This is a genomic window from Nitrosopumilus sp. b1, assembly GCF_014078545.1.
Taxonomy (GTDB): domain Archaea; phylum Thermoproteota; class Nitrososphaeria; order Nitrososphaerales; family Nitrosopumilaceae; genus PXYB01.
This window is the reverse complement of record NZ_MU078723.1, coordinates 335,793-393,463: the sequence shown is the minus strand read 5'-3', so window position 1 is coordinate 393,463 and position 57,671 is coordinate 335,793. Positions and strand designations below refer to the sequence as shown.

62 protein-coding genes and 1 tRNA gene (1 of these 63 only partly in view) are annotated in these 57,671 nt (G+C 35.3%); 32 read left to right on the top strand and 31 right to left on the bottom strand.

Annotated elements, in window-relative coordinates; translation table 11 throughout:
• On the top strand, positions 1 to 246 hold the 3' end of the coding sequence (gene mqnC / locus C6988_RS08105) for a cyclic dehypoxanthinyl futalosine synthase (RefSeq protein ID WP_182134538.1). Its footprint begins 873 nt before the window's first position; the window shows 246 of its 1,119 coding nt (coding positions 874-1,119); its start codon lies beyond the left edge, outside the window; it ends in the stop codon at positions 244 to 246.
• On the opposite strand, the gene C6988_RS08100 is transcribed toward mqnC, so the two are convergent.
• Positions 243 to 1,685, bottom strand: a complete 1,443-nt coding sequence (locus tag C6988_RS08100) for a menaquinone biosynthesis decarboxylase (protein ID WP_182134537.1) — start codon at positions 1,683 to 1,685, stop codon at positions 243 to 245. The genes mqnC and C6988_RS08100 overlap by 4 nt on opposite strands.
• Positions 1,686 to 1,800: 115 nt before the next feature.
• Here C6988_RS08100 and C6988_RS08095 point away from each other — a divergent pair, with 115 nt between their 5' ends.
• A complete protein-coding gene (locus tag C6988_RS08095) occupies positions 1,801 to 2,031 on the top strand; it encodes a hypothetical protein (RefSeq protein ID WP_182134536.1) in 231 nt (76 codons plus the stop codon).
• A gap of 2 nt (positions 2,032 to 2,033) precedes the next feature.
• On the opposite strand, the gene C6988_RS08090 is transcribed toward C6988_RS08095, so the two are convergent.
• Entirely contained in the window at positions 2,034 to 2,411 is a 378-nt protein-coding gene (locus C6988_RS08090) for a hypothetical protein (protein ID WP_182134535.1), read from the bottom strand.
• 95 nt (positions 2,412 to 2,506) lie between these two features.
• Here C6988_RS08090 and C6988_RS08085 point away from each other — a divergent pair, with 95 nt between their 5' ends.
• The 3 genes from C6988_RS08085 (at position 2,507) to C6988_RS08075 (ending at position 4,469) form a co-directional block, all read left to right on the top strand.
• Entirely contained in the window at positions 2,507 to 3,124 is a 618-nt protein-coding gene (locus tag C6988_RS08085; protein ID WP_182134534.1) for a trans-sialidase, read from the top strand.
• Positions 3,125 to 3,195: 71 nt separating this feature from the next.
• Positions 3,196 to 3,387: a hypothetical protein gene (locus C6988_RS08080; RefSeq protein ID WP_182134533.1), complete on the top strand. Its 192-nt coding sequence runs from the start codon at positions 3,196 to 3,198 to the stop codon at positions 3,385 to 3,387.
• Positions 3,388 to 3,530: 143 nt separating this feature from the next.
• The gene (locus C6988_RS08075) at positions 3,531 to 4,469 is read left to right on the top strand and encodes a trans-sialidase (protein ID WP_220463422.1); all 939 of its coding nucleotides are present in this window, start codon (positions 3,531 to 3,533) and stop codon (positions 4,467 to 4,469) included.
• 20 nt (positions 4,470 to 4,489) lie between these two features.
• Here the strand turns inward: C6988_RS08075 and bcp are convergent, their stop codons facing one another.
• Positions 4,490 to 4,948: a thioredoxin-dependent thiol peroxidase gene (gene bcp / locus C6988_RS08070; RefSeq protein ID WP_182134532.1), complete on the bottom strand. Its 459-nt coding sequence runs from the start codon at positions 4,946 to 4,948 to the stop codon at positions 4,490 to 4,492.
• A 97-nt stretch (positions 4,949 to 5,045) separates the two neighbouring features.
• Between bcp and C6988_RS08065 the strand changes: the two genes are divergently transcribed.
• Together C6988_RS08065 and C6988_RS08060 are read left to right on the top strand one after the other, a co-directional pair.
• Positions 5,046 to 5,750 carry an MIP/aquaporin family protein gene (locus C6988_RS08065; RefSeq protein WP_182134531.1) on the top strand — a complete coding sequence of 235 codons (705 nt, stop codon included), beginning with the start codon at positions 5,046 to 5,048 and terminating at the stop codon, positions 5,748 to 5,750.
• Positions 5,751 to 5,800: 50 nt separating this feature from the next.
• A tRNA-Arg gene (locus tag C6988_RS08060) sits at positions 5,801 to 5,875 on the top strand.
• A 65-nt stretch (positions 5,876 to 5,940) separates the two neighbouring features.
• Here C6988_RS08060 and C6988_RS11235 read toward each other — a convergent pair.
• Positions 5,941 to 9,096 carry a CFI-box-CTERM domain-containing protein gene (locus C6988_RS11235; RefSeq protein ID WP_182134530.1) on the bottom strand — a complete coding sequence of 1,052 codons (3,156 nt, stop codon included), beginning with the start codon at positions 9,094 to 9,096 and terminating at the stop codon, positions 5,941 to 5,943.
• Positions 9,097 to 9,285: 189 nt separating this feature from the next.
• Between C6988_RS11235 and C6988_RS08050 the strand changes: the two genes are divergently transcribed.
• Together C6988_RS08050 and C6988_RS08045 are read left to right on the top strand one after the other, a co-directional pair.
• Positions 9,286 to 9,546 (top strand): hypothetical protein, encoded by a 261-nt coding sequence (locus C6988_RS08050; protein ID WP_182134529.1) that lies wholly within the window; start codon positions 9,286 to 9,288, stop codon positions 9,544 to 9,546.
• A 299-nt stretch (positions 9,547 to 9,845) separates the two neighbouring features.
• Entirely contained in the window at positions 9,846 to 10,463 is a 618-nt protein-coding gene (locus tag C6988_RS08045) for a TackOD1 domain-containing metal-binding protein (RefSeq protein ID WP_182134528.1), read from the top strand.
• Positions 10,464 to 10,542: 79 nt separating this feature from the next.
• Here the strand turns inward: C6988_RS08045 and C6988_RS08040 are convergent, their stop codons facing one another.
• Positions 10,543 to 11,265 (bottom strand): adenylate/guanylate cyclase domain-containing protein, encoded by a 723-nt coding sequence (locus C6988_RS08040; protein WP_220463421.1) that lies wholly within the window; start codon positions 11,263 to 11,265, stop codon positions 10,543 to 10,545.
• A gap of 257 nt (positions 11,266 to 11,522) precedes the next feature.
• Between C6988_RS08040 and C6988_RS08035 the strand changes: the two genes are divergently transcribed.
• Positions 11,523 to 12,965, top strand: a complete 1,443-nt coding sequence (locus C6988_RS08035; RefSeq protein ID WP_182134526.1) for a nucleotidyl cyclase domain-containing protein — start codon at positions 11,523 to 11,525, stop codon at positions 12,963 to 12,965.
• A gap of 10 nt (positions 12,966 to 12,975) precedes the next feature.
• On the opposite strand, the gene C6988_RS08030 is transcribed toward C6988_RS08035, so the two are convergent.
• The gene (locus C6988_RS08030) at positions 12,976 to 13,779 is read right to left on the bottom strand and encodes a helix-turn-helix transcriptional regulator (RefSeq protein ID WP_182134525.1); all 804 of its coding nucleotides are present in this window, start codon (positions 13,777 to 13,779) and stop codon (positions 12,976 to 12,978) included.
• Between the two features lie 386 nt (positions 13,780 to 14,165).
• Here C6988_RS08030 and C6988_RS08025 point away from each other — a divergent pair, with 386 nt between their 5' ends.
• The 3 genes from C6988_RS08025 (at position 14,166) to C6988_RS08015 (ending at position 23,733) form a co-directional block, all read left to right on the top strand.
• Positions 14,166 to 17,396: a sialidase family protein gene (locus C6988_RS08025; RefSeq protein WP_182134524.1), complete on the top strand. Its 3,231-nt coding sequence runs from the start codon at positions 14,166 to 14,168 to the stop codon at positions 17,394 to 17,396.
• 108 nt (positions 17,397 to 17,504) lie between these two features.
• Positions 17,505 to 19,694 (top strand): zinc metalloprotease, encoded by a 2,190-nt coding sequence (locus C6988_RS08020; protein ID WP_182134523.1) that lies wholly within the window; start codon positions 17,505 to 17,507, stop codon positions 19,692 to 19,694.
• A gap of 31 nt (positions 19,695 to 19,725) precedes the next feature.
• The gene (locus tag C6988_RS08015; protein WP_182134522.1) at positions 19,726 to 23,733 is read left to right on the top strand and encodes a S8 family serine peptidase; all 4,008 of its coding nucleotides are present in this window, start codon (positions 19,726 to 19,728) and stop codon (positions 23,731 to 23,733) included.
• A gap of 77 nt (positions 23,734 to 23,810) precedes the next feature.
• Here C6988_RS08015 and C6988_RS08010 read toward each other — a convergent pair whose 3' ends face one another.
• The 3 genes from C6988_RS08010 to C6988_RS08000 are packed head-to-tail and all read right to left on the bottom strand — an operon-like array spanning position 23,811 to position 25,788.
• Positions 23,811 to 24,611 carry a helix-turn-helix transcriptional regulator gene (locus tag C6988_RS08010; protein ID WP_182134521.1) on the bottom strand — a complete coding sequence of 267 codons (801 nt, stop codon included), beginning with the start codon at positions 24,609 to 24,611 and terminating at the stop codon, positions 23,811 to 23,813.
• Between the two features lie 43 nt (positions 24,612 to 24,654).
• Positions 24,655 to 25,605 carry a nitroreductase family protein gene (locus C6988_RS08005; RefSeq protein ID WP_182134520.1) on the bottom strand — a complete coding sequence of 317 codons (951 nt, stop codon included), beginning with the start codon at positions 25,603 to 25,605 and terminating at the stop codon, positions 24,655 to 24,657.
• A gap of 42 nt (positions 25,606 to 25,647) precedes the next feature.
• The gene (locus C6988_RS08000; RefSeq protein ID WP_182134519.1) at positions 25,648 to 25,788 is read right to left on the bottom strand and encodes a hypothetical protein; all 141 of its coding nucleotides are present in this window, start codon (positions 25,786 to 25,788) and stop codon (positions 25,648 to 25,650) included.
• 389 nt (positions 25,789 to 26,177) lie between these two features.
• On the opposite strand from C6988_RS08000, the gene C6988_RS07995 reads away from it, so the two are divergent.
• Complete coding sequence (locus C6988_RS07995) at positions 26,178 to 26,540, top strand: response regulator (RefSeq protein ID WP_182134518.1); 363 nt, start codon at positions 26,178 to 26,180, stop codon at positions 26,538 to 26,540.
• A 5-nt stretch (positions 26,541 to 26,545) separates the two neighbouring features.
• Here the strand turns inward: C6988_RS07995 and C6988_RS07990 are convergent, their stop codons facing one another.
• Positions 26,546 to 26,806: a DUF5654 family protein gene (locus C6988_RS07990; protein WP_182134517.1), complete on the bottom strand. Its 261-nt coding sequence runs from the start codon at positions 26,804 to 26,806 to the stop codon at positions 26,546 to 26,548.
• A gap of 139 nt (positions 26,807 to 26,945) precedes the next feature.
• Between C6988_RS07990 and C6988_RS07985 the strand changes: the two genes are divergently transcribed.
• From C6988_RS07985 to C6988_RS07950, 8 genes are all read left to right on the top strand, one after another.
• Positions 26,946 to 27,380 (top strand): response regulator, encoded by a 435-nt coding sequence (locus tag C6988_RS07985; RefSeq protein WP_182134516.1) that lies wholly within the window; start codon positions 26,946 to 26,948, stop codon positions 27,378 to 27,380.
• 94 nt (positions 27,381 to 27,474) lie between these two features.
• On the top strand, positions 27,475 to 28,098 hold the full coding sequence (locus C6988_RS07980) for a hypothetical protein (RefSeq protein WP_182134515.1): 624 nt from the start codon (positions 27,475 to 27,477) through the stop codon (positions 28,096 to 28,098).
• Positions 28,099 to 28,159: 61 nt separating this feature from the next.
• Positions 28,160 to 29,020, top strand: coding sequence for a class I SAM-dependent methyltransferase (locus C6988_RS07975; protein ID WP_182134514.1), 861 nt, complete (start codon positions 28,160 to 28,162; stop codon positions 29,018 to 29,020).
• A 69-nt stretch (positions 29,021 to 29,089) separates the two neighbouring features.
• On the top strand, positions 29,090 to 29,257 hold the full coding sequence (locus C6988_RS07970; protein WP_182134513.1) for a hypothetical protein: 168 nt from the start codon (positions 29,090 to 29,092) through the stop codon (positions 29,255 to 29,257).
• Positions 29,258 to 29,313: 56 nt separating this feature from the next.
• Positions 29,314 to 29,481 (top strand): DUF1059 domain-containing protein, encoded by a 168-nt coding sequence (locus tag C6988_RS07965; RefSeq protein ID WP_182134512.1) that lies wholly within the window; start codon positions 29,314 to 29,316, stop codon positions 29,479 to 29,481.
• Between the two features lie 48 nt (positions 29,482 to 29,529).
• A complete protein-coding gene (locus tag C6988_RS07960) occupies positions 29,530 to 30,471 on the top strand; it encodes a radical SAM protein (RefSeq protein ID WP_255464428.1) in 942 nt (313 codons plus the stop codon).
• Positions 30,472 to 30,506: 35 nt separating this feature from the next.
• A complete protein-coding gene (locus C6988_RS07955) occupies positions 30,507 to 30,710 on the top strand; it encodes a hypothetical protein (protein ID WP_182134510.1) in 204 nt (67 codons plus the stop codon).
• A 200-nt stretch (positions 30,711 to 30,910) separates the two neighbouring features.
• Positions 30,911 to 31,687 carry a histidine kinase gene (locus tag C6988_RS07950; RefSeq protein WP_182134509.1) on the top strand — a complete coding sequence of 259 codons (777 nt, stop codon included), beginning with the start codon at positions 30,911 to 30,913 and terminating at the stop codon, positions 31,685 to 31,687.
• Here the strand turns inward: C6988_RS07950 and C6988_RS07945 are convergent.
• Positions 31,684 to 32,187 (bottom strand): HEAT repeat domain-containing protein, encoded by a 504-nt coding sequence (locus C6988_RS07945; RefSeq protein ID WP_182134508.1) that lies wholly within the window; start codon positions 32,185 to 32,187, stop codon positions 31,684 to 31,686. The genes C6988_RS07950 and C6988_RS07945 overlap by 4 nt on opposite strands.
• On the bottom strand, positions 32,184 to 32,585 hold the full coding sequence (locus C6988_RS07940) for a response regulator (protein ID WP_255464426.1): 402 nt from the start codon (positions 32,583 to 32,585) through the stop codon (positions 32,184 to 32,186). The genes C6988_RS07945 and C6988_RS07940 overlap by 4 nt, the downstream gene beginning before the upstream one ends.
• 92 nt (positions 32,586 to 32,677) lie before the next feature.
• Between C6988_RS07940 and C6988_RS07935 the strand changes: the two genes are divergently transcribed.
• The 6 genes from C6988_RS07935 to C6988_RS07910 all read left to right on the top strand — a co-directional run bounded on the left by C6988_RS07935 (position 32,678) and on the right by C6988_RS07910 (position 36,348).
• Positions 32,678 to 33,286 (top strand): transcriptional regulator, encoded by a 609-nt coding sequence (locus tag C6988_RS07935; protein WP_182134507.1) that lies wholly within the window; start codon positions 32,678 to 32,680, stop codon positions 33,284 to 33,286.
• Positions 33,287 to 33,444: 158 nt separating this feature from the next.
• Positions 33,445 to 34,398 carry a DMT family transporter gene (locus C6988_RS07930; protein WP_182134506.1) on the top strand — a complete coding sequence of 318 codons (954 nt, stop codon included), beginning with the start codon at positions 33,445 to 33,447 and terminating at the stop codon, positions 34,396 to 34,398.
• A 38-nt stretch (positions 34,399 to 34,436) separates the two neighbouring features.
• Positions 34,437 to 34,574 (top strand): hypothetical protein, encoded by a 138-nt coding sequence (locus C6988_RS07925; RefSeq protein ID WP_182134505.1) that lies wholly within the window; start codon positions 34,437 to 34,439, stop codon positions 34,572 to 34,574.
• Between the two features lie 35 nt (positions 34,575 to 34,609).
• Complete coding sequence (locus tag C6988_RS07920; RefSeq protein ID WP_182134504.1) at positions 34,610 to 34,918, top strand: hypothetical protein; 309 nt, start codon at positions 34,610 to 34,612, stop codon at positions 34,916 to 34,918.
• Positions 34,919 to 35,319: 401 nt separating this feature from the next.
• Positions 35,320 to 35,868 carry an AN1-type zinc finger protein gene (locus tag C6988_RS07915; protein WP_182134503.1) on the top strand — a complete coding sequence of 183 codons (549 nt, stop codon included), beginning with the start codon at positions 35,320 to 35,322 and terminating at the stop codon, positions 35,866 to 35,868.
• Between the two features lie 39 nt (positions 35,869 to 35,907).
• Positions 35,908 to 36,348, top strand: a complete 441-nt coding sequence (locus C6988_RS07910) for a pyridoxamine 5'-phosphate oxidase family protein (protein WP_182134502.1) — start codon at positions 35,908 to 35,910, stop codon at positions 36,346 to 36,348.
• Here C6988_RS07910 and C6988_RS07905 read toward each other — a convergent pair whose 3' ends face one another.
• The 10 genes from C6988_RS07905 to C6988_RS07860 all read right to left on the bottom strand — a co-directional run bounded on the left by C6988_RS07905 (position 36,349) and on the right by C6988_RS07860 (position 45,450).
• Entirely contained in the window at positions 36,349 to 37,194 is an 846-nt protein-coding gene (locus C6988_RS07905; protein ID WP_220463420.1) for a coiled-coil domain-containing protein, read from the bottom strand.
• A gap of 29 nt (positions 37,195 to 37,223) precedes the next feature.
• The gene (locus tag C6988_RS07900; protein WP_182134500.1) at positions 37,224 to 37,424 is read right to left on the bottom strand and encodes a hypothetical protein; all 201 of its coding nucleotides are present in this window, start codon (positions 37,422 to 37,424) and stop codon (positions 37,224 to 37,226) included.
• 2 nt (positions 37,425 to 37,426) lie between these two features.
• On the bottom strand, positions 37,427 to 39,016 hold the full coding sequence (gene lysS, locus C6988_RS07895; protein WP_182134499.1) for a lysine--tRNA ligase: 1,590 nt from the start codon (positions 39,014 to 39,016) through the stop codon (positions 37,427 to 37,429).
• A 6-nt stretch (positions 39,017 to 39,022) separates the two neighbouring features.
• Entirely contained in the window at positions 39,023 to 40,606 is a 1,584-nt protein-coding gene (locus tag C6988_RS07890; protein ID WP_182134498.1) for an elongator complex protein 3, read from the bottom strand.
• Between the two features lie 48 nt (positions 40,607 to 40,654).
• The gene (locus tag C6988_RS07885; RefSeq protein WP_182134497.1) at positions 40,655 to 41,059 is read right to left on the bottom strand and encodes a hypothetical protein; all 405 of its coding nucleotides are present in this window, start codon (positions 41,057 to 41,059) and stop codon (positions 40,655 to 40,657) included.
• 76 nt (positions 41,060 to 41,135) lie between these two features.
• A complete protein-coding gene (locus C6988_RS07880) occupies positions 41,136 to 42,392 on the bottom strand; it encodes a cation:proton antiporter (RefSeq protein ID WP_182134496.1) in 1,257 nt (418 codons plus the stop codon).
• Between the two features lie 77 nt (positions 42,393 to 42,469).
• A complete protein-coding gene (purM, locus tag C6988_RS07875; RefSeq protein WP_182134495.1) occupies positions 42,470 to 43,492 on the bottom strand; it encodes a phosphoribosylformylglycinamidine cyclo-ligase in 1,023 nt (340 codons plus the stop codon).
• A gap of 52 nt (positions 43,493 to 43,544) precedes the next feature.
• Entirely contained in the window at positions 43,545 to 44,273 is a 729-nt protein-coding gene (locus tag C6988_RS07870) for a proteasome assembly chaperone family protein (protein WP_182134494.1), read from the bottom strand.
• 79 nt (positions 44,274 to 44,352) lie between these two features.
• Positions 44,353 to 45,054, bottom strand: a complete 702-nt coding sequence (locus C6988_RS07865; protein WP_182134493.1) for a plastocyanin/azurin family copper-binding protein — start codon at positions 45,052 to 45,054, stop codon at positions 44,353 to 44,355.
• Positions 45,055 to 45,102: 48 nt separating this feature from the next.
• Entirely contained in the window at positions 45,103 to 45,450 is a 348-nt protein-coding gene (locus C6988_RS07860) for a helix-turn-helix domain-containing protein (RefSeq protein ID WP_182134492.1), read from the bottom strand.
• 145 nt (positions 45,451 to 45,595) lie between these two features.
• Here C6988_RS07860 and C6988_RS07855 point away from each other — a divergent pair, with 145 nt between their 5' ends.
• Positions 45,596 to 46,543 (top strand): calcium/sodium antiporter, encoded by a 948-nt coding sequence (locus C6988_RS07855; RefSeq protein ID WP_182134491.1) that lies wholly within the window; start codon positions 45,596 to 45,598, stop codon positions 46,541 to 46,543.
• A gap of 4 nt (positions 46,544 to 46,547) precedes the next feature.
• Here the strand turns inward: C6988_RS07855 and C6988_RS07850 are convergent, their stop codons facing one another.
• From C6988_RS07850 to C6988_RS07825, 6 genes are all read right to left on the bottom strand, one after another.
• Complete coding sequence (locus C6988_RS07850; protein WP_182134490.1) at positions 46,548 to 47,909, bottom strand: TldD/PmbA family protein; 1,362 nt, start codon at positions 47,907 to 47,909, stop codon at positions 46,548 to 46,550.
• Positions 47,910 to 49,163 (bottom strand): 5-amino-6-(D-ribitylamino)uracil--L-tyrosine 4-hydroxyphenyl transferase CofH, encoded by a 1,254-nt coding sequence (cofH, locus tag C6988_RS07845; RefSeq protein WP_182134489.1) that lies wholly within the window; start codon positions 49,161 to 49,163, stop codon positions 47,910 to 47,912. It abuts the gene before it with no gap.
• Positions 49,160 to 50,326 (bottom strand): 7,8-didemethyl-8-hydroxy-5-deazariboflavin synthase subunit CofG, encoded by a 1,167-nt coding sequence (gene cofG, locus C6988_RS07840; RefSeq protein ID WP_255464421.1) that lies wholly within the window; start codon positions 50,324 to 50,326, stop codon positions 49,160 to 49,162. Before cofG ends, cofH begins: the two co-directional genes overlap by 4 nt.
• Before the next feature lie 37 nt (positions 50,327 to 50,363).
• Positions 50,364 to 51,512 (bottom strand): S1C family serine protease, encoded by a 1,149-nt coding sequence (locus C6988_RS07835; RefSeq protein ID WP_182134487.1) that lies wholly within the window; start codon positions 51,510 to 51,512, stop codon positions 50,364 to 50,366.
• Positions 51,513 to 51,574: 62 nt separating this feature from the next.
• Entirely contained in the window at positions 51,575 to 52,780 is a 1,206-nt protein-coding gene (locus C6988_RS07830; RefSeq protein WP_182134486.1) for a glycosyltransferase family 2 protein, read from the bottom strand.
• 2 nt (positions 52,781 to 52,782) lie between these two features.
• Positions 52,783 to 53,196, bottom strand: coding sequence for a type II toxin-antitoxin system RatA family toxin (locus C6988_RS07825; protein WP_182134485.1), 414 nt, complete (start codon positions 53,194 to 53,196; stop codon positions 52,783 to 52,785).
• 141 nt (positions 53,197 to 53,337) lie between these two features.
• Here C6988_RS07825 and C6988_RS07820 point away from each other — a divergent pair, with 141 nt between their 5' ends.
• Both C6988_RS07820 and C6988_RS07815 read left to right on the top strand, forming a co-directional pair.
• On the top strand, positions 53,338 to 53,553 hold the full coding sequence (locus C6988_RS07820) for a hypothetical protein (protein ID WP_255464419.1): 216 nt from the start codon (positions 53,338 to 53,340) through the stop codon (positions 53,551 to 53,553).
• 38 nt (positions 53,554 to 53,591) lie between these two features.
• Positions 53,592 to 53,918, top strand: a complete 327-nt coding sequence (locus C6988_RS07815; protein ID WP_182134484.1) for a tRNA-binding protein — start codon at positions 53,592 to 53,594, stop codon at positions 53,916 to 53,918.
• On the opposite strand, the gene C6988_RS07810 is transcribed toward C6988_RS07815, so the two are convergent.
• On the bottom strand, positions 53,919 to 54,620 hold the full coding sequence (locus tag C6988_RS07810; protein ID WP_182134483.1) for a PAC2 family protein: 702 nt from the start codon (positions 54,618 to 54,620) through the stop codon (positions 53,919 to 53,921).
• A 78-nt stretch (positions 54,621 to 54,698) separates the two neighbouring features.
• On the bottom strand, positions 54,699 to 55,259 hold the full coding sequence (locus C6988_RS07805) for a TATA-box-binding protein (RefSeq protein WP_012214981.1): 561 nt from the start codon (positions 55,257 to 55,259) through the stop codon (positions 54,699 to 54,701).
• Between the two features lie 155 nt (positions 55,260 to 55,414).
• Between C6988_RS07805 and C6988_RS07800 the strand changes: the two genes are divergently transcribed.
• Positions 55,415 to 56,530: a DUF1512 domain-containing protein gene (locus tag C6988_RS07800; protein WP_255464418.1), complete on the top strand. Its 1,116-nt coding sequence runs from the start codon at positions 55,415 to 55,417 to the stop codon at positions 56,528 to 56,530.
• Between the two features lie 165 nt (positions 56,531 to 56,695).
• On the opposite strand, the gene map is transcribed toward C6988_RS07800, so the two are convergent.
• Positions 56,696 to 57,592, bottom strand: a complete 897-nt coding sequence (map, locus tag C6988_RS07795; RefSeq protein WP_182134482.1) for a type II methionyl aminopeptidase — start codon at positions 57,590 to 57,592, stop codon at positions 56,696 to 56,698.
• Between the last annotated feature and the right edge of the window lie 79 nt (positions 57,593 to 57,671).

The window sequence follows — 57,671 nt, the reverse complement described above, 5'->3', positions numbered from 1 at the left end:
ATGCTTGATGGACTGATCCCACATATTCAATCATCCTGGTTAACAAATGGAATTGGTATGGCTCAACTTGCTTTACAGTATGGTGCTGATGACTTTGGAGGTACTCTGATTGGTGAAGAAGTTGTCTCCTGTACTGGTGCTCGCTCAACTGAGCTAACTGACAAACGAATAATCGATTCTATCAGACAAATTGGATATAGTGTAGAGGAACGGGATAACTTTTACAATCCTGTGCGTATGCACTAGAGTCCATACTGAGACCATTTTGCATCAACTAGGTCTTTTGTTTTTTCGTCTACCTTAACTTGTTCTTGAATTTCTCTTTGATATCCTTCTTCTTTGGTCTTTTGGGTTGCATCAATTCCTAATTTTGAACCTAAATTGACTAATGGTGATGCAGGATCTAATGTATCCGTTGGAGTGTTATTGATAATTATGGTGTCCCTAGCTGCATCAGCTCTTGTTGTGATGGCCCATATGACATCATTAATGTCATGAACATTTACATCATCATCCACAACAACAAAAATTTTTGTCAACGCCAATTGGCCAAGTCCCCATAGGCCCATCATCACTTTCTTTGCTTGACCTGGATATCTCTTTTTTATTGAAACAATTGCAAATCCTTGAAACCATCCTGCAGCTGGCATTGCGAAATCAACTACTTCTGGTTGAAACATTCGAATCAATGGCAAAAATGAACGCTCAATTACTTTTCCAATATATGCGTCTTCAAGAATGGGTTTTCCTACAATTGTTGTAAGGTAAATGGGTTTTTTCCTTCTCATAATTCCTGTTAATGTAAATGTTGGATATGGCTCCTGAGGGGTATAGTATCCCGTATGATCTCCAAATGGCCCTTCATCTCTTATGTCTGCTGAATCAACATATCCTTCGAGAACCATCTCTGCATTAGCAGGAACTTCCAAATCAATTGTTTTGCATTTTACCATCTTGATTCCTTTCTTTCGTGCAATTCCTGCAAAGAGATACTTGTCTAATCCTTCTGGTACTGGTGCTACTGCTGAAAAAACTGTTGCAGGATCTCCGCCAATAATTATTGCAGCTTCGATTTTACTTCCCTTCTCTTTAGAAATCTCATGGTGTTGTGCACCACGTTTGTGTTTTTGCCAGTGCATTAGTGCATGAGTGCTATCTACAATTTGCATTCTGTATACTCCAAGATTTCTAATACCAGTTTCAGGATGTTTTGTTGCAATTAATCCAAGTGTAATGAATTTTCCTGCATCCTTAATCCATGTTTTTAAAATTGGAATCTTATCAAATGAAGGTGATTCCTCAATTACTTCAGTTACAGGACCACTTTTTTCTAATTGTGGGAATGAGTCACTCATCTTGGATAACTCTGGAAGTTTTTTTATTTTATTGAAAAGACCTGATGGAATATCCATCTTTGTAAGATCTACAATTCTTTGTCCTATTTCTGTAAAGTCGTTTGTCTCCAATCCGATCTCTAATCTCTTCATTGAACCAAATGCATTTCCTAAAACTGGCATATCATAATTTTTTACATTCTCAAATAACACTGCAGGGCCATTTGAATACATCACTCTACGAAGAATTTCTGCAATCTCTAAATCTGCATCAACTTCTGTCTTTACTCTTTTTAACTCTCCAGCTTTTTCTAACTTTTCAATAAATTCTGAAACGTCCTCGATTGGCACACTTGTAATGATTTAGGAATGGAGTATAAGCTTAACTGGAAAAATCTAGACAAAAACTTACTTTGCAAATATTTTTACACACGTCTCTTCATCAAATGTTAGGAGATTTTGGTTAGTGACAGAAAAAAAATGTGCAGTTTGTAAAGGCAATGGGATTATTGAATTGCTTGGCTCTGAATGTCCATTTTGTAATGGTACTGGTGAATTTACAAAGACGGCCGAAGCCTATCTTGATTCTCATATCTGTCAATGCATTTTTCTAGATAGAAAAAAGTGCCCCTTATGTGGAAAGCGATGTCACCATGATACTCCAAATAAGCCAAAAATTTTGATTGAACCTTTTTAGAATTATTGAATTGGTGGTAACTCACTCTTTTTGTCATGCCCACCAGAACCAAATTTACAATAAAAGCACAGGTCTGATTGCATGTGAGTAAGCTGCTCTACTTGGATTGCACCAATCTTTAATGCAATTTTTGTTAATAACTTGTACTTGAGTGGCATTGCAGGAATTACTTCTTTCATGTATACGATATAATGATCTGGACAGAACTTTAGAGTAACTTTTGCAGGATCTTTTGTTTTCTCATTTACCTGCTTTGTAAAGTTGATCTGCTCTCTAATGTATTCATGTTTTGGGCAAGGACAATCTTTGCCACCTGGATGCTTGTATGCTGGAGTATTCTTCCAATCAAATCCCGGATACTCTTTTTCAAAATCATCCATGACCATTGTTAGTCTGTCTGTGTTTATAAAATTTGGCAGATTCTCACTTGATATTAAACCAAATCTAAATAAACCCCGCTCAAACTTGGCACAATATGGTAGCAAAAAAGGCAACGACAAAGAAAGATCTTGAATCAAAGATTGCTGAATTAGAAGCAAAATTAGCAAAACTTTCTAGTCAAGTCCAAACACAGACAAATACACAACCAAAACCTGCTGAAACAAAACCAGCACAGACACAAGCACCGCCACCAAAACCACAACCTGCAGCATCATCTCCTAGAGGTTCGTTACCAAAAGGAATGGGACAAAAACCAGCAGAGGCACCAAAGCCAGCTGAGAAAGCAAGTTCATCTAATGTAGCTGCCGTTTTGGAAACTGTTTATCAAAACTATCCTATGACTAATACCCACGACTACAAGACAAAGGTTCCTGGTTATGCTCCGGCACCAAACAGATACTTTGGCAGATTACATGCTCCAAGAGGAACTGTACAAACTCAGAGCTGGAATATGCAAAAATCCAAAGTCCCTGGTTACACACAACCATCAAACCAATACTTTGCAACAAGAGCAAGATTGGCATATCATCCACCTACAAAGAAATTTGAGGGATTTGGTATGAGGGTAGATGGTGTAGCAGCTGAGGCCAAAGTGCAAGCAGCACCTCCAAAAAAGAGCGCAGCACGCGGCAGCTTACCAAAAGGTTTCTAATCAAAACCACTTTATTTTCTATTTTTATCCAAGACAGAAAACTTCATGAATCATAATGACAAATTTTTTGTGTGCCGCCAAAGATTGCCTGTCCCAACTGTGGATTAAATGAGTGGCTAGAAAATCCTGAATTGCATTATTTGCCAAGGGTTGAGCCTCTTGATGAGGGAAAATATGTTGCAGACACCACAAATGGAATTCACGTGAAAATATGGCGTTGCAATAACTGCATGTATCTGATGCATTTTTGGGAGCCTGATTAGCTCTTTTGGAAGATAAAATTTAGTAAAATTGTGATTTTTTTTGCAAATATTTTCTAACATTTCAGAAACAATATCGAAAAAATTCTTCTTCGATCTCACTTTGATCAAAATGTAAATAAACAGTGCTATATGTAGAACATCACATGGCAGCAAAAAAGGCAACTACAAAAAAAGACCTCGAATCAAAGATTGCTGAATTAGAAGCAAAACTAACTAAATTATCATCACAACTTCAAACGCCTCCAACTCCAAAACCAGCACAAACTTCACCACCACCAAAACCAGCTGAAACAAAACCAGCTGAAACAAAACCAGCTGAAACAAAACCAGCTGAAACAAAACCAGCACAAACACAAGCACCGCCACCAAAACCACAACCTGCAGCATCATCTCCTAGAGGTTCGTTACCAAAAGGAATGGGACAAAAACCAGCTGAGGCACCAAAGCCAGCTGAGAAAGCAAGCGCACCAGGTAATGTTGCTCAAGCATTAGAAAACTCATACCAGAATGCTCGAATGACTAACACCCACGACTACAAAACAAAGGTTCCTGGATTTACTCCAGCACCAAACAGATACTTTGTAAGAAGGACAGCCCCTCGTGGAACTGTACCTACTCAGAGCTGGAATCTACAAAAATCCAAAGTTCCTGGTTACACACAACCATCAAACCAATACTTTGCAACAAGAAATCGTTTAGCATATCATCCGCCAGAAAAAACATTCACTGGTTATGGAATGAAAGTTGAAGGAGTTCCTGAAGCAAAAGCACAAACACAAACAGCACCTCCGCCTCCACCTCCACCAAAACCAAGTGCATCACGTGGAAGCCTTCCAAAAGGAATGGGACAACCACAAGCACAAGTACAACAACAAACATCATCATCTAGTGGTAGTGGTAAGACAAAACAGGAACAGCTAGCTGATTATGAAGCAGAATATTTGGCAAGAATGGAGAAAGAGCGAAAAGAAGCCGAAGAACTACAACGTGCAGCAGCAGAACTTGCAGCTAAGAGAAGAGCCGAAGGCCAATCAAGCAGCAGTCCTGGTAAATCAAGAGGCACATTGCCAAAAGGATTCTAAAATCCTTCTTTACTTTCTTTTTAATTTTTAAAACTCTCTAGCACTTCTTTTGCGTGACCTGCCGGTTTTACTTTGGGAAACACTTTGAAGATCCTTCCCTTTTCATCGACTAGAAATGTACTGCGATTAACACCCATGTATTCTCTTCCCATGAATTGTTTTTTCCCCCAAACTCCAAATTTCTTTGAGAGTTGTTTTTCAGTATCTGCAAGTAAAGTGTATGTTATATTCATTTTTTCACAGAATTTCTTGTGAGACTCAGTATCATCTGGACTGACACCAATAATTTCTATTCCAGCTTTTTTGAATTTACTATATTCTTTTGAAAACTCGTCAGCCTCTGTTGTGCACCCTGGAGTGAAATCCTTTGGATAAAAATAGATGACATGTTTTTTACCTTTAAAATCACTTGATTTTACTTTCTTACCATCTTCATTTAGTAATTCAAAATTTGGTACTGTGTCTCCTTCTGAGATCATAATTCCAAGAGTACTTGTCCTCCATTAATGGCTTTTTACTTTGCTTGAGCAAATCATTGCGAATCTTTTATATGGATATTCAAGTGGCTGTTGACTGATGGTTAATCCACGGGCATGGCTAGCAGAAGGCGTAGCAACGTACGGTCTGGTTTTCTTTGGTCCATTATCTGTAATATTGGCAGTAGCTGCATTTGGACAAGAACTATCAACTGAAACTGTCTTTTTCATTTCACTTGGACATGGTGGAGCAATTGCACTAATGGTTTATGCATTTGGACATGTATCTGGTGCTCACATTAATCCTGCAGTAACAATCCCGATGATTATTACCAAAAAAATTGGTATCGCAGACGGTATTGGATATATCATTCTTCAAATAATTGGCGCAGTAGCTGCAGCTGCTACACTAAAGGCCATTCTTCCCGAATTAGGCGCAGTAGTAAACTTTGGAACTCAGGGTGGACCAAGCGACCTGATTAATGGAAGTATTAATTCCGCATTTGCACTTGAAGCAATTTTCACATTCTTCTTGGTGACTGTAATCTTTATGACTGCAGTTCACAAAAAGGCATCTCCAGGATGGCATGGATTCTCAATTGGTGGAATGGTGTTTCTGTTACACATTGTAGGCGTACCATTAACCGGTGCATCAATGAATCCAGCACGAACATTTGGTCCTGCATTAATTTCGGGAGCATGGGAGTTCCAATGGTTGTATTGGGTTGCTCCAATTGTAGGTGGAATTATTGCTGGTCTGATAATGAACTATATCTTTGTGAAAAAAGCAGAGCAAGAAGCATAATTCCTTTCAAAATCGTAAACCACATTAAACCACTCATGACAAAATTGTTTGGACTCGTTGCATAGCATGGATAGTGCGAACGCTTGCGGAGCGTTAGGTCGCCGGTTCGAATCCGGCCGAGCCCGCTTAATATTTCTATTATGCCAAAACATTCTGTCAAGAACTTTTATGCAAATCTAAAAATGTAATACTAATTTCTAAATATTTTTTTGATTTTCATTACTGCAACTACAGGAGCTACAATATACATTCCTAAATTCAACAAGATGACTGATACTCCATATCCGATTACCTCAAATTCATTGTCATCGGATAATGACATTATTGATAGTGACGTAATCAGTGGAGTGATTGATATCTTTACTGCCTCCTTGAAGATGGGACTATCTCTCTCCCATTGTGCAACCGTTGGACTAAATGAATAATACAATTCATTAAATGCATTCATGAATGACTTTCCAGATTCCGTCTTGAGTAGCTGATTGTCCCTAATTTCTCTTAACATCTGAACTTCTTTTGCCATAGGTGTACCATACGTTGCAGTAGCTATGAGGCATCCTCCATTTATTGGAATATTGAGAGGATCACTTTTTAGATCACCGCTGGTACCGGTCACGGTTACTGAGGATGAGCCCTTTGCTTTTCCAATTACTGAAACACTTAGAATTGCAGTTTCTTCTGGTTTATCTGGAGAAATAAAAACCGATGAGGGATTAATCGATGAAGACAGTTCTAATGGATTTGTTACATCTGATGTCAGGTTGATAATTCCTGAGAAACCATCATGTCCAAGAACTGTGATTGTTCTGTTTTGAATGCTAACTGATGACTTGCTTAGATCAATTGGATTTTTTGTAGTTGCTAATGTAAAACTGCCGGTTCCATTATTTCTAGTTGTAATGTCGCCAGGTATCGAATCCAGTGGTGACGGCGGTTCTGGCTCTAGAGGTTCTATCGGTTCTGATGTGTTGGGTTTGCTGTTGTTATCTATTGTTACCGTAAAACCATCAAGACTTTCGGATACTATCGAAATTGTAACGTTGTTTTGTGCATCAATTTTTGTCTCACCTACCTCCAAGTCCAACAAATCAAAATTTGGTACAACACATTTTCCCTCAATCCTTTCAACACATAATTGCTCATCATCATAGTAAACTGATACTGGAGCTAATGCGTCAATGGAAAAATTCTTTCGCTTGATTTTGTCTCCATATCCATCAGGATTGAATCGATATATCATTACTCCAGTATCTTCTGGTATGTGATCAAAACTAGTATCTTGTCTTGCCTCTACGGTGTAAAACTCTCCCTTTATTCCAAAAGGAATGATTGCAATGTGATATGAATTTGGATTAGGTGATTCCTCATTTAAGAAATCAAGACTGACAGTTTTTTTCTCACCAACATCTACTGTGATACGATCATTGGGCTCAATCCAGTTTGCTTTGTTTTTGTGATATGCTATCGGACCAGATGGTGCAGAACGATCGTTCCACCCGCTCATTATGGACCAAGGATCAGAATAGGTGTCATGTGGAGTAAGCATAGGTGTATGAAACCATTGAAAATTATGACCTATCTCGTGAGCTACTACGCCATATCCTTTCTGGTAGTTAATACCTACAGGAAAATCATTACCAGAATCTACAAAAAATGACTGCAGTACGTATACTGGTCCCTCTTCTGTTAAAATTCTGTGTGGGTGTAAATACGCAAATGCCTGAGGTTTTGGAATCTGTTCTTGGTTGATTCCAATGCCATTTGTAATGATAATTACTTGATCAATATCATCATTGGTATTGTCTGTTTCCCAGAAGACATCTTCTTTGGAATTTTGAATTGAATCATCTGGACCGTTAAAGTCAATGTCAGGATCGGCCAAGGTAATAACATCATTAACTAACTTGTGAAATATCAAATTTCCAAATGAATCAACATAACTTGAAGCTCCATATGGTAAATTTTTCCAATCAGTTACAGTTCCATTAATCTCTAACTTTCCAAAAGAATTTTTCTTATAATAATGCGCTAATGAGTTTCCTTGTTGGTCATACAAAATTTCTTCAAAGTAATTTAATGTGTGAGGGAGATTATTTCCTCCGGAATCAGCAAATTTTGCCAAAACCGTTACAGAGTCTATTCTGCTTGATACCTTTGGAGCATTTGGATCATTTTTTTGATGAGTAATACGATGAATCAACTCTTTGGAATAATCATAATCAGAAAAATTAGGATTTTGTGAAATTACTGATGTGTCAGTTATTGCCTCTACGTCCCACTGAGAATGTGGATACGGTAGGGTAGAGTCTTCATATCTTACTGAAATTATATCTCCATCAGAAACATACAGGGTAGGCTCATTTTGTTCATCAGTGTTGGTAAAAGTAACTGTTCCGTGAAATTCTCCACTAGAAACATTAGTTTCAGTAACAGTAAGATCTATGCCTCCTACATCTGAATTAGACCACACCTTAACTTTGAAGGAATCTACCATTTCCGGATTGAAATTCATATCTGGGTCAATTACTATGACCTCACCATACTCTCCTATTCTGTAAGAGTCATTATTCCAGGTAACAGTTCCTACATTCAATCTTATTCCTACGCTAGTTGCAGAAACTTTTCCATCGTTTGATTCAAAATAGACAATAAGCGAATCCTGTCTTTTAGAATTTAAGAAATTAAAATTTTGTATACTATCCGTTTCCTCAGGGATCTCAGTTGTGAATGATCCTGTGTCTGTGCTGCTAAACCCCGTTGTCAAATCCGAAAGTGGATTCACGTTATTTCCAGTAAGGATGATCTCGCCTTCGAAAATACCTGACTTGGCTTCTCTTTCCGTAAGTTGCAGATTCGTTATAGAACCTAAACTCGTTTTAATTACTAGACTCCCACCAATTCCATTTCCTAGCTGGTCTATGGTATTTGGATCAAGATATTCCAAGGAACTTGCATCAATCTTAAAACGAACTTTGTCATTCCAAGTATAGACATCTTTTTCAAAGCTAATCGTAATGTCTGGTTCTGAACTGAGAATTTTTATAATTTTAACTTCCATTAACTGTCTACTTTCTGAAATAGGAATTCCTTTCACTGCTATCAAACTCCCCGCAGCATTCGTCAACTCCTGAATCTGTCTTTTATTTTCAATTTTTAGTTTAATCGGAGGATTTGAAAATCCCTCGTAATCAAACAAGTAAAATGACTCTTCATAATCTCCAACATCAAAATGAGTGTGGCCTATGTTTACTGTACCAACGAACGTCTCTTCTTGAGATTGAGAAAATACATTTGGTGTTATTATTAGAAACAGTGGTATTGTAATGAGAATTAGTAATCTTCTCACATAGTAATACTATAAGCCTATTACTAAACTATTTCTTTAGCAGTTCAGTTTTAATAAAAATGGCAGCATTATTTTTTTGAATTTTACCTCTATTATGACAATTTGTAGTTCTGTCCTCAGTATTATTCAGCTAAAATTTTAGCGAATTAGCTAACGATACAATATGAATTTGATAATATGACATTCAATATGGACGGAAAAATAACTTTGGTAACACACAGAGGTACCAAAACAACCCGAATTGATGTAAAGACATCGCCTTGGGCAGGAAAGAGCTTTCAAAACGAGCAAATTAAGCGCATGTCTTCAATACCTTCAAAAGAATCCCTGTTGATGAAACGAGGAACTAAATCAGTTTCAGTTTCAAAATACCCTGAGTTCAAGAAGATGCAATCTCTTGAGGGATATCTAATCTGTTGCGGACGTGGAACTTCTTCACGCCGCCTCTAATTTTTTTTAAAATTATTCTAATGCATATTTGATGTAATATTGCATTATGCACATAGAAAAATTGTTTTCAAAGATATAATTATATTCTGTTTAGCAGATATTCTAAGAAATTAGCTTCATTTGTAATTCCTAGTTAAAGCAAAATGAATCAATAATAAATTATGGATATATCACATCCAACGATTCTGCTTATGGCCTACCCTTGCTGTGGGAAGGGGAAGATAGATTCTGAAGCCTTCAATAATCTAGTCCAATCTGGGAATATCCAACAAATATTATTGGATTCAAGTTTTTCCAACATGAATTCCTCTTCATTATTGACCAAGATTCTAAATGATGGGCAAAATGAAAATGAGCAATTGGTTAGTTTGGCTGAAGAACAAAATCACCAAGAATTTTCAGCCAACGATGACATCGCAAAACAGGTTGAATTCATAATAACTAATTCGACTCGAATTAGCTTAGCGCGAATAAGTCAGTATCTGGGAAAATCAAAAGAGGAGATCCTTCTAATTATGCAAAGACTAGAGAAAGCCAACAAGATAATCAGAATAAAAGACATTAGGGAAATGGCATGCCCTGACTGTGAACAAGTTCGAATATTTCAGATTTTTCACTGTCCTGCCTGCAAGGGTTCTAACTTCAAGCAGGAAAAACTCATTGATCACTATTCGTGCTCAAATATCTCTCCGGCAAATTCCTATGTTGATGACATCTGTCCAAAGTGTAGAAAAAAGATCAGGATCTTAGGCTGTGACTACCGCCTAATGGATAATTATTATGTGTGCAACGATTGTTTAGAAAAATTCCCACAATTGTCTTCTGATTTTCTCTGCCTTGGATGCAACAGCAGATTTGAAATTGAGAAGGCAAAATGGGAAACTAGTCCTGCCTACGGGCGGTATAATCCAAATTAGAACTCATTAATTTATGGTAATTCAATTTTATACTTTTTTGTAGTAAAGAAATTAACAAATCGATTTTTTTAAAATAATATTATTTTCTCTTTACTTTGTAAACAGGATAAGATTGTTTAAATCCCACCGAATATCCTTTTACTTGCTCAAATTTGTAGAATTTTAAATCCTTGACCATCTCATACAAGTCGCCACCAATTACAACTCCGTTTCTAGGTGCGAATCGGTTTATCTTTGAACACATGTTAACAGGAGGACCAATCATGTCTGGTGTATCTGAATTATTGCTTTTCATTATTATTACCGAACCATAGTCTGCACTTACTCTATAGTCTAGACAGGGCAATCCTTCACTTGCTAATTTTTGGCATAACATTCCCCTTACATCCGTCATTGCTATGCTACATTCTATGCAGCTAATAAAACCAAATTTCTTATCACTATGAACAGATTCTGGGAAATAATACATTAGGCAATCACCTATGTTTTTTATTACAAATCCACCAAATCTTGAAAGCACTTTTGACATTGAATTCAAAAAGATTTGGTAATATCGAGATGCTTTTTCTGGACCTAGTGTGGCTGAAATTTTGGTGGAATTCACCATATCTACTACTCCCACACAGTAGTTCTGGGAATTTGTAGAAAATGCAACCAAATAATCAGATATGTTAGGTTCAGGGTCTGGAGATAATTTTTTTGGCTCCTCTATAATCGCTTTTTGGTCCGTGCCAAAGTCATAGTTAAAAAAATCCCTATTCGCAAAATTTTTCACCCATGATTCAGAACCCCCACTTGACATGAATATAGTTCATCAAAATTCTAGTTATGTACTGTTTAACATGTGTTGTAAGAAATTAGCTTCATTGGTAACTACTAGTTAAAGACAAATTTTGCCCTTAGAAAGTATGGAATGGCAATATCCTCGCCTCGTTCTTTACCTGCTCTATAGCCAATATGGAAAGGGCGGTGGACGAGTTTTGAATTTGAAACTCAATTAATGGAAACCCTGTATTTTCTAGTGGAGTATTTTTAACAAACAACTGCTCTAGTCAAATAATGGCTGTATCCAAAGAAAAAAGGAAGACTAGTAACTCTACTTCTGATCACATCACCAATATTGCAAAAATTTTATCTCAACTTGAGGAGAAAGATCTTTCCAAGGATTGGCTTCTTGGCGAGTTAAAGAGACACAAAATTAGATCAAAGACACTTTTTTCTCTAAACAGTTTTGAAATATTACATCAATGCTCTCCAGATATAGTAACAAATATTCTAAAACATCTCGAAGAAGATGATTTACACATCAAAGAGGTAAAAGCATTAACTAAATCTCTTCACTGGTTTTTTATTGATATCATTGCAAGCTCAGATCCTACAATACCAGTAAAGTCACAGGCCAGAAAAATCAATGTATTAAACTTTTTAATTGAAAAAACAGAAACCTTCAAACACCTGCAGCAGAGCTCAATTGTTGTTTTACCAACAGGTGATGGTATGGCTATTGGATTTCCTGATAGCCCTGAGCAACCGCTTAAACTGGCAATCGAATTGCACAAAAAATTATCTAAATACAACAAAACAAGAAAACAAAAGGATCAACTCCAAATTAGAATAGGTATTGACACCGGTCCAGTTTACTTTATGAAAGGACTTGGAGGTGGTGAAATTTTTTGGGGACCTGGACTTATTCGAGCAAAAAGGGTAATGGATTTATGTGGACCAAACCAGATTTTTGCATCAAGCATCATTGCAAAGGATTTACAAAGATTATCTGAAGAAAATCTTGCCACAATGACACCTGTAGGGGATTTTACTTCCAAACATGGTGAACAGTTGTTAATCTATAATGTATATGGTAAAGAATTTGGTAAAAAGACGGTTTCATTAAAAAACAAAAGTAAAAAAGAGTCTGAGGATCCATTTTCAAGAAAATTAAATTTTGAATTCAATTCTATTGAGGTACGCTTGGAGGTTACAGAACCAAAAACAATGATGACTCATCACACTTGGATATGGAATGTAAGAAATATTTCTTCTCTCCCTCTAGAACAAATTCATTATAACATAGGAGGTGATGTGCCCAGAGATTTTTCAACGCTTAATGCTAAGATAACTGATGATGCTGGAAATGATCTAAAAATAGTGAGCCTTGATTCCAACAAACCCTTAGAAAAAAAATTTAAGGTCGCACTTGCTCGACCTATTAAAAAATCCAAAAAGGGTCATGTCTTAAAACTAGAATACGACTGGGAGGAACCTGAACGATTATTTGGATATGTCTTCTCCTCAAAATGTAAAAAATTCAAGTATGTCTTTACCATTCCTTCAGGAATACCCATTAAATCTAGAGTTTTAGAAGTAATACCTGATCTTGGAATGAAAAAATATGCCGAGTCCCCTCCTCAAATAAAATACCTAAAAGATAAAACTGTGATTGTTTGGGAGTCAAACAAAAAACAAAAGATACATCCTCATGATGCCTTTGAGTTTCAGTGGTAATTTTTTCAATTCAACTAAATTTTGATTCTTGGAAGTTTGATGAATCCTTCCAACAGTGCTCAAAGTAATCAAGACACCATTGGTGCATTTCTTTTCCATCTCCATAAAACATCTCTCCCATGTCTGGTTCACTTGACTTATTTGGCAAGACCACTGCGCACTCTTTTTCACTTAATACTACTACTGCAGAATTTTTTTTACTAATTCTTCTTTCTAAGGAATTATCCTCAATGAACTTTTGGAATTTTTTTCGTGTAGAAGAATCTTTTCTCTCTTCTGGTATTATGGCTTTGTCATAAAATATGGATTTTATTTTTACATTGTTTTTTAACTTGGATTCAATAACTTCAATGATATCCTTTGAGTAGGGTACTTCATACAGAATATTGTAAATGTATTGTTCTGCATTCTCGTGGATCTTCTTCCATTGCTCTAACACTTTCACAAAACCTTTGATCCTTTTACTTCCCTCCAATGCACTCATGTTGAGAACAAACCTTTGTGGTAAGTCATCTAATGAATGACTTTGGAGAAATTTTTTATTGTCATACATGAACATAAATGCTGGAATTTGACTACAAAGGAATTTTCCATATGTTGTTAGAAAATAATCTCCCTCTGAATCCCTCTCTATTATGCCTGATTTTGCTAGCCTGCTAAAGTTTCGATGTACCTCTGGAGTAGTGGCCTCCAAAAATTTTGCCATCTTTGACAGAGTCATTTTTGATTCTGAAAGCTTGAAAATAATTCTGAGTCTTTGTTCACTTGAAATCTCTAAAAATTCGTTTGCTATGTTTTCAAAATCTGGTTCCACATTACTCCTTTAAACAACCGTCTAAAAAAGAATCTCTTATGATTCAGGCCAGTTACGTTTACAGTTATTACATGCACCACGTAATCCATTATACCTTGGTTCATGGTATACTATAGCTATAATGTCACACTCTAGACAAATCGTATAGTGTACAATTTTCATAATTATGGTTATTGTGGATTTTTAATCTAGATTCGTAAGCTATCATTGTTATTTCTTATAATAACAGCTAATACTGATTCATATTTTATTAATTTGGTATTGTCTTATGAAAGGATTTTTTTGTCCTTTATTTGGCTTGCATAAGAACATTATGCACTATTCTTATAATTTTAATCAGTTCTATATCACATTCATGGCAGGTGATTTTTATTGGTAATGGTAGCATGAAAAATAATAATTCCAAATCAATTCTAATTTTTCTTACAACATTAATTCTTGGCCTTTCAATATTTTCAATACCTCATGGTTATGGAGACGGATTCAATTTTCATACTCCGGTGAATCTTAGTAACGATGGAACAACTTCTCTTTTTCCAGACATTGCATCTGATGGTGATAATATTTTTGTTGTTTGGCAAGATGATGATGGAGCTGGCTTGTTTGAAATATTTTTACGTGGCAGTACAAACAACGGTACAACTTTTGCAGCAACAAAAAACATTAGCAATTTAGCAAATACTTTTGTTATAGGCTTTGAATCTCCAAAAATAATTACATCTGGTTCAAATGTTTATGTCGTTTGGGACGATGATGATCCTGGCACCCCGCAAATTTTTTTCACAAACAGCACAGATAATGGAGCAAATTTTGATTCTTCAGAAAATCTCAGTAATTCATTTGGATTCGCAGAAAATCCAAAAGTGGCAATAGATGGTTCTAATGTATATGTCGTTTATCAGGATGATGACCCAGGTCCTATAGAGGTCTTCTTCACAAACAGCACTGATAACGGAAGAAATTTTGATACTCCAGTTGTTATCAGTAATACTATTGGTTTTTCTGAACAGCCTGAAATTGCAGTTTCATCTGGAAATGTTTACATCGTTTGGCATGATGATGTAGATGGAGATAATGATATCCAATTTGTGCGTAGTACAAACAACGGAGACTCTTTTTCGGCAAGAACAGATCTTTCAGTAACAACTGAGGAGTCTAGAGATCCTAGAATTTCCACAAATGGAAATAACGTGTATGTAGTTTGGCAGGAGTTTGATGGATCCGATGAAGAAATTAATTTTAGAGCAAGTAGCAACAACGGAACCTCGTTTGGAACTACAATAAACATCAGCAATAATGCAGGAGCATCTACAATTCCAGAAATAGCTGTTAATGGAACTAATGTTCATCTTGTATGGCAAGATGACACTGATGGAGACAATGAAATTTTTTATTCTGTAAGTACAAACAACGGAACTTCATTTTCTACTCCAACCAATCTCAGTGATAACACCGGTTCATCTACCAACCCACAGATTGTAGCATCAGGTTCAAATGTGTACATAATTTGGCAAGATAACACTGATGGAGACAATGACATATTATTTAGAGCAAGTACAAACAACGGAACTTCTTTTGCAACTACAGTGAATGTCAGCAATGATGGGAATGACTCTCAAAATCCTAGATTAGCTAGTTCTGGTTCAAATGTTCATTTTTCATGGACAGACATCACTTTGGGTGATATTTTCTACGTAAATGCCACTCAAACCCCTTCTAGTATTTCGTATAATGCTTCACAGTATAGGTTAAGTGAGATATCACAACTTACTGTATCCGATGATACATCCAATTCGGATGATTCTACTGCTGAAGTAATCAACGTAAATGTTATTTCAAGCACAGATAGTACTGGAATATCTGTTCCACTAACTGAAACTGGCCAAAACACAGGCGTTTTTCAGGGAACATTTGGATTTACAGCTGCAACATCCTCTGGTACATCCTTACAAGCAAACAAGGGCGACACAATTACTACTACATTCAACTCGATAATTAACACTGCAAGCATTTTCTCAAGTTCACTAGTTTTTGATTCACCTACTTATCATTTAGGTGAGTCTGCTCAAATCACCGTCACTGATCAGAATTCCAATACCAACCCATCCTTAGCAGAAACAATAACTTCCACAATTACTAGCGATACATTTCCTGGTGGTATATCATTACAACTTGAAGAAACTGGTGTTAACACAGGACAATTTCAGAACACTGATCTTATTTTTATGACAGGAAATGATCTTTTTCAATTTACGGATGTTATCAAGGTCAGTCAATTAGAAACTATTCTTGGAACCCAAACTGACAACACTATTACTACAATTCTTGTTGATATAGGTTCATCTACAGCTCCAAACGGATTACAAAATTTTGTACTAACAGAAACCGGACCTAATACTGGACTCTTTGAATCGACATTTAATTTCACTAGCTCCGCTTCATTTGGTAGCTCGCTTCAGGCTGCAAACGGTGATATTATTACAGTGACGTATAATCTTGCGCCTACAAATGCACTACTAATTCCGAATCCTGATCCTAAAGTTGGAGCACTACAAGCAAAATTAGACGATGATATTACAGCATCTTTTCTTGCGGCTTCTGATACAGCTCGAATCATTGCAGGCAATGGCGGTGGAGGTGGAGTTGGAGGTGGAGGTTTAATTCGGCCAGGTCTCGTAGTTGATCTAGTGCTACCAATAATATCTACTGGAGGAAGTGGAGGTATTAGTTCAATAAGTGGAGAATCTCCATCGCTTTCTCCTCCCAAGTCAGTGTCTAATCCTAATTTTGTTCCATTATCAATAAACGGAAATAATTTTGCACTAAATGACAAAGGGAAACTTGCACCAATGATTGAGAATAAGAATGATGAATCATCTTCTCCCAAAAAACCAAACACTGGTAATTCTCCTAAGACAATAAAAATTGAAAAAGGAAAAAATACCGAAATTAGTCTCAACATATACTCCCCATTGGGAATAAAAAATATTGAACACGTCTCATTTTATGTTAACGAGGGCGGTATCGCACCAAAAAATCAGGCTGAATCTACTGGAATTGTTTATGACAAAGGTAACGTAATCATGTTAAACGGGTTAAGCAAGTTAGCTGATGGAGGAATTACATTATCTGAGGATGGTGACTTTGTTACCGTCAAAATTAATTTTAACTTTGCAAGCGTGATGAGTAATTCTGATATTGAAATAAAAATTTGGGATACTAACAGATTTTCCACCGTACAAAAGATTGAAGATGCTATACAAGTTGTTCCTCAAGAAGAAATTGTTGAACAACAAATTGATTCCCCAAATTTTGTTCAACAAGGAATCATTGATCCCAACCTAGAAGAAACTGATGAGCTAGAATCTATTGAACACATCTCACAAGAGAATATTTTAGCTAATCCATCTGAATTTATTGGCGTTGTTGAAAAATGGGGAGGCTTTGCAATTGATTCAGCATCAGATGTTGAATTACTAAAAACTGTGGGAATAGAAGGAGAGTATATCCCAAAATGGTTTAAAGAAAATGCAAGATTAATTGTTAATGATGAATTAAGTGTTGAAGAATTTGTCAACGCTGTAAATTATTTACATAAGATGAAAATTATCACATAATCAAATTTTCATAATTTTCGTATGCTACCAAATTCATAATTTCTTCTTTAATCATTATGTTTCCCTTTTTGGAAATAGTTAAATACTAAATATTGATCTATATTGTGCTTGGTTAGGGGGGCATTGATTGCATCAGGCATTATAATGCTAATTTTTTCTACTGTGTATATTGTTGATGCATATGCTCAGACTGTAAAATTTGATTTTGAATATTACTTTACCAATGGCACAAGGTCTGCCACAGTATTTTACAACGTCAATGGAACATGCGTTGTTGGAGAGACAAGTAACATTTTCCTGAATTCCACGCTTGAATCAAACAAGAACTTTACAGCCACATGTGTCAATAATCAATTTGCCACTTCTCCAATACTGATAACAGATAATTCCACAGAGCCAGAGCCAAAACTTTTGGTTGTAGACAATGATCAGATTACCGCAGAAGCGTCTTCTATCGGAAGTGGAATTATAGACACATCTTCGGTGTTTACAACATATGTTTTTGATGACGATGGCATGTATCCATCTCAACCAAATTATGAAACTATAGTAACTTGTACTGACACCGATGGGGATCAACTTTGTAATGCTTGGGAGCGAAATATAGGTCTACGAATTTATCACAATGGAAAGACCTACTTTTATGGATGTGGAAACTATGGGCCTGATCCAGATTGTCCTGATTACCGAAATAAATGGGATGTCTACGTAGAGCTTGATTGGATGCCTGGTCACGCACCTGATGCTCAAGCCCTAGCTGATGTCAAAGACTTTTTTGCCAATGCCCCTACTGCAAAACCAATAATCATTCATTTTCAGGTAGATGAACCAATTGGCAAACACTACTCGGAAGTAGTTACTGCAATAGCTGGAAATGACACCACTGACTATACTCTATTGAAAAAACATTACTTTGGAACTCAGCAAGATAGGGATCAAGAACCAGATCCCTCCAAAGAAAACAAGTATTTGACAAACAAGCGTCAAGCATTCCATTATGGTTTGTTTGCCTCTTTCCAACATCCATACGTAAATTCTTCTGGTCAAGCTGAGATAGGCGGAAATGACTTTGTTGTAACTCTTGGCTCTTTTGAAAAAGGGGTTGGAAGCACTGATCAACAAGCTGCCACCATAATCCATGAGTTGGGTCACAATCTTGGATTACAACATGGTGGATATGATAACATCAACTGTAAACCAAACTATTACAGTGTAATGAATCACCTGTATCAGTTCCCAACATTGGTAAATCGAAATATAGACTACTCTGATGGAAATTACATTAACATAACAGAAGGAAATGCAAATGATACCGCTGGAATTGGTCCTGGGGGTGTAGGCAAGGAAATTGCTTGGAGTGGCGGAACAGCTGCAATTCCTGAATTTTCACCTCAAGGCGTTGACTGGAATGGTGATACTGTGGAAAACACGTCTGCTGATGATCTTAACAACATTTCATCCATTCCAACTTGCAATGGGCAAGGATTGACAACTCTGGTGGCATATGATGATTGGTCTTTGATTAATTTTGATATGAGAAGTACCTCAGCATTTGATGATGGTACCCCCATCTCAATACCTTTACCTCCAACAGAAAGTGCAATTAACAAGCGACCTTTTGTAGTGTATGACTATGACGGTGATTACAAAACACAAAACATAACCAATCTTGCACTAGTGGATTTCTCAGGGGCGAAACCAATTGAACTAACCGATGATGATCATAAAGAAATGCTCAATGATAGAATTGAATCTACATTCGGTTTAATCCCCGGAGAAGGAGGAAACATAGACAAGTACAAGGCACTTGTATTAAATGGAAACCTTGAAGGCTTACTTTCAATTATTGAGGGTTCTGGCGGTGGCCAACTTGACAGCTTTATTTCATCAATAAAGAAATCAACTGAAACTGGAATGAAAGTTCAGGGAATCTATGATGATTACTATCTGAACGGAGTTTTACTTCCACCACAACTACAGACTGCAAATGGAGTAGATGTGTTTGATGTTATGTGTAAACCCACAATGGAGCTGATTTATCTTGATAGGGGAGATGGAATAGAACCAATATGTGTTCACGGTGATTCCTTTGCAAGGACACTTGACGTGTTTAGCGGGCTCATTGTAGAGGGTCCATATCTTTGTGAGATTAATGATACTCTTAATCCTCTAAATCATTCTTATGCCCCAACCCCTGCAGACTGGAGCAAGCTATCTTCAATAACATACAGCACTCTGTTAGGTGGCGATGGCTCAACTTTTGATTGCCAGGATTACTTGGATGAGTTTTATCAATAATTTAGAAAACAATAACAATTGGATAATTTTATTGACTCTAGCCCTGATGGTGGGATCTTACTATCTTCCAACTGCTGAGAGTCACTCAGGAACATCAATTCCAATAAAAGTAATTAATACACCGCCCGTCATTGATGGAATTGCAAAATCAGGAGAATATGTTGTAACATCTCATCCAAATTTTACCATAAATTACCAAGGACATGATTTTTTTGTAGAATATGATCTTGCATATGATCATGAGTTTTTGTATGGCAATGTAAGAATAAAGATGCCTGATAGCTATCCTGGAGACATCCTCGATGTTATGATAAACTTCGATAATAATCATGATGGGGTACACGATATAGGTGAAGATAATATTGGAATTCATCCATACAACGACCGCTCCTTTTATAGAGATCCAAATACGGGAAATTCCTGGTGGCGTCCAGATCAACAAGAAGATGGGTATGGCACAACAACTTCCAGTCGTGATTTTAACATCCCCACTGAAAGATGGCAGAATTTTGAATTTAAAAAACCATTATGCTCTGGACAAATCACTGATTTCTGTATAACTTACAATGATACTATTGGCTTTAAAATAGGATTTGCTTTATCTGCACCTTCACCATTTGGTGGTCTCTACATCAATGGGAACATTAACAATCCTACAGATGATCTGATTTTAACAACCGAAAAAATTATTCCGACCTACATTTCAATGCCAAGTAATTCTCTCGTAGAGTACGTTTCCCTGACTAGTATCCTGTATCCGAATCAAACTCGCTCTATTTCAGTAACATGCCCAATTAACTACATTGCACTAAGCGGCGGTTTCTCATCGAATTTAGATGAAGTTGATCCTCTCAGCTCTAATTACTTTGAAGATAATCGATTCTCCATTGAATATTTCAATAGTGCACAAACATTTGCGCAGGTAAAAACAACTGTTACCTGTTTGAAAAATGATCAAAATAGTTTTGATGTAACCGAAACATTTGCCCCAAATTCAAAACTCACAAACCATAACGAATCTATTTCCGTAACCGGTACCTGTCCACATGGTTACGTTTCTACAGGAAGTGGATTTGGTGATCAAACTGAATTTACCGTTTTCTCAAATGCGCCAATTTCTTCAGACTCGTTGAATCCATCAGAATGGGAATTTAAAGGAAAAAATAATGCAAGGGATCCAGATCTCTTATATGGTAAACTTCAATGCCTCAAGATAAAAGATGGGAATTTTCATCTCAAAGTAATAAAACCTGCAAAAATTCTAGTTTCGCCATTTGAGTATAAAAAATCTGAGTTGTCTTGTCCTACCAACGATATTGCTGTTGGTCATGGCTTTTCATTTAACTCATTTACTCATTCAAGTTTACAACCCATCCAACTTTTTCCATCTGTCGATTCAAACAAGCGTATAATTTCTTACAATAATACAAAAGCAAACTCTGCTGAAATTGAGCCATACGTTCTTTGTTTAAGTGAGACAAATCCAAAGTATGATGTACCATTTAAGACTGGAGGCACCACTCCCCCTGAAGGATTTGATATCCAAGGAATCAAAGATTCTGCAGATGAAGGTGCAAAAGATGTATACTTTCATCTTCAGTTCTACGAGTTACCAACTCAAGTAATTCATCAATTACTAGCTAATAACGAAATTAACCTCATCGAATATCTATCATCAAAACTTTATGTTGCAAAAATTCCATTATCAAGAATAGATGGAATAAACTGGAATGATTTTGGAGTAAGGGCAGCATTTCCTATCACTACTGACACAAAGGTTGATCCGATAATTTACAAGGAGACAGCTCCGGAATGGGCCGGGATTCAAATGTCTAGTGACATGGTTAGCAAAGTTCCTCCCGACATGTTTACGTCATTGATTCATTTCCATGATGATGTAACAAAACAGGAAATCTTAGATGCTATCAGTATAAGTGAAGGATATCCAAATTATGTGGCAGAATCCTCCTCAATTGCGTCTGCATTCCTTAATCTGAATCATGTACAAAAATTATCTGAAAGAAACACTGTTCAGTTTATCACATATGTAGATCCACCACTTGAGCCGGAGAGCCATGCAGCCCAAGAATTTATCGGCATCAAGGATGCTCGACGTGCATTTTCTTCATTGAATGGTGATGGTGTTAAAGTAATGGTATATGACAATGCCGCGATATTACCGCATATTCATCTTGATGATAAAGTTATAATTGCAGAAACTAACATTTTACAAAATGGACTTGACCACCCTACCAAGGTTGCTGGTATAATTGCATCTAGTGTTGGTCAAGTTGCTGACCATGCTCTTTTGACACAATTAGGACACAGTCATGAAGGAGTTTCTCCTAACGTTCAACTTTACTCATATGGTATATGGGATACCTGGCAAATTCATATTAATGATCATGATTTTATCGGTTCTTTATTTCATACAAATTTCTCTGATATGGAGGATGATTTCCGAAGTGCCATGTCTAATGATGTAGACCTCAGCAACCTATCTATGGGCCATGTGGTGACTGAAAGAGTACACAAGCATGAAGAACACGGCCGTCCGGATTTTTCTGTTGAATGCACTCAACTAGGAAGTTATTCTAGTACTTCGCAACTGTTAGATAGAATTAGTTATGATGGTCTAGGTCATGAACACGGACCACTTTTGATAATAAAATCTGCTGGAAACGAAAGGCAATATGATGATTGTAATGTCAGGGTCTATAATCAACGTGGTTGGAATACAAATAATGCTGCTGAATCTTATGGAATAATCAATTCTCCTGCGACTGCAAAAAATCTAATTGTAGTGGGTTCGATTGATACGGCAACTGGTAACTTTTCTGCTTTTTCAAATTTTGGGCCAACATCAGATGGTAGGCTAAAACCTGACATAATGGCCCCAGGTTGTAACACATCAAACCCTGCACATGAACCAAGTCTTCAAAATACGGGATACTGGTTTACGGGTCTCAATAATAATTATGTTCAAGATTGTGGCACAAGTTTTTCTGCCCCATTAGTAACTGGTCTTGTTTCTTTATTGAATCAAGAATGGAGGATTACGCACAGCGAACGCTTACCTCCCCATACTGCAAAAGCAATTTTGATTCACACTGCCGATGATCCTCCTAGTCCCAAGCCTGGACCTAATTATCAATTTGGGTGGGGAATAGCAAATGCACTGAGGGCAATAACCCTAGTCCACGAAAATCCAAACGAACAAAGGATTTTCCAAGGTCAGGTAAATGAAGGCCAGGTATTTACACAGACATTTACATCTAATGGGGACAATCCTTTAAGAGCAACTCTTGTTTGGGATGATCCCCCTGGGGCAATTACTGTAGAACCTAGTCTACAAAGTGATTTGGATCTTGTTGTAAAACACAATAATCGGGTTTTTTATCCTTGGGTCTTAGATCCTAATAACCCTAATCAGCCTGCAAAAAATTCTACTTTTCTCCAAGTGCCATTAAAAGACGAACTAAACAATGTAGAAGTAGTTGACACCGATCCAATTAGTGGTAATTGGGTTGTTGAAGTGACTGGTGAAGCAGTTCCATTTAGTCCTCAGAAATTCACACTCATCATTTCTGATTCCATAACTTTACCCAATACATCGAATGGTGGAGGCAGTGTAAACCCTGATGATCCCTGTCAACAATCCGAACTAAGTGTAGGCGACAGATGTATTCCATATACAATGAGTTCTGGTTCTATAACAAGCGCAGAGATTAATCAAGATAATCCCTCACTAGTCATAAACATAGATTCCAATAGTGATGGTAGCATAACGTTAAACCCGCCTGAAGAATTCTTTACCGGCATTGAACACTATTCAATTGATGGACAATCGCCTGTTTTTCTAACAGATGATAATGAAATCACAATAAATTTCCGGGGTGGTGACAGAGTTATAGAAATTCATGCCACACGGATAATTCCTGAATTTAGTACAATTGCGGTATTGGTTTTGGGAGTGTCAGTTCTATCTTTAATTCTAGTCTCATCACGTTCAAGCCTAAAACTAAATCCAAAAAATTAAATCTGTTTTAAACTAAATCTGTTTTTCCTGACACTACTCCATACAATCTAAAACATTTTTTCCAAATGTTTCTTGAATTATTCTTTGAGCTTGCTTTCCTCAAAGGTATCTGAACCATACCAACAATATCTAAAGTAATCAAGACACCATTCGTGGAACATAGGATCATTTGAATAAAACATCTCAGACAGATCTGATTCACCATTTATTGTGGGAAACATCACGCAAGCTTCTTTTTCATTTAATACCAAAACCGTATTTACATTTTTTTCCATCTTTCTTTCTACTAGGCCTTTTTGGATTAATTTATCAAAACCTAACTTCTTTAGTAGTGCTTTACGACCTTTTGGAACCACGGCTGACTCTGAAAAAATATATGAAAACTTAACTCCTTTCTTCACACGCTTTACTAAAGGTTCTATTAGATCTAGTGGAACTTCCGATAACACTTCATAGATGTACTCATTTGCATTTTTGTAAATTGTTTTCCATACCTCAAGTGTATTAGCAAATCCTTTGATGTGATTACCTGATGCCAGCTGTCCTGTTCTCATTATGAATTTTGATGGTAAATTACTAAACGTATGATCTTCAAAATACTTTCTGTTTTGAGCAAAGAAGACCAGAGATGGAACTTGTGTACACATTGTCTGTCCAAACATTGTTAAGCCAAACTTTCCGTCCTTTGCCTTTTCAATTAATCCATGATCCTCAAGCCGAATAAAATTTCTATGAACTTCTTGTTTTGTAGCATCTATCTCTTTTGCTAAAGCCGTAGGAGTAGTCTTCTTTTGCAATAACTTGAATAGAATTTCAAGTCTTTGAGGACTAGCAAGTTGCAAGAAATTATTTGCTGCCTCCTCGAAAAGATCTGCCATACTAACCTCGAATCATTTGCATCATAAAAACAATATCCAAAGATTAAGACTCTAAAACATGTATTAGATCTCTCAATTTTCTTCTTGATTTTGGGGGACGACGTTTATCTGGATATCCTATGCATAAAATGGACGAAGGCTGTAAATCTGTTCCAAGTATCTTTTTGACTTTTTCTTCATCCAGCATTCCGATCCAAATCGAGCTTAATTCTAACGCAGACGCCGCTAACTGTGCATATGCTGCGGCCAATGTAGCATCCTGTAAGGAAAATTTTGTTAAAGTTTCTGGAGGAAAATCCATTTTAACTCTGGATGGATTCATACAAAAGACTAGTACAATTGGTGCATCAACGTATGGTTGCCTATTTGCGGCTTCAACCAGAGCTTGTTTGATTTTTTTATTTTTTATATAAAATACCTCAAAACCTTGAAAGTTTCCTGCACTAGGAGCAGTATCTGCTGCTGCAAGTATCTTGTCAACTTTCCAGTCTTCCACCAGATGAGTTTTGTCAAATTTTCTAGTTGAGCGTCTTGTCGAAATGATTCTGAAATACTCTGACTCTGAAATCTTTTTCTCTTGTGATCCAAGTATTGCACTAAGTAGTGATTGTTTTTTTGATTCGCTATTCTTTGATTTTGATGATCTCTCAGATGTTGGATAGAACTCGTTTGATTTTACCTGGATACTTTGTTCTTCATGTGGAATTTTCATATATTCTAAGATCTTCTCTCTGAGAAGTTTTGTGTCTGCTTCCAAGTATCTCTCATCTTTTAGTCTGAACTGTGAAATGTCTGAATTGACTAGAATTGAGCTAAATTCATCTTCTAGTTCCACCTTTCCAGTCTTTTCTTTAGATAAAATTTCTAATAAAGAGTCCAGTTCCTCTTTTCCTAAAATAACGACATCAGAGTCATCCTCGTCTATTCCTTGCCAAACAAGTCTTACACCATCTTTTGAAGTGTATGGCTCTTCTATTTTTGTAAACTCTGCCATGATATGATTAAGGATAATCCATAAAAAAAGTTAGAGTTGCAGTTATGCTCCTGCAACCAAGTATGCACCTATTCCCATTCCAATAACTATGCCTATTCCCATACAGAGAAGATCAAAAGCAACGACTTTTTTGAATGGGGCGTGCACCATTTTTTTCCAAGTTGATACTTGTTGTGTTTCCATGTTAATAGATACGTATACGTCCACTTAGATTATAGTAAGATGATTTCATGACTAGTAAGCTGAATAGCTTACTAGGAGTAATGTATATTGGAATCTATCTACATACATGAGAATTGAATCTTGCAAAAAATGTGGTACGGAGCAAATTGCCAGCAAAAATCCTAGTCACAAATGTGTTGTATGTAAAGAACCTACCAAGTTATTTTGTGAAAAATGCAACTCGTATAGTGAGATTCAATTCCATACTCATATCTTAGATGTATTAAGCAGAGACAGGCTTCTAGAAATTGAAAATAATAACTATCTGATTCATTAACTGATTTACTGTGTATTGTGTTTTTTCATTTTAAAAAACACCAGTTTTTATGCATTTTTTCACAATTATGTCTATGTCAAAGATAGTAATGATAGTTGATGATGATACTGATTTACTAGATGGAGTAAATGAAGTAATATCGTCAGCTGGTTATAGAACGGTGACTGAGGTTGATGGGAAAAGGGCTCCTCTTCTTTTTCGAGAATATGGACCTGATCTTGTATTGACTGATTTTAGAATGCCTGGACTCAACGGATACGATTCTTATTTAGAAATAAAAAAGGCTAATCCAAATGCTAAAGTCATCTTCATGACCTCCTTTCCTGACGATGTAAGATTACGTGATGCAATTAATCAAGGAGAAATTATTTGTTTAAAAAAACCATTCTCAAATGAATCTCTATTGCAAGTAATAGAAAATAAAATAGGTCATTAGGATTTTTATCCTAATCTTAACGATTTAGCTCTACTGACTGCTCTTGCAACAATAATTGTTAAAATCACTGCTATTATCGTCACAATGGTGGCATAGATTACCATCGGAATTAATGTGTCTGATGTTCCAAAAATCTCTTTGAAGATAGCTTTTATTGCATCATTCCATGCTAGGGCAGCGACTAGTCCAAACGCTGCTGTTATCAAGGCAGACATTTTATCTAGAATTTGTTCCCTAACCGATGGCTCTTTTTCAGGCTCACTCATGTAGAATTTTTACATTCGCATAAGATATGATCTTTCAAGTTAATTAATCAAATCCATCTATCTAATCAGTTTTGACACAAAATGTTTGTGGCATTAATACAAACATCATTCTATATGATAAATTACAAGAAATAAATTATTGAAAAAACATTTCTTTAGAATACTGATTGTTGATGATAGCAATGCTATGCGGTATCTGTTAAGACAAATCATTGATCGTAATGACATTACTCCCTATGTTGAAGATGCCTCAAATGGAATAATTGGAATTGAGAAATTCATCAAATTCAAACCTGATCTAGTAATCTTGGATTTACGAATGCCTGATATTGATGGATTAGATGTTTTAAAGAAAATGCAAGAACTAAATCCTTCATCTTATGTGATAGTTATCTCTTCTTCAACGGCAAAAATAGATACTCAGGATGCTATTCAATACGGTGCCTGTGATTATATTGTCAAGCCTTTTGACAGGAACGAAATTGCCTTTAAAATTATCAAGGCACTACGTGAAAAAGCACGAAATGATCAAATGAAAGAATACATTACATCATTAAACAGCACAATAAAGTAATAGATTTGGGAAGCCGAACAAAAATTTCTTACTCTTTAAGCTTTCTACAGTATTCTGTCTAATGGCTAAATAAAATAATCAAAAATCACGAATAATGAAAGTAACAACTACAATTGCTTTGCCTACTATGTTTGCAATTTTTGTCCTATTTGCAATTCCTGGCTTGGGTTCAGAACAATTAGCCTTTGCTGCAACTGATTTTAAATCATCTAACCTGTCTGGCGATGATGTTTCAAAAAATCCCTTGGCAAAACAAATTCTCGAAAGAATTGAGATTGCTAAACAACGAATTGCTGAACTAAAACAAAAGCAAATCCAGCTAAATGAACAACAAAAGTTCATTGAAGAACAACGAGAAGTAGCAAAGCAAAAACTATCCCAACAGTTAGATCGTATGAATAAAGACTATGAAGACTATACTCCAAAAGCAGCATTTACAAATTTCGTATCAAAAATGCCTGAAAAAGTTCATTCCGTATACTGGGGAATGTTTGAGTATCAGTCATCTAAAGTTCAAGCAGCAAACGATGCAATGAATAGAATACTTGACAATGGAGGCAGTTATGCAGAAGCACGACAAGCATTCAATGATATTGCGTCAACTAAACGCGTTCAACTAATTGAAATGACTAAAAACTTGAACATAGAAAATGGTCTTGCAGATGATAAAATACAACAATCATTTGATAGATACGGTAAACTTCCAAGAACTGAATAGTTCTTCTTCTTTTTCTTTTTACATTCTTTATCTATGGGGAGTATCTCTTTGACTAGTAATCTTGAAAAAAATCAATCCTCTTGATGTCTTTTTATGGTCATTTCGACGAAATGAAAATGATGTTGTAAAACTTTACGATTCACTATCCGAAGTCATGCAATTATCCACAGGTGGAGATATGCTAAATTTTGGATTTTGGGACGAATCTACTATTTCCCCAATAGATGCACAAGAAAAACTTTGTACTATATTTGCAGAACTCTCACACCTAAAATCAGCTGAAAATATCTTGGATGTTGGAAGTGGCTTGTCAGCTCCAGCATTTTTTTGGGCAGAAAAATACCCTAATCTTAGTATCACTAGTGTGAATATCAATAATTCTCAACTAGTATCTGCAAAAAACAAACGATCACTGAACTCTAAATTTGAAGTACGATTCATAAATTCCACTGCTACTTCGTTACCATTTGCAGATGATTCCATGGATAGAATCCTGGCTTTTGAATCTGCCCAACATTTCAAACCCTTGGATTTTTTTATCTCAGAATGTAAAAGAATTCTAAAAAGTGATGGGATCTTATCCCTTGCAATCCCAATACTTGGAAAAGATTTTTCACAGCCACTTTTAAAACTTGGAATCTTATCGATGACTTGGTCTTCTGAGCATTATAGCAAAAACCATATCCTGTCTACTGTAAACAAAAACAATTTTGAAATTCTTGAAGAAAAACTAATCGGCGCAAACGTATATCCTCCATTGGCAGACTATTATTCAAAAAATAGGGAATCAATCCAAAAAAAGATCTTGAAAAACTACTCCACATCTGTGGAAAAAATCCTTTGGAGATCAATTAAGAAGATGCGAGAAACATCAGAAAAAAACATCATTGACTATCTTTTACTTTCCTGCAAAAAAAACTAGTTACTATTACTGTCATTACCAAATTTGGAAGGAATTCCTTATTTCCTAAATTATTAAAATTGTATGTAAATGACAAAAAAATTTTGTAAACATTGTCAAAAAGAGTTTGAGAATGGCGTTGGGATTTTTTGCTCCCAAAAATGTAAGGATGATAGAATTATCCATCTAAAAAATCAACTAAAAGAGGCTGTAGAACAAGACAAGGGTCATACGCAGGGATTTTCAACAAACTCCTAGTGTTAATTCATTTACGACAATCACATGCTTAAGTGCAAAAAAATAGTAGTTTTTCCATGGTACGACTAAGCTGCCGTGATTATGGATTTGAATGTGATTATACAGTTGAAGGCCAAAACTCTCAGGTGATAGTAGAAGAATTTGGAACCCATTCAAATAATGAACATGGTATAGAATATTCTAAGGAAACCTTGATGCAAATAATATTAAGAAAAAGAATTTAGGCGTTTCACTTTAAGTAAGAGTGTGTCCATATTATGCCAATGGAGATAATGGGTAGGGGTTTTCAGCAGATACTTCGGGAAAGCCCATTGTATTTTCATATATTCTCAAAGTATTTGGGATACAAATTATTTAATAAAAAAAGTCCATTATATGGTTCTGCAGATATCATCAATGTTTGTAATCTTCACTGTGAGCATTGTTATTGGTGGCTTAATAGAAAAGAAAACGAAGATCTTACCTTAGATCAATGGAAAAAAGTCATTGACGAAAAATTCAAAAAAAATCATGTGTTCATAGTTACTCTTGTTGGGGGAGAGCCAATGATGAGACAAGATGTAGTAAAATTATTTGTCAAAGAATTTCCAAAACGAGCTTGCGTTGTAACAAACGGAACGTACCCAATTCCTTTTCTAAAGGACATTTACTTTTATTGGATATCTATTGACGGTGACCAAAAAACACATGATGAAATCAGAGGAGAAAATGCTTGGGGAAAAACACGAAAAAATGTTTTAGATTATGTTAATACTAATGGTGACAAAGCCTGGAAAGACATTTGGATTACAATGACAATTAATTCAAAGAACCTTCATACAATTAAAACTGTGATTAACGACTGGAAAGACTATTCAAATAAAATAGGATTCCAATTTCATACTCCATTTATGCCTGGAGATCCACTGTGGGTGCCATTTGGTGATGAACGAACCCAAGTCATTAATGAAATTATTGATATGAAAGAAGGCACATTCAAAGATTACATCATAAATCCAACTAGTCAACTTGAATTAATGAAATCCAGTTGGGGTGGAAAAGGAACCACTCCTGTTGATTGTCCAACGTGGGCTATAATTTCTGTAGATCATATGGGTAGAGAAAAACTTCCTTGCTGTATAGGAAGTGCAGAAAATAAATCAATGAAACCACGATGTGAGGAATGTGGTTTGGGTTGCTATTCTGTCTTAGTTGGATATGGCATGAAGGGATGACCAAGTCTTATTAGAGTAGCATCTGTAATTATGTCATGGAATGGTCATTGGGAATTGGCGCATTAGTACTGTTTACTGTTGGAATTATCGGACAGGCATTTGAAATGGGTCGGATTAGAAAAAGTACTACTATTGATGGCGAACTTGGATCTCCGAAAATTTTTCTTGATAAGAGAAATATCAAATGGTATGGTCTGATTGGTTTATCAATAATTTTGTGGTATTTGTCACAAAATTGAATCCTTTTCAATTGTAAATTTATTACAATCCCAATCTTTTACAAGACTCTACCATTGCCCTCAAAATGTGGAGCAAGATTATGATAACCTCCATCTTTCCTACTATGACAATTCATCAAGATAACTAAGCTAATTTTGACATATTATCGTTCAAGATAATAACGCTAATCCTTATCTAGATTCATTCTTTTTTTTTCGTAATGAATGATCCGGATGTAGTCCCTGAAAAACTAAAGAGTCCTATTAGCTATAAGATACTTTTACTAATTTTTGCATTTGGTATTGGAATTTATTTTATAATCAATACATTAGGTGAAGAGAATTCCTCAAATTTGATATTTGTATTATCCGTAGTACTTGCAGCAGCTGTTTCTACTGCTTCACTTACTGTCTCTAAAAGATATTGGAGTACTCAAGTCTTTGGGCGTTCCTACCTTGCTTTAGGATTTGGTTATGCTTCATACGCAATAGCTGAGGTCATCTACTATACTTTAGACATCATTTTAGAGGTTGAAGCCTATCCATCCGTTGCTGATATTTTCTTTTTTATGCTGTATCCACTAGCTTTGATTCACTTGATTCTTAATGTCAAGTTTTTTGTTCATAAATTCTCATCAAAACAACTGCTCATACTTGGAATAATTCCAATTGTTTTCGTTATTACATATGGTTTAATCTCTTTTCAAGAATTGGAAGAAGCAAATTTTGATTTTTACTATGGAATAATATTCATTATTGGCGCATCACTGATTTTATCATTTGCTGTGGTTGGCGCAACCCTTTTCAAGCAGGGTTTACTTGGAATTGCATGGTTATTACTGGTAGTAGGAATCCTGTTAAACGCAATTGCCGATGTATGGTATTATATTCTTGAAATTTTTGGAGAATATTTCAACGCACATCCTGTTACGGTTATCTGGTATGTGTCTAATTTGATGATGATTTATGCACTTTACAAACATCAAAAAGTAATCTAGTATGATGCGTATTCATCTTCTGCAACGAACTCTTTTCCCTGATATCTCTCCATTCTTTTTAACACCATTCTTGCAGTTTCTACAACATAGGGACTAGGATCTTCTAATGCTTTTTTCATTGCATCCATCTGATCAAATGCTCTAATGATTCCAAGACATTCAATTGCTTCGTGTCTGACAAGTGCACTTTTATCATACAGTCCAGCTTGAACTAGATCAGGAATTTTTTTTCGCATGTTTCTTCCTGCTATTTGATAACATACTTCGTGACGAACTACCGCATTATCGTCATTTTTTAAAACCCATGCATAAATGTCAGCTATTTTGTCAAAGAGCGGACCCCTTAGTCCAACTTTTTCTGGTATCTCACCAGCAAGCCATACTGCATCCCAACGTAACGATTCGTCATCTGAATTTTTAAAAATCTGCTCTAGTACATCTACTCTTTTCTCTAGTGGGAACTCACGAATTCTGTGATCATCCAGTGCTAGCTGAGTCACTTACCATTCTCCTTTTTTATGATTTTTTCATCTAGGACTCTTTCTACAGTTTGCAGAATTTTGTCTATGTTGAATGGTTTGTGAATTATTGCTGATGGCTTTAATTCTAAAATTTTTGGATTAAGGTCTACTGTATTGTCTGCAGTAATCATAATGATTTTTGCATCTGGATCAATTTGTCTAATGTTGTATAATGCATACAATCCATCGTATTCTGGCATTCTATGATCTAAGAATACTACATCTGGTTTGTGTTTTTGAAATAATTGGACGGCTTCCTTTCCATTATATCCACAGCCAAGGACATTGATCTGCTTTAATTTTAGATAATCTGCAAATACAGACACGGTATCTACGTCATCATCGATGACTATTGAAGAAATTTTTTCAAATCCCAATATAATTACCACTTTTGGTAATGGGTTTTTAATAAATAAGTATTCTTTTTCATTCTAGGAAATGTTATAAACATCATATTGTAATACTATGCATGGGCGGATTGGATAGATTATTGGCTAAATCTCTGAATAACACTATTAGAAATAATCTAGGTGAAAAAACAACTCAAAAAGTAGAAGAAAGACTATTTCAAAAATATGGTTTATCACTTACACAGTCAATTGAAGAATTTCACAAAATTGATGCAGTCTTGCGAGAATTTTTCGGAGCGGGAGCTGATGGTCTGGAATCAAAGTTCATGCAAAGTCTTTGCAGTGCAAAATCAAAGAATAAAACAAACAACTGGTTTAGTATAACAGATAATCATACTAGTCAAACTATTATGGAAAGTTTTGGAGATGATGACAAATCTGCAATTCTCAATGTAGTTATTGACGATGCAAAAATTATTTCTGATATTCTTATTGATTGTAAAATCCCACAGACATCTGGATATCGCAAAATAAATCAATTAATCAAAGATGGCTTATTAGTTGATGATGGTTACACAGCTACTTCTGATGGAAGAAGAGTCACAAAATATAGATCACTCTTTGATAATATTAGAATAAACATTGTGAAAAATAAAATCACAGTTGATGTTCAACTATCAAGACCTGACTATAATGATAGCTCTGTATTGCAAGTAATTTACGGATAACACTTTACTTCTTAAATTTGGATGTGGAACATCCCTACAACCAGTTCCGAATGATAATACTATAACATATTTTGTTTTCAATCTTGGAAACGGATCATATTATTAGTGAGTAAGTGTTTCCATTTATGGGAATGGGTGGAGTGTAGCTGTCACTATTATTGAATATAGAAAAAAAATCTGTTTTCAAAAAAATCTCTAAAGTTAATTTAAAATCAACTACTACTCTTGGAATAACTCTTGCAGTTTTAGCTGCTGCTTTTTCTGCACTGCCAAATGTGATTCCAAAACCTTTGATGGAAGGAAATTCTGATGGTATTACTCCAAATCCACTGATGTTAGTTTTTGTAATTTATGTGATCAATGGATTGTTCTTTACGCCACTTGCAGGAAAGCAAAGTCCTATCAACAAACTAAGCAAGTATACAATTTTTCTTTTAATTTTATTGGGAGTACTTGAAACATCTGGAACACTTGCTTATACAGTAGGATTACAAGATACTAGTGCGTTAAATGCATCTGTTCTTGTAAATGGCGAAACAGTTTTTGCTATTCTAATTGGAATTACACTTTTCAAAGAAAAACTAGGAAAGCGGGAAGTATTACCCTTCATGCTAATAGTTTCTGGAACTGTTTTTCTTCCATTGGGAAGTGACTTGTATCATCAAAACTGGGAACTTTCTGAATTTGTTTATGGTGATATGTTGATCCTACTGTCTGGCTTTTTTTACTGTCTTGATACATTCATAGCTAAAAAAATTAGTAATTCGATTAACACCAGAAGAGTAGTCCAAATAATGTCTTGCTCTGGTGCTGTATTTACACTAGCGCTAATGCTTTATTTTGAAATACCATTTGATATTGCAGTTGAACAGTTTTCGATAATTTCTATGGTGGGTTTTCTGGGAATAGGAGTGACTATGATGTTCTTTGTAATTGCATTACGTCTAATAGGTGCAGTAAGGACAGTTTTGTTGTATTCGACATCTACCATTTTTAGTGTCATTTATTCTACAGTGTATTTATCAGAAGCAATTACTATCATAAACATAACATCTGTTGGAATCGTGATGATAGGAATTTTTGCATTACGTCAAAAATTGGGTTCAGAATAATTAGAAAACTTGAATATTATCTAGGAATATGTCCTTACATGGCTTCTATTCGAGATATCGGTAAATTTTTTGTTTTTCTTGTTGCAGGATTAGTGGCTATAATTGTAGGATCTTTTATGATAAGAGGCAACATGCATCTTTGGGATAGAAAAAAATCTACTGATGATGAAAAATAGGCAAGGTCAATTATGAGTATTACATCAGTACTATATTGCTTCAAGATTCGTCTATTAGAAAATCCATTGATGAATACATCAAGAGAAGAATCAAGGAAATTCCTCTGGAGGTAAAAGAGACTTTTTTTAAAACTAAGCAAGTCTGGAAATGTGAAAACGAAGTGGATTTTCTTTATGGCTATTATGTTGGAAAAATCGAAGAGTCTACACTTCATTACCTGCTCAAAGCAACAAGGGCTTCTGCAGGAGGATTCATCGATTCATTTGAAATAAGAGGGATGATTGAATCCCATAGGTCTGAATTACTCACTTTGATCAAAAATACCATCTCTGAAAATCAGTGAACTAGAAATACTACAAAACATATCAAAATACATGGTAGGTCCACAAGACGGTGGCTTTGGTTTTGATCAATCTAAAAAATACTCCAACGTAGACAACCTTGAGCAAATTTGCGTCCAATGCCAGGCTGGTCAACATAAAAACTGTCTAGCAAAAAACAAAAAACAAGATAATTGCGATTGTGAGTACTGTATCATTTACGGCTAATACATTAATTAATAAAAATAATTTAGGTTTTTCATGCCGTCAGTAAAAAATATCGCAATTTGGATTGGAATACTGGGTGGAGGTATCGCCTTCTTTCTGATGATGGACACCCTTGGTGAATTAATGCGTTAACGCCTAGTATTTTTTTTGTGAAAAGCTACTACTTTTTAAGAAAAATTCTTCTTTTTTCTATATCTTGAATCAGACTCAAACAAATAGAACCTTGGCCAATGTGTGCCTATTTTGCAATCAAGTTCTAAATCCACCTACGATGTGTAGATATTGTGGTTTCAAATTCTGTGATGAACATCTTTCCAGTGAAAGTCATCAATGCATCAAAACAAGATACAGCGAATATATTAAAAAAACTGATAATCCGCCAAATGTAATTAATGGAAAATTTCGTGTAGTTTGCAACGTTTGTGGTTTTGTATCAAAAAAACCTACTCCAATTGAATATGCCGGAGAGGAATTGATTCAACATACTCAAATGATTGGATGCTCTCAAAACATCTATCTTGAAGAAATCAATCCTGAATTAAACGATGCAGAAAAAATTAGAATAAAATCTAACACCGAATCAGAATCTATCAAAGCAAAATCTGTATCTTCTCCAACTGATATGTCATCAAATGATTCTGTTGTTGAACAAATTCTTAGACTTTCAACCTTTAAGGAAAAAGGAATGATATCAGATGAAGAGTTTAATTTTATTAAAAAAGAGCTTATCAAGCGATTAAAGTAAAAACTATTATCTTTAATATTGAAATTATAAATTCTTAGCATGATTACAAAAGAAATACAGGATTTTCTAAAAGAGCAAAAACTGGGGTATGTTGCTACTGTTTCAAGTGATAATGTACCAAATTTGTCTCCAAAGGGAACTATTATTGGACTGGATGAGAAACATCTTATCTTTGCAGAAATTCGTTCTCCAAACACTATTGCTAATTTGAAAATTAATCCTAAATTGGAAATCAATGTTGTAGATCCTATAATTCGTAAAGGATATCGATTCAAGGGTGATGCACAAATTATTACATATGGAGATGAGTTTGAAAAAATTACTAGTGAATATAAAAAATCAGGAATTAAAAGCAAAATAAATGCCATTGTAAAGATTCAAGTTTCTGACGTGGAGGAAGTAACATCTCCTCTCTACGATCTTGGATTTTCTGAAGAAGAGATTAAACAGAAATGGAAAAAAATCTTTTTAGATAGATAGTTATTTTTCTGAATTTTTTAATTCTTCTAATTGTCTTTTTGTCTCTTCATGCTCTTTTCTTTCTTTTTCTAATAATTTTTGGACTATTTCCAGCTCATTTACCGTTCTTTGCAGCTTGTGATTCATTGATGCAACAACTGCGCTGGCTGCTTCAACAATATTTTTAGAAGTATGACCTGTGCTTGATAGTTCATTTTGAATAAATGCCATCTCTTTTTTTGCCATTCCAATCTCTCCTGTTTTGAGATCTTTTTGACTCTGGATCTTTTGTATTTCTGCTCTAGCATTTGCAAGTCTGGCATTTGTATTGCTTAATTCATTCTGCGCTTCTTGTTGCTTTGCATTTACTTGATCAAGGACTGATTGAGATTCTGTTACTTTTCTCTTTATTTCTTCATAAGTCTCTTTATTCTTATCGATGTCTTTTCTTACTTCAGCTAGAACTTGATCTGCATCCTCTAATTCTGCAAGTTTTTTCTTTTTCTCCTCATATTGATTGGATACATTTTCAATTTGGGATTTTATAGAGCCTATTTTTTGTAGATTTTGTTCATGTTCAAATTTTGTTTGTTCTATTTCTTTTTTCTTTTGATTTAATTCCTTTTTCACATTCATTAAATTTCCGACTGCTACATCGTATTCTTCTTTAACGCTTGCAAGTTTATTTGAAATTGATTCAAATTCGTTTGTTTTTGTTTTGATCTCATTTTGTAATGATTCTAATTCATTTTCGTATCTTTCCTTTAGAATCTCCTCCTGACTTTTGATTTTGACTGGTTCTGGAACTTCTTGTGACGATGACTCCTCTTCAATCTCTGCTTTTTTTCGTTTAAACCAATCCAACATTTTCACTCTTTACTTTATTCATATACGGGTTATTTGATAGTCCTTTTCCCCTTAATGAATTGAAAATAAAATCCTATCCCGCCTACAACAAAACCAAAGAGTATGGCAAGCATTCCTAACTCTGGTGACTCGCCAAGATATGTTGGAGCGGTTACAAAAATTAATGCACCTAAAATAATCAAGAAAAATCCTCCACTTCTCCTATTCTTGTTGTGTTCACTATGGGCCATTGTCAACCAATTTGTTTTTCAATGGTTTCTGCAACTTTTTTTCTTCCAATATCCGAAATGAACGGACCAATCTTTGGACCTTTTGTGGTATTTAGCAAAATTTGATAGAGAATTTTAAAAAAATCTCTAGGTGGCACATTGTTTGATTTTGCAATTTGGTAAATTGAATTTTGTAAATCTTCTGGTTCTTTTTCTTCTCTGAGAATTTTCACTAATTCTTTTAATGCTAGTTCTTTCTCTGAATCAATTTCTATTTTGATCTTTTCATGCTCATCAAATTCATCAGCATAATTGCCTGCTAATCTGATAAGTTCATCTATTCTGGGGTTTCCTTCTTTTATTACCCCATAATCAACTAATTTTTTTGTTATTCTGGAGGTTCTATCTTCTTTGAAAATCTTTGATAGTTCAGTCAGTAATCTATAGCTAACATATGGATCTGGCTGTTTTGGAGGATTAAGTAGGTTAACATACTCATAAAGCCCACGAAGTTTTGTTACTTTAGCTTCGTTATCCAGTTTTATTTTTCCAAAATAAACATCTTCGATTTCTTTGTATTCATCCATCAGATTTGGGATGTCTTCAAATCCTAACTCTCTAGCTCCTGTAATTCGTTTGTATAGTAATAGAAGAATTGATTTTGGATCTCCATACTTTAGCCATTTTTGGGATGTTACAACGTTACCCAAAGATTTTGAGATCTTCTTTCCACCTTTGTCCAGAAACATTTCATACTTTACATGGTGTGGATGAGGATACTTTAGAACCTCATCTGCAACCCAATCATTTACTTTAACGGAATCCATGATGTCTTTTCCATACGCTTCAAATCTAATATCAAATGCCTGCCATCGTGCAGCAAATTCGACTTTCCAGGCAAGTTTGCCTAGATCTTTTGTAATGTCTGCCTCTCCTTCGTGATTGCATCCTTTGATAATTTTTGAACCTACCTCAACATCATGACAACGATATCTTACTTTTTTCTCATTTGGAATGTATTCGTATGATTCTGCAGTGTATAATTTACTGCATTGTGAGCAAACAGGAAAATATGGTAGATATTTTTGATATTTTTCTTGCCCAACTAATTCTGCAATCTTATTTCCTATCTTCTCACTATTTACCAAAATAGTGTGAATTTGATCTTTTAGAAGACCTTGTTGATATGTGTCTTTGGCTCTTTGAAACTTGAACTTTATCTCTAATGCATCTAATCCCTCTAAAAGAAGACTACTCATATGCATTCCATAGGAATCATGGCATCCAAACGGATCAGGAATTAAAGAAACTGGTTTTGCTAAATGCTCTGATAAAGAATCTGGAAATCCCTCGGGGATTTTTCGTAAACCGTCTAAATCATCTGAATATGCAATTAATTCTGAATTGTATCCAAAATTCTCTAATGCTAACTTTACTCCGTATGCTCTTACGGCATCCCCCAAACTTCCAATATGTGGAACTCCAGATGCTCCTAATCCGCTTTCTACACGAATCAAATTTGTATTTCTTCCTAGGCTTTCTTCTCTTTGAATTAGTTCATGTGCAAGCTTGTCAATCCAAGTACCTTTACCGATAATTTCTTGTTCTGACATCTATTATCACAAAATTTTTGCCATATATGGACCATGCAACGAATAACCTATCTTTTGATAGTATTCTCTGGTCCCAACTGCACTGATTACCAATAGTTTTTTCGCATCAAATTCTTCTCTAGCAATTTTTTCAGCTTCACTCATTAGGTTCTTTCCTAATCCTGAATGCTGTATTCTCTCCTTCTCTCTATGTCCTAATTTGAGGGATTTTCCAAAAACATGCAGCTCCCTTACAATACATGTGTTTCCTTCAATTTCTTTTCTATGGGCATATTGGCTAGGGTTTCTTAATCTCAAAAACCCATAGATGAAATCATCTGGATCATCATATGACAAAAAGACTTCGTTACCATTTGAAGAATCATAATCTTCTCTATTCAATTTTAAATCTTCTATCTTTGATTCCTTATTTGCCAAACCTGCCTCCCTACAACGAATACAATTACACCTTAACCCTTCTTTTTTCATACTGTCTAGAACAATTTGGCGAAGATTTCCGAGTTTAGGACCTGCAACAATATCTTGAGATGAAATCTCTCTTTGAACTCTCATAATTCTTGCCCATCTGGGTATGCCTCTCTTAACTTGCTTTAGTACGTGTAACATTTGCTCATCTGAATATGGTTTGTAACTTCCTGACTTGTAATCATCATACATTGGTGTATTTTCTAATACTAGTGATGGATAGATCTTTAACATGTCTGGTTTGAATCTAGAATCATCAAAAAGCTTCTTGAAATCATCAATATCTTCCTGTGGTGTTACAGTGGGAAGACCCGGCATCATATGTGCCACTATTTTGTACCCTGCATCCTTTGCTAATTGAAATGATTCAATCACATCCTCTAGGTTATGTCCTCTGTTTACGATGTTGTAGACTCTTTCTTGTAAGCTTTGAACTCCTATCTCGATTCTAGTAACTCCATATCCTAGCATTGCATCAATGTGTTCCTTTTTACAATAGTCTGGTTTTGTTTCAATGGTAAAACCAACATTTCGAAATTCTGCATGCTCATTATTTGCTTTTGATTCTTCTAAGTTTGATGATACAAAACCATTAAGTGTGTCATAGCACGATTTTATGAAATTAATCTGATAATCTTTTGGCATGAAAAGAAATGTTCCTCCAACAATCACTAACTCTATTTTAGATGCATCATGACCGTATGTCAGCAATTTTTTTAATTTACTTGTAATTTGATTTTTTACTTCGTAATTGCTCTCTATTGCATTGATTGTGGATGGTTCTTTTCCAGTATAACTATTAGGAGTATTGAATTCAATTCCTCCTGGACAATATGTACATCTACCATGTGGACATGCAAATGGTTTTGGCATTAACGCAATTACTGCAACCCCTGAAGCTGTTTTTACAGGTTTTTTGATTAACACATTTTGTAATTTTTCAAAATCGTCTCCTGAAACCATTGATAAAATTTCATGATTTCGTGGAATTCTCTCTAACGAATATTTTGCACAAATTTTTTTTATTTCGGTTTTGACTTTTTGTTTGGTAGGCTCTATTACTGTGAGTAGATTTTGTGAAATCTCATTACACGCTTTAGTGAAATTAACATCTGTTTGAGACATTGTTGTTTTGACGATGCTCTGTCATAAATTCTTTAAAAAGAAATGTTACTATCTTCTAGTCTTAGATGTCTTTCGCTTTGTTCTAGATTTTGGCTTGCTTCTTCTAGTCTTAGCTGTCTTTCGCTTTGTTGTTCTAGATTTTGGCTTGCTTCTTCTAGTCTTAGCTGTCTTTCGCTTTGTTTTCTTGGTTGATTTTCGTGAAGACTTTCTTTTTGTTGTAGTTGATGATGCTTTTTTAGAACCTGATCTTCTTGATTTGAGATTTTTTAGTTGTATTAAATCAATTTTCAATTTAGCAGTTTTTGCTGCAAGCTCTTGATCCACTGCCAAGAAATCTTTTCCATGTTTCTGATAGCATTCTGGATGGAAAAGTCTACCAATGACGTATTTCATATTGTCGCGAGTTACGCCTTTTGTGCATGCCGCACAAATTCCAATGTATTCTTCTGCCATCTAATGAGATTGTTTTTTAAGCTCGTTAAAGACTTTTCTGTATTTTTTAATTTGCGTCTATGAAGTGATGGAATTACTATCTGCCTTTCTCTGATTCTTCAATTCCATTAGAATCATCCACTCTTCCTACCTTGATTTCTTTTTTGTATTCCATCTTCAACCAAATCGGTGTGATTATTGTAGTTACAGCAACCATTATGACTATGGTGGAATATACACTACCTGTTAAAATTCCTGAGGATACTCCAACTCCTGCTACAATCAATCCTACTTCTCCTCTTGAAATCATTCCAATTCCTACGCGCATTCCAGCAGCTTTGTCTTTAAGGAATAACCATGCTGGAAGTCCACAACCAAAGTATTTGGTTGCAACTGCAATTCCTATTACTATTCCGCTTAGCATTAAAATCTCAGTATTGACTTGCCTAAAGTCTACCTGAGCACCTATTATGGCAAAGAATAACGGAGCAAAAATCAATCCAATTTTACCGATAAAGTTCTCAACTTTTTCAAATACTTTGGTTGTAGATAATGCCATTCCAACTGCAAATGCACCTACAATGGGGGATAAGCCAATTGAACCTGCTAAAGCAGCAGCTCCAAAGAATGCTGCAGTTACAATTCCTTCTACACTTCCCTTTGCTTTCCATAATTTTGGTGTAACAATTCTTGGAATCACAACTACGGCAGCAATTAACATTGCAGCAAAGAATCCAAGTACCTGTAAAATTGTAATTGTCACTGTCATTATATCAATGTCATTCACTCCTCCTTCTCCTGTAGCCAATGATGATACAACTGAAAGAACTGCAATCGCAAGGATATCGTCAACCACTGCAGCTCCTATGATCAATCGTGCTTCTTTCGTCTTTATCTTTCCAAATTCACTAAGAACCTGTATTGATATCGCAATACTAGTTGCAGTTAATGCTGTTGCAATTAACATTGATTGTAATGCATCAAAACCAAATGCCTGAAAAGCCATTAATCCTGCAAAGAACGGAATCACCACTCCAAGTGTTCCAACAGTAAACGATGCCTTTCCTCCTTTAAGAAATTCTTTTGGTGTCATCTCTAATCCTGCCATAAACAAAATTACAATTGCCCCTATCTCTCCAAGAACTTTGATCTCACTACCGATTGTAAGTAATGGTTGTCCATCAACAATTAAAAATGAACCAAGTGCGAATGGGCCTATTATCATTCCTGCCAAAAGCTCTCCTAAAACAATTGGAAGCTTTAATCTCAGAAATAATTCTGCCATTAACTTTGCCGCAAAAAGAAGTATTCCAACACCAATTATTACTTGAATAAAACCCGCTTCTGCTGCCAATTTCCCTCTTTACTCCCATACGTTCGCCAATATAAGGCAATTATTGGTCGAAAATAATACCAATTTTGTCTAATTGATTATGCAATTTTTCTTTCATTGATAAAAACTCCTTTCTTAGAAATTATCTTACCAATCTCTTTTGCATTGATCTTATATTTTTTAAAAATCTGAATTATCTTTTTGGATTCTCTTGAAGGTGCCACAACACAAAATCCTACTCCCATGTTGAATGTTTTGTACATCTCTAATTCATCTACTCCCTGTTCCTGGATGAGTCTCATTAATGGAGGAGTTTTTGGCATTTCATCCAACGAATATCCTATCTGTTTTAATCTTAGTAGTTTGGTGAATGCTCCTCCTGTGATATGTGCTAATCCATGAATTTTACATTTGTTTATTGTCTCCAAAACTGGATTTACATAGATCTCAGTGGGTGTAAGAAGTGCTTTTCCAATATTTCCGATTCCTCTAATGTTATCTTTAAGGGAATATTTCTTTAGTATTGCTTTTCGTGCTAATGAATAACCATTTGAGTGTAATCCTGAACTACTTGCTCCGATAATGATATCTCCCTCCTTTATCTTATCTCCAAGTATCATCTTATTTTTTGGAACAATTCCAGTTACCATTCCTGCAAGATCAAATGCAAATTTTTTATCTGAAAATAAATCTGGCATTATGGCCGTCTCTCCTCCTACGATGGGAACAGAAGCTTTTTTTGCACCTGTTGCTAATCCTGTGACAATTTTTTGAAATATCTGTTTATCATTTTTGTTTGCTGCAATATAGTCTACAAAAGATACTGGGGTAGCTCCAATACATATGATGTCATTAACATTCATAGCTACGCAGTCAATTCCAACCGTGTCATATTTTTTCATCATATTTGCAAGTAACACTTTTGTCCCTACACCATCTGTGTGTGTTGCAAGTAGCATCTTTTCAGAAATCTCAACTACTCCAGCATAATGACCAAAACCGTGTTTTATCTTTGATTTTTTCTGAACATTATGTGTGGATGATATTATTTTCCCTATGGCCTTTTGACTTTGTTTAATTTTTGTAATGTCGACTCCTGATTTTTTATAACTTAGGCCCATATTCAGATGCAGATTTGATTTTAATAAAAGAATTTGCTTAACATTGGATTTTTTACATGTACATGCCTGATGTTTCTTCTCTACTCTGAGCATATTTTAGTGATAATTCTTCAAAGTCTTGCCCAATCTGATCTTTTTCATTTCGTAGATCACTCGTGTCAATATTTGTCTCGTACATCCTATTTACTGCCTCCAATAATGTTAGTGCTGCAATAGGATCTGCCTTAATCCTGTTTGCTTTTACCAATAGAGTGACTCCTTGAATGTCTCTTAAAAGACACTCGTTTAGTATTCCACCTGGAATTCCTGTGATGAATCCCTGTGGGATCATGTTGATTTCTTTATCTGCCATAACTCTACAAAGATCCTCCTCTGCGGCACAATATGCTTTATTGTCATGTTCATCACTTGCAACACCGTCTAGAATGATTATTTCCTTTGATCCTTTCTCTTTGGCCCAATCTAGTATTGATGATACTATGGTGTATAGTCCCTCCATCCTAAGTGTAATCTCACAAATTATTGCACAAATAGTTCCTTCATCGTTTGTATAGAATCTAAATGGGTGTCTTAACCTCCCTCTTAAAAAAACGGTAGATGGCGGAAGATATTTTGATCTCATATATGCTATTTCTTTCATTTTTAGTTTTTCAATAATGTGCCCAACTGATAATGTTCCTACTAGACCTGCTCCTACAAAACCTGCAAAAATTATCGGATTCTTTAATTCTATTTTTTTAATTTCATATACTTCAGCTTCTGGAAATTTATTTTGAGTCATTTTTTAATTCATATTTTTCTAATTAATTACTCTTCAACCTAATGTTATGCAACCAAATTGTTAGTTTTCAGGTATTTCACTATTTTACAATAACTATTCCTTTCATCCATGGGTGCACTTGACAAAAGTATGGATATTCTCCTGCAACATCAAACTTGTGTGAGAATGTATTTCCTGCAGTGTAAAAACCACTGTCAAATCCATTTGGATAATCTACTCCTACGAGATCTTTATCTCCTTCAATGTCTCCTGCAGTGACAGTATGCCCTGCATCATCATTAACCCATAACACCTCTCCGCCTACGGCGATGGTCACCTCATAAGGAATGTAACACTCATTTGTTTCCTCACACCCTGGAACTCCTGATCCAATTCCTAATTCCACTTCTACTAATAACGGTAATTCCATCTCTGGTTCTGGTTCTACAACCATCTCTGGTTCTGGTTCTACAACCATCTCTGGTTCTGGTTCTACAACCATCTCTGGTTCTGACTCAATTTGTGTTTTGGACTCCATAATTTCTGGTGTCTCTACTAACTCTACTTTCTTTTCTGATTTTGAATCTATATCTTTCTTACAAACTCCTTCATGTCTCATCTCTACATTCGCTGCATTTAGCATACAACTGTTTGAGTATGTCTTGGAATCTACTCCACAAACTGGATTGTACTCTTTAGTACACATCATTTGTCCTGACTCATCTCCTGATATCATTATCATTGCAATTACTGCCATGATAAGAAAAATCATTACTGCGATTAGTCCAGACTCAAACTTCATTACTATTGGAATTCATAATTTAGGGGTTCATAAAGCATTCGTGATGTTCTATCTTGTTTCTTTCATGAATAAGTTGAGCATAGTTATGCCCTTGTCTGTAATAGTGTAGATTACATTAGACCCGACTGCCTCTTTTCTGATAAAACTATAGTCGATACACAAGTGTAAGTAATTTAGAAACGATCTCTTCATTCGTATCTTTGATTTTACGTATAGATCAGAGAATGTCATTGGATTTCGCTTTAATTGATAGAGCAGTTTTAGGAGTGAAAGAGTACTGTAATCCCTTGTACGTGCCTTTACAGCATCCAAAACTTGCTCATCCCTCTTTATTATAAAATCCTCTAATTGATCGGCCACCTCTAAAGGTATGTAAGTTAATCTTGCTTTCATCATACCGTATAGTACGGTACATTACCATATTAATCTTAACTGAAGCTTTGTTGGCCCATCTAGCTGGTTTTTTTACACTATTCAGGACTTACTCCAACCTGAGACCAAGCGCATCTAAATTTAAACAAGTAATAACTGACTGTGAATTGTGGAATTAATCGTAAATGGATTGCTTGTCATAGTGGGCCTTGCCTTGCTTTGTTTTGGCGGCAATTGGTTAGTTACTGGAGGAGTAACAATAGCAAAGAAAATTGGAATAAGTCAATTAGTGATTGGAATGACTGTAGTTGCATATGGCACTTCGACTCCAGAACTTGCAGCAAGTATTGCTGCAGCAGGAGAACATGGAGACATAATTTTAGGAAATATTGTTGGAAGTAATATTGCTAATGTTGGCATGGTGATTGGAATTGCATCTATATTGATTCCATTGGCTGTTAGCAAAACCACACTTCGAAAGGAAATCCCAATAATGATTGGTATTTCTTTACTTTTAATTGCCTTGTCAATCGACGGTGAATTATCACAGTATGATGGGATGATTTTTCTTGGAGCGATGATTGTTTTCTCAATTTTTACATATAAAGATGCACAAAAACATCGTGATACAAATCAAAATGACACTGATGAAAAAAATACTAACAAAAAAAATGTTTACCTAAAATCATTTGGGCTAATCGGTTTAGGGATTTCTCTTCTTTATGTGGGAGCAATACTAACCGTAGATAATGCAGTGATACTGGCAGAATCTCTTGGAATATCTGAAAGAATAATTGGATTAACTGTAATTGCTATTGGTACTTCATTGCCTGAACTAATAACAAGTGTGATTGCAATAAAAAAAGGGCATACAGATATCGGTGTTGGAAATATTATTGGAAGCAACATTTACAATATTTTAATGATAATGGGTGTTGCTGCAACAATTGCAAGCGTGGCTGTCTCAACACAAGTGATGCTTGATTATGCAATAATGCTTGGTTTCAGCTTGACATTACTAATCGCAATAAAATCTGGAGTGATAAACAGAACTATGGGAATCCTACTTACTATGGGATATGTTGCCTATTTGGCGTTTGCATTCTTTATGCCATAAAAAATCAAATTGGAACAACCCTGATTTTTTCTACCTTGATACTGGGTGTAATTGATGGCAATGATGCCCACTGCAGTACATTTCTATCATCATTTCCAATTGCAGCAATATTGCGAAGCATCGTTGGTAAGTTATGGATAATTCTAGCTGGTTTTGCAGGGGAAACTATCTTGCCATTCTTTATGATTCTTATCCCACTTCTTGCAGTACATGAAAAATCTCCCTTTATCGGATTGACTGCATAGGTGTACCATAAACGACCTACCAGAATGCCTGATTTTGTTTCTGCAATCATCTCATCTTGAGACGTATCGCCTCTCTTAATTCTCAAATTATGTGGAGATGAAATAGGAAATGAATCTGCATCCCTACCCATGGGTAATCCTGGTCTATTCGCGTTGCCTGTAGATTTGGTTGATTCTTTGAATGCATTATAGGAGTCTGAAAAAGTATTTTTGAAAATGCCATTTTCAATTAATGGATTCGTTAATGTAGGGATTCCCTCATCGTCAATTTTTTTACTTCCTATGCCGTTTGGCGCATGAGGATCATCAATCAAATTAAATTCATCAACTGCAATTGAATTTCCAAGCCTTTCTGAAAAACAACTTTTTTTCTCTGCGAATACTTTCAAATTAAAATTTGATGCAAAAACAAATGCCAACATCTCACCTACCGAATATGGCTCAAATATTATTGAATATTCTCCTGATTCACAATCTATTGGATTGATTGATCCTATACACATACTCTTAGCCTCATGCCCTATCTTTTCTGGCGAAAACATGTCTCTAGTTCTACCACTCATCTGACCAATTCCTGATACTGGAATATTACCCAAAGTGGAGTCTGCATTAATAATTCCTGAAATATATGTTGCAAAGTCTGATTCTTCTACTCCATTAGTATTTTGTATATGAAATTCCTCATCTACTATGTTTAGGGAGCCTGTGATGGATGAAATTTTTTTGTCAAGAGAAGAGTTTATCATCTCTTGTGCAATATCTGAAGCATCCTTGCTTGTAATGTTTTTTAATTTTTTATCATATGTGGAATTTACTTCAAAGTTAGTTCTATCTTCATAGGGAAGTGATCTCCAAAATGGTTTTGGACTAAGAAATCTAAATGTATCAATTGCATGATCAATGATTTTTTTATAATTTTCAATATCTCTGGTTTCTGCGGATGCAATTTTTTTATCACGAATTACTCTGATCCCAATTTTTTCTTCTTGATTTTGCTTAACCTCGATTATTCTGGAATCTGTAATTCGAACAGTAATGATGTTTCTTTTTGCAAAAACAGATTCACATTCATCAATTCCTGAATTTTGAGCATATGCAATGGCCCTTTCACAGGCAGACAACTAACCACGCCGAGGATTTTTGTATTTGAATTCATTAATTTTTATCAATTCAAAATATGAGCCAAATTGATTATTATCTACTTCATCTAATGCATCCTTAGTATCTGAATCAAATGTGCGCAAAATCTTATATTTTGTGCTCCTTTCGGCAGGTGTCTTTCCAACTTCCCAAACGAGTTGTCTAATTTCGTGCGGCCTTAAGAGCTGACCGTGCTGTGCACCTGCTGAAGTTGAAATACTTTCATTCATTAGAGTTCCGCCAAAATCATTAGCTCCCCAAGAAAGCAATAGTTGCGACATTTTTTGTCCTTCTTTAACCCATGACATCTGAATGTTGTTGATGTAATTATTTAGCATAATCCTTGAAATCGCATGTGTCAGCATCACGTCATTTGCACTTGCGCCATGTCTAATTCCTTCATGCATGTTATGTTTGTACATTGGTGCTTCCTCTGCAATGAAATTTAGTGGAACAAATTCTGTAAAACCCCTTGTTTCTTTTTGAATTTCTCTAAGTTTGGCAATGTGATTAACTCTGTCTTCGTTTGATTCGATATGTCCATACATCATAGTGGAAGTAGTATTGATTCCAAGAGAATGAGCCGTCTTAATGACTTCTTCCCAATCTTTCACTGTTATTCTGCCTGGAGAAATTCGATCTCTCATTTTCTGGTCTAGAATCTCTGCAGCAGTTCCTGGCAAAGTGTCAACTCCAGCATCCTTTAATCTACTAAGATATTCTTTTATTGAAACATCTGATCTGATGGCTCCATACAAAACTTCTTCAGGAGAAAATCCATGAATGTGAATCTTCGGAATTTCAGATTTGATTGCTTTGCACACATTTTCATACAAATTACTATCCATATCTGGAGGTAATCCTGCCTGAATGCATACTTCTGTGGCACCTAAATCATAAGCTTCTTTTGCTCTTCGTACTATCTCCTCTGTTGGGAGGAAATATCCTTCTTCTTCTCTAAAGTCTCTACTAAATGCACAAAAACCACATTGTTTTATGCAGACATTTGTGAAATTGATATTTCGATTAACAACATATGTTACAACATCGCCTACTCTTCTCCTTCTCAGCTCATCTGCTACCATTCCAACAAGATGAAAATCTATGCCATGAGCTTTATACAGCTCTAAAGCCTCTTTTGCAGAAATATCTTTTTCTGATAGAGCATCATTAAGAACATTAGCTAAAACAGGATCTGCATGTTTTAACAGCGAATCAATATTTGCTATTGTCATCTCCAGTAACTCTCCATAACTAAACCCTCGTCACTAATTGAGTCCATCCTCTCTTTTAATTCTGTGTTAATCATCGTCATAAATTCAGGATATACAGGAAATCTGCATTTTAAATCATATCCCGCGTCATTTGAATTCTTTTCAACTTTGTTTATTTCTGGCCAAGTAAACTCTGGATTGACAAAATCAGGAGTTAATGGTGATATTCCTCCCCAATCATTAATTCCAATTGATAGAAAACTTTGATATGATTTTGGCGATAGATTTGGAGGTATCTGGATATTCATATTTGGCATCATCAGCCTAGTCATTGCAACAACTGTTTTGAAGTAGTTTTCATCCGTAGATGGAAAATCCTTCATAATTGTATCTGGCTTTGGTTGGAAGTTCTGTAAGATGACCTCTTGAATATTACCAAATTTTTCATTCAATTGTTTTATTGCAAGTAATGAATCAATAATCTCGTGAGGTGTTTCACCTATACCAACAAGAATTCCTGTTGTCATTGGTATGCTTAACTGTCCCGAGTTTTTTAAAACCTCTAGCCTTGCTTTTGGATTCTTACTTGAAGCTAAATAATGCGGCATTCCTTTTTTTGATAGCCTTTCACTTATATTTTCCAACATTACTCCCATGCTAACATTTGTCTTTTTCAGTTCTCTCATCTCGTCTTTTGTAAGGTTGCCTGCATTAGTGTGAGGAAACAATCCTTCTTTCAATGCTCTTTCTGATGAGTCAATAAGAAATTCTACAGTACTTGAGAATCCATTTTCTTTTAACCACTTTCTTGCTTCTGGGTATTTTTGTTCGGGTTTTTCTCCAGTAACAAATAATGCTTCCACACATTTGTATTTTCTAGAAAGTTGCAATAATTCTGAAATATTTTGTTTTGACATTAGAGATACTTTATCTTCGCCTGGCTCAGCTTTGTATGTACAATAAGAGCAAGTATCTTTGCATAAATTTATGATATTGAAGAATGCTTTTTTTGAAAATGTAACTATATTTCCTTTGTTTTTTCGTCTTAGTTTTTCAGCTACCTTGAATAACTCTGTTCCATCTTTCTGTGATGCATCAAAGATTTGAAAATAATCTTCAATAGGAACGTTTTTCCCTTCTAGAATTTTGTTTAATGATTCTGATTCTAAAACAAGATTACTCAACATTTCCAATGCTTGGATTGAAGTATTTAATCTTGTATTAATTGAAATTTGGTCTTTCTTCTAAAACCAGTACAAAATTACTAGTTCTACCATCTCTTAATACTTCTAAATTAATTTCATCTCCGACCGATTTTTCACGTTGCAAATGGATTAAAATATCGTCAATCTTTCTTACTTTCTTTCCATCAACTTCTAGTATGACATCTCCTCCAATAGGATAATTCACTCCGTCAATCTGTTTTGTATCTGTTGAACCATGCAGCCCAGCCTTTTCTGCTGGACTTCCTTCGATAACTGATACGATAAGAAATCCTCTCGCTTCATTAAGATTTAACACACTTGCCAAGTCAGGATCGATGTCTCTTCCTGTGATACCTAACCATGGATGATGATAACTACCATCTTCAATCAGTGTGGGAACAATCTTTGAGATGGTGTTTGATGGAACTGCAAAGCCAACGCCTGTAAATTCACCTGTAGTGGATTGGATGGCAGTATTGATTCCAATCACCTGGCCTCTCATGTTAATTAAAGGTCCTCCAGAATTTCCTGGGTTAATTGCCGCATCCGTTTGTATGACATCTGGTATAGAAAATCCACTATCTTGTGATGGAAGTAAGCGACCTAATTGACTGATTATGCCTGATGTCATTGAGCCTGATAGTCCAAAGGGATTCCCGATAGCTGCAATCTGTTCTCCGACTTTTAATTTTGATGAATCTCCAATTGATAATGGATGTAAAAGTGATTTATCAACTTCCACTCTAATCACCGCAACATCTGTAAAAATATCTGAACCAACTAAGTCTGCCTTGTATGATGTTCCATCCAGAAAAGTAACCTCAATTTTTTTTGCATCTTCTACCACGTGTGCATTTGTAATGATATGTCCTCTAACATCGTATACAAAACCTGAACCCACACCACTTCCAGTAGTTTGCGTGGTACGTTGGACATTGACTCTGACCACTCCTGCTTCTGATTGTTCAAAAATTTGAATCAACGATAATGGCTTTGCTGCCGTAATAGGGGTTGTTTCGCCAACTGTGGTGACACTATGGCCATTAGATACGACTAGATCCTTGGGAGGTTGCATTGTTGGAGGTGGATTAAGCAAAACAACAAAAATTACTAAAACTAATGTCACTCCAAGAGCGCCACTAACAATTACTCCTGATTTATCCAAGTGATTTCAACATGTTTGACTTTCTCTAAAAAGCTTTACCATTAACTTACGGTATGATGAGCCTAAATGCTAATCGAGCTTTGTGCATGATCCTTCATGGAATAACTTCTACCTCTCCATGACACTGCTGAATTACTTTTTGCATTTATCAAACCACTTGCAAAACCTAGAATCACAATCAGACTTCCGACAGGACCTAAGGAAGAATAAATAACTCCAATTTTTAACTCTCTTGCATCAGAAATTCCTCCTACATAGATTAGTATGGATGCAATTAGCGATGTGACAAACAATACAAAAAATGAATTAGAATACGACAAAAATAACGCAGAATAAACCAATAGAGTATATGGTAAAAATAAAAGAAACACTACAGCAACGAAAATTCCAACAGCGATTAATCCGTTTTGAAGGTACAACGGAATCATTAATCTTTTTAGAGCATTCCATAATGTGAAAAAATCTCTGGCCCAAATTGCTTGAATCATATGCTCTCCTCTAACCATTTTCATTTTGTAGCCTGATTCTTTGACTTTTTTACCCAATGCTCCATCTTCTATAATTTCTTGTTTGACTCCCTCATGTGTTCCCACTTCTTCATATGCCTTTTTTTTAATTACAAAGAAACTTCCAAAAAAATACCCTGTTTTTTTTGTTGGATCATTTACTCTCAAAGCCGAAAATCTCGTATGTAAAAATGTGGATATCATTGGAAGAGTTATTTTTGTCCAGAAATCAAGACACAGCATTCTTGGAATAGCAGTCAGTGCATCCAAATTCAATGATTGTAGATGTGATGTAGCTATAGATATGACGTTCTTAGAATGTATGGTGTCTGAATCTGTAAATAACAACAAATCTCCTGATGATTTTTTGTATCCTTCACAGCAAGCCCAATTTTTCCCCATCCATCCTTCTGGTTTAGGTCTGGCTTGAACGTAAATCACCCTAGAGTCTTTTTTTGCATATTCCTGAATGATTTTCCCGGTGTCGTCTTCTGAAGAATCATCAATTGCTATAATTTCAAAATTGCTGTAGTCTTGCATTAACAATGAATCTAAACACTTCTCAATGTATCCTTCTTCATTTCTTGCAGGCAGGATCACTGATACTTTCAATGTCTTATGTTCTATTTTTTCAAATTTATCCAAGTAGGGTGTTAATGAAAATGATTGATACATTGTTCTTAGTAGGGTAACCCATGCAATTGATACTCCAATCATAGTTGCAACTAGGAAATAATTGATAACATCAATTACAAGTTCCATTTCTATTCTATCTCATCTTTAATGGATTGTAATGCTTGCTCAGTCCCACTCTTGATGTGTTTTGATATCATTCCAGTAAACATTCCCATCATTCCAGATAATTTAATGTCCCAAATTGCCTCTAATTTTACAAAATCTTCTTTTTGAGATATGTTGATGGTTTTTGAACCTTCGATTATTCCTTTTGTAAAAATTGACTCAATTTTTTCTTTGGGATATAGGGTGACTTCCTGATTACACTTTTTATCTTTAAATGCAATTGTAATCTCTCGTTTGATTTTATTCCCCTCTTTTGAGATGTTTTTTACTTCCTTTGTGCCCTTCCAATATTTTGGTTCATTATCTAAGTCTGATACTATGTCCCAAACTTTGTCGATGGTTGATTTTATATCCACAGAAGCCTCTATCTTTGCCAATTATGAGTAGTTTTTTCCGCATTAAATATATTAGATTCTAAATGGGTTATATCAGACTGTGAGGGGTAAACTGCTAATGAGAACATTAACTCCAGTTCTTGGCATTTTACCATTCTTCCCTTACAGTCTAATTGATTTACAATGAAAGCTTCACGATACATGCCAAAAATTGGAACCTTTGACGGATTGGGTTTTTGGAAAAATGCATATGCCCATCAACGAGGAAAGTTGCTAAAAGCCGTTAGTGTACCTGATGACCAAATCAAAGAATTAGTTAATAAAAAATATCAAGAATTACCTGCTCCTCTGAAATACTCTATTGAGACAAGTGGTTTCAAAAAAAAGGATTTCATGTAATTCGAAATCAATTTTAACGAGATCAAAAAATGACGTTCATGACAAATGTAACTTATGAAGACTTTGCTAAATTGGATATTAGAGTTGCCAAAGTATTATCCACCGAAAAAATTCCAGGCAAATCAAAGATCATCAAGGGAGTGATTGATCTAGGTGATGATCATAGGGATGTAATCATTGGTGGTGCTCAATATTATGAGGCAGATGAGATGGTTGGTAAAACTGTAATTGTAATTGCAAATCTAGAGCCAAAAAAAATGGCTGGTGTTGAATCAAATGCCATGCTTCTTGCTGCTGATGTTGACGATAAGCCTTTTTGGTTAACTGTATCTGAAGAAGTGCCTTTGGGCTCTCCAATAAAATAACTAACCTATGCCTGGTCTGTCCTTCTTGACTTCGGTTTGAATTGGGATAATTTTCTTATCTATCTCTGTTGTGTCAATTGTGATTTTCAAAATTTTGCTAATCAGTTTAATGATGTTGCTTGCTGCAAGATATTGTGGACTGTCAGGCTCATGAATTTCTCCAAATAAACCAATTCCATTAATGCCATTTTGTTTTGCTTTTCCTAAAACTAATCCATTAAACCATGTAATGCTACTTACTTCATTTCCAAGCACTGGTATGTTATTGTCTTTGAGAATCTGCATCGATTCATCATCTGTTGCAACGCCGTAAACACTTTTTCCTCCATTCTTTTCTGCTGGCAGATAACCTCCTGCTGAAATTACTAGTTTTATGTTTCCGATTTTTTTAACCGCATCTAAAATTTTTTCAGTCATGGAAATTACAACATTTGGTTCTTGCGGTTGATTATTTCCAGTGAATATTACGATTGCATTTTTTTCATCTACATGTATTGTGTACTCATCTGATGGCGTTGATATCATACCATCTTTTTGATTCACCCATGGTTTGTCTGATAATACAACTTTTGATGAGATTTTAGCATCTAATGCTTTTTGCAGGTGTTCTGTTACAAGTCCTCCCACTTTACCCATATCTGGAAGTGAACTAATCAAAATCACATCTTTTAATACAAAATTCTCAATTGTTTTTATATTCATAAATAATTGAAATTCTAGTTATATATCGGCTTTACTTTTAATTTATAACAAAAACAGAAAATTTTGAAGTCTATGAAATTAATCATAGATCATTAGGTCTTTCTCTTCTAATAGTGCATGAAGATTATTTACTGACCTATACACATCTGGCTCTTTTTTAGCACCTGTACATACTAATTTTCCAGAGGAGAATAATAGAATCACAGTCTTTGGATCTAGCATTCTATGAATCAATCCTGGAAATTGCTCTGGCTCATACATACTTCTTGGCAAAGTTCTTGCAGCTTGCTCTAGGTGTATCTTTCCACCCAGATTAATTGATGCAACAATATTTTGAATTTCAACAACTGCATCTTTTTTTACTTTGATGCCGCCCTTGCGAAGTTTTTGTACAACTGTCTTTACAGCTTTTCTTGCCATCTCTTCAGACTTTGAACCGGTGCATACCATTTTTCCTGATGTGAAAATTAGTGTAGCTGTTTTTGGACTTTTTAATCGAAATACTAATCCTGGAAATTGATCCGGATGATACTCAACGTCTGGAAATGTCCTGGTAATCTCGTTAAGATCCATTTTTTGGTCTACTGACGCAGATGCTACTACATTTTCAACACTTACTATTGGCTTAGTTTGTGGCATATTACAAAAATCTCCTAGATTAACTATAATAAAAGCACTCGCCAATTTTTTGCTTTGTGGTCCATTTTTTTAACCTCAAAACCTCTTTTTTTGCATTTTTAGAGATTTGAGGACTTGCCGAATGATTAAATTTGGAGCGCTTGATCGCGTCTTTATTGGAACTTGGAGATTTTAATTTTGATGAATTTTTTGGAATGGGTGATGATACAAATCCATTGATGATGTTGGTTTGGATTCTTCCTGTGATAATCTTTGTTTTTTATGGTCAGAGAATCCAATTACAAATTACATCTAACGACATCAAAAAACAAATCAATAAACTCAATCTCTACAAAGATGAATCCAGAACTGAATTAATCAATCACGTGAAAAATTTTTCAAAAACAGATCATACATCACGTCTTGATACTTTTGTTGATTACTTTACAATCATGCCAGTGGATATGGATCCTAATGGAATTGTATCCAAAGTTCGCCACATAATTCGTTCTCGTGAAGATCATACTAGATTACAAATTAAATCACTGTATCCTGAAATTAACGATTATGAACTAAGTCGAGTACAAACATTACTGGAAATTACTTCAACTTTGAAATTATTATACAAAATTATCAATCACTTGTATCTTACCGCAAAAAAACAAAATAACTATCCGCTGATCTTACCATTACAAATGATGCTTCCTTTTATAATGGAAGAAGCTGAGGCTTTAAAAGAAGCATTACCTGCTTTTAAAGCTGGTCAACCTGTGGGTGACGGGATCGGTCCTATGGTTGTTGGCAAATTAATGCTCAATACAAAAAAACAACCTATTGCATTTCAAACTGTATATAGCGAAACTGAATATAAAGGAAAAAAATTATTTTTAATGAAAGCTGAAGGTCCACAATCATCGGTAGGCCGTCTTGGGGATGGAGTTGAATCGCTTACTTCTAAAAATAAAATTGATTTTATAATTATGATTGATGCTTCATTAAAGTTTGAGGGCGAAGATTCTGCTCAAACATCACAAGGCTTTGGAGCAGCTATAGGTGGAATCGGTACTGAAAGATTTCAGATAGAGGAAATTGCTACAAAAAATAATATTCCAATATTTGCAATAGTGATAAAACAATCTGTAAAAGAAGCGATTACATTAATGACAAAAGAGATTGCCGAAAAAGCTGATGATGTTAGTTCTCAAGTTTACCAAATGATTGATGAAAATGTAGGCCCTGGTAAATCTGTGTTAGTAATTGGAGTTGGAAATACAATGGGTGTTCCTCAATGATCTTTAAGAAAAAGAAAATAACAAATGCCTATACGATTGAGCAATGCAATTCCTGCAATAAAGAAATTAAACGAAAGTTCAAAGATGGAGATTGCTTGTTTTCCGAAATTTCAAAATGTTCTGCGTGTAACGGTACGATGCTTATAGAAAAAATCTTTGGCGAAACTATTGAGCTATAGTTGTAACTGTAGCCCCATTTTGATCAGGAATGAATGTATGTTCTGCCTGTGCCACTCTTTGCCCGTTTGCCTCTACTAGCACTGGATAAGCATGAACTGCCTTTTTCTTGATGAGTATCTCTAGTAATTCTCTTGCCTGTTTTTCCTCATATGTTTTGGTAATCCATCGTAGTGCAAATGGAAGCATGTTGTAATTTTCCCAAATATGATCTAGAAGTTTATCTGCTTCTTCATTTTTTGTTTTCTTCCTAGACACCAATGCATAGATGTTTTTTATCTTTCCTTCTCTGACAAATCCTAACCCTTCATCCGTTGTAACAAAAGGCTCACATGCATAAGCACTAGAGTCTGTTAATGAGAAAGTCCCTATGGACCAAATATTTGGAATTGATTTCCCAGCATGTATTGTATACTGATCCAATGAATGTCCGCTTAGATTAGCTATTGGTTTGTATCCTAACTGTTTGATCGTTTTTTCTATAGTTCTTCCAATGTCACTTGCTTTGACTCCTACTTTGATCATTGACATTGCATTTGCTAATGCCTCTTCTGCAGCTTGAACAAGACCATCATACTGTGGATCGTAACAGACCGTTACTGCAGTATCTGCAATGTATCCGTTAATCTGAGCTCCAAGATCTATCTTTACAAGATCATCATCCTTGATTGTTAACTGATCATTGGGCTCTGCTGTATAGTGAGCAGCTAATTCATTTATGCTAGTATTTACTGGAAATGCACATTTTGCTCCTCTTTGAATAATTTGACTTTCCACTTCCTCGCATATCTCAAAAACAGTTTTTCCAACCCAATTTTTCATTCGCACCATTTCTCGAACTTCTGATGCAATTTTTCCGGCTTTGATGTAATCTTCAACTTGCAATAATTTTCCTCTTAACGTTTCTTATTTAAAATCATCATATGGCAGGCTTAAATTGGGGACTTTGCTGTGCACATTTTAA

What these genes read in the sequence shown, in the direction of transcription:
- C6988_RS08090 (WP_182134535.1), bottom strand. Translation starts at nt 2,411, where the DNA reads ATGGATGATTTTGAAAAAGAGTATCCGGGATTTGATTGGAAGAATACT.
- C6988_RS08085 (WP_182134534.1), top strand. Translation starts at nt 2,507, where the DNA reads ATGGTAGCAAAAAAGGCAACGACAAAGAAAGATCTTGAATCAAAGATT.
- C6988_RS08075 (WP_220463422.1), top strand. Translation starts at nt 3,531, where the DNA reads ATGGCAGCAAAAAAGGCAACTACAAAAAAAGACCTCGAATCAAAGATT.
- bcp (WP_182134532.1), bottom strand. Translation starts at nt 4,948, where the DNA reads ATGATCTCAGAAGGAGACACAGTACCAAATTTTGAATTACTAAATGAA.
- C6988_RS08065 (WP_182134531.1), top strand. Translation starts at nt 5,046, where the DNA reads ATGGTTAATCCACGGGCATGGCTAGCAGAAGGCGTAGCAACGTACGGT.
- C6988_RS08050 (WP_182134529.1), top strand. Translation starts at nt 9,286, where the DNA reads ATGGACGGAAAAATAACTTTGGTAACACACAGAGGTACCAAAACAACC.
- C6988_RS08045 (WP_182134528.1), top strand. Translation starts at nt 9,846, where the DNA reads ATGAATTCCTCTTCATTATTGACCAAGATTCTAAATGATGGGCAAAAT.
- C6988_RS08040 (WP_220463421.1), bottom strand. Translation starts at nt 11,265, where the DNA reads ATGTCAAGTGGGGGTTCTGAATCATGGGTGAAAAATTTTGCGAATAGG.
- C6988_RS08035 (WP_182134526.1), top strand. Translation starts at nt 11,523, where the DNA reads ATGGCTGTATCCAAAGAAAAAAGGAAGACTAGTAACTCTACTTCTGAT.
- C6988_RS08025 (WP_182134524.1), top strand. Translation starts at nt 14,166, where the DNA reads ATGAAAAATAATAATTCCAAATCAATTCTAATTTTTCTTACAACATTA.
- C6988_RS08010 (WP_182134521.1), bottom strand. Translation starts at nt 24,611, where the DNA reads ATGGCAGATCTTTTCGAGGAGGCAGCAAATAATTTCTTGCAACTTGCT.
- C6988_RS08005 (WP_182134520.1), bottom strand. Translation starts at nt 25,605, where the DNA reads ATGGCAGAGTTTACAAAAATAGAAGAGCCATACACTTCAAAAGATGGT.
- C6988_RS08000 (WP_182134519.1), bottom strand. Translation starts at nt 25,788, where the DNA reads ATGGAAACACAACAAGTATCAACTTGGAAAAAAATGGTGCACGCCCCA.
- C6988_RS07995 (WP_182134518.1), top strand. Translation starts at nt 26,178, where the DNA reads ATGTCAAAGATAGTAATGATAGTTGATGATGATACTGATTTACTAGAT.
- C6988_RS07990 (WP_182134517.1), bottom strand. Translation starts at nt 26,806, where the DNA reads ATGAGTGAGCCTGAAAAAGAGCCATCGGTTAGGGAACAAATTCTAGAT.
- C6988_RS07980 (WP_182134515.1), top strand. Translation starts at nt 27,475, where the DNA reads ATGAAAGTAACAACTACAATTGCTTTGCCTACTATGTTTGCAATTTTT.
- C6988_RS07970 (WP_182134513.1), top strand. Translation starts at nt 29,090, where the DNA reads ATGACAAAAAAATTTTGTAAACATTGTCAAAAAGAGTTTGAGAATGGC.
- C6988_RS07965 (WP_182134512.1), top strand. Translation starts at nt 29,314, where the DNA reads ATGGTACGACTAAGCTGCCGTGATTATGGATTTGAATGTGATTATACA.
- C6988_RS07960 (WP_255464428.1), top strand. Translation starts at nt 29,530, where the DNA reads ATGGGTAGGGGTTTTCAGCAGATACTTCGGGAAAGCCCATTGTATTTT.
- C6988_RS07955 (WP_182134510.1), top strand. Translation starts at nt 30,507, where the DNA reads ATGGAATGGTCATTGGGAATTGGCGCATTAGTACTGTTTACTGTTGGA.
- C6988_RS07950 (WP_182134509.1), top strand. Translation starts at nt 30,911, where the DNA reads ATGAATGATCCGGATGTAGTCCCTGAAAAACTAAAGAGTCCTATTAGC.
- C6988_RS07935 (WP_182134507.1), top strand. Translation starts at nt 32,678, where the DNA reads ATGGGCGGATTGGATAGATTATTGGCTAAATCTCTGAATAACACTATT.
- C6988_RS07925 (WP_182134505.1), top strand. Translation starts at nt 34,437, where the DNA reads ATGGCTTCTATTCGAGATATCGGTAAATTTTTTGTTTTTCTTGTTGCA.
- C6988_RS07910 (WP_182134502.1), top strand. Translation starts at nt 35,908, where the DNA reads ATGATTACAAAAGAAATACAGGATTTTCTAAAAGAGCAAAAACTGGGG.
- C6988_RS07905 (WP_220463420.1), bottom strand. Translation starts at nt 37,194, where the DNA reads ATGTTGGATTGGTTTAAACGAAAAAAAGCAGAGATTGAAGAGGAGTCA.
- C6988_RS07900 (WP_182134500.1), bottom strand. Translation starts at nt 37,424, where the DNA reads ATGGCCCATAGTGAACACAACAAGAATAGGAGAAGTGGAGGATTTTTC.
- lysS (WP_182134499.1), bottom strand. Translation starts at nt 39,016, where the DNA reads ATGTCAGAACAAGAAATTATCGGTAAAGGTACTTGGATTGACAAGCTT.
- C6988_RS07890 (WP_182134498.1), bottom strand. Translation starts at nt 40,606, where the DNA reads ATGTCTCAAACAGATGTTAATTTCACTAAAGCGTGTAATGAGATTTCA.
- C6988_RS07885 (WP_182134497.1), bottom strand. Translation starts at nt 41,059, where the DNA reads ATGGCAGAAGAATACATTGGAATTTGTGCGGCATGCACAAAAGGCGTA.
- purM (WP_182134495.1), bottom strand. Translation starts at nt 43,492, where the DNA reads ATGGGCCTAAGTTATAAAAAATCAGGAGTCGACATTACAAAAATTAAA.
- C6988_RS07870 (WP_182134494.1), bottom strand. Translation starts at nt 44,273, where the DNA reads ATGACTCAAAATAAATTTCCAGAAGCTGAAGTATATGAAATTAAAAAA.
- C6988_RS07865 (WP_182134493.1), bottom strand. Translation starts at nt 45,054, where the DNA reads ATGAAGTTTGAGTCTGGACTAATCGCAGTAATGATTTTTCTTATCATG.
- C6988_RS07860 (WP_182134492.1), bottom strand. Translation starts at nt 45,450, where the DNA reads ATGATGAAAGCAAGATTAACTTACATACCTTTAGAGGTGGCCGATCAA.
- cofH (WP_182134489.1), bottom strand. Translation starts at nt 49,163, where the DNA reads ATGACAATAGCAAATATTGATTCGCTGTTAAAACATGCAGATCCTGTT.
- C6988_RS07830 (WP_182134486.1), bottom strand. Translation starts at nt 52,780, where the DNA reads ATGGAACTTGTAATTGATGTTATCAATTATTTCCTAGTTGCAACTATG.
- C6988_RS07820 (WP_255464419.1), top strand. Translation starts at nt 53,338, where the DNA reads ATGAAAGCTTCACGATACATGCCAAAAATTGGAACCTTTGACGGATTG.
- C6988_RS07815 (WP_182134484.1), top strand. Translation starts at nt 53,592, where the DNA reads ATGACAAATGTAACTTATGAAGACTTTGCTAAATTGGATATTAGAGTT.
- C6988_RS07810 (WP_182134483.1), bottom strand. Translation starts at nt 54,620, where the DNA reads ATGAATATAAAAACAATTGAGAATTTTGTATTAAAAGATGTGATTTTG.
- C6988_RS07805 (WP_012214981.1), bottom strand. Translation starts at nt 55,259, where the DNA reads ATGCCACAAACTAAGCCAATAGTAAGTGTTGAAAATGTAGTAGCATCT.